At 45.8% G+C, this 57,671-nt stretch carries 48 protein-coding genes, 1 other RNA gene and 2 pseudogenes (1 of these 51 running past the window's edge); 25 read left to right on the top strand and 26 right to left on the bottom strand.

What is annotated here, in order from left to right; all coding sequences use genetic code 11:
• On the top strand, positions 1-92 hold the 3' portion of the coding sequence (locus KO512_RS04315) for a LysR family transcriptional regulator (RefSeq protein WP_215951109.1). The gene continues 814 nt to the left of window position 1, outside the view; the window shows 92 of its 906 coding nt (coding positions 815-906); the start codon falls outside the window, past its left edge; its stop codon occupies positions 90-92.
• Between the two features lie 156 nt (positions 93-248).
• Here KO512_RS04315 and KO512_RS04310 read toward each other — a convergent pair.
• Both KO512_RS04310 and KO512_RS20620 read right to left on the bottom strand, forming a co-directional pair.
• Positions 249-494: pseudogene (locus KO512_RS04310) on the bottom strand (transposase domain-containing protein); the annotation flags it as partial.
• A gap of 32 nt (positions 495-526) precedes the next feature.
• A pseudogene (locus KO512_RS20620) lies at positions 527-652 on the bottom strand (IS1/IS1595 family N-terminal zinc-binding domain-containing protein); the annotation flags it as partial.
• A 244-nt stretch (positions 653-896) separates the two neighbouring features.
• Here KO512_RS20620 and KO512_RS04305 point away from each other — a divergent pair.
• The 4 genes from KO512_RS04305 (at position 897) to KO512_RS04290 (ending at position 4,132) form a co-directional block, all read left to right on the top strand.
• Positions 897-1,163: a hypothetical protein gene (locus KO512_RS04305; RefSeq protein ID WP_215951108.1), complete on the top strand. Its 267-nt coding sequence runs from the start codon at positions 897-899 to the stop codon at positions 1,161-1,163.
• Between the two features lie 116 nt (positions 1,164-1,279).
• On the top strand, positions 1,280-2,317 hold the full coding sequence (locus tag KO512_RS04300; RefSeq protein WP_215951107.1) for a carbon-nitrogen hydrolase family protein: 1,038 nt from the start codon (positions 1,280-1,282) through the stop codon (positions 2,315-2,317).
• A gap of 337 nt (positions 2,318-2,654) precedes the next feature.
• Positions 2,655-2,885: a hypothetical protein gene (locus tag KO512_RS04295; protein WP_215951106.1), complete on the top strand. Its 231-nt coding sequence runs from the start codon at positions 2,655-2,657 to the stop codon at positions 2,883-2,885.
• A 344-nt stretch (positions 2,886-3,229) separates the two neighbouring features.
• Positions 3,230-4,132, top strand: a complete 903-nt coding sequence (locus KO512_RS04290; protein WP_215951105.1) for a LysR family transcriptional regulator — start codon at positions 3,230-3,232, stop codon at positions 4,130-4,132.
• Between the two features lie 441 nt (positions 4,133-4,573).
• Here the strand turns inward: KO512_RS04290 and KO512_RS04285 are convergent, their stop codons facing one another.
• From KO512_RS04285 to urtA, 7 genes are all read right to left on the bottom strand, one after another.
• Positions 4,574-4,927 (bottom strand): FmdB family zinc ribbon protein, encoded by a 354-nt coding sequence (locus KO512_RS04285; protein WP_215951104.1) that lies wholly within the window; start codon positions 4,925-4,927, stop codon positions 4,574-4,576.
• A gap of 12 nt (positions 4,928-4,939) precedes the next feature.
• On the bottom strand, positions 4,940-6,175 hold the full coding sequence (fmdA, locus tag KO512_RS04280; RefSeq protein ID WP_215951103.1) for a formamidase: 1,236 nt from the start codon (positions 6,173-6,175) through the stop codon (positions 4,940-4,942).
• Positions 6,176-6,273: 98 nt separating this feature from the next.
• Positions 6,274-6,963, bottom strand: a complete 690-nt coding sequence (gene urtE / locus KO512_RS04275; RefSeq protein ID WP_215951102.1) for an urea ABC transporter ATP-binding subunit UrtE — start codon at positions 6,961-6,963, stop codon at positions 6,274-6,276.
• 63 nt (positions 6,964-7,026) lie between these two features.
• Positions 7,027-7,773 (bottom strand): urea ABC transporter ATP-binding protein UrtD, encoded by a 747-nt coding sequence (urtD, locus tag KO512_RS04270; protein ID WP_215951123.1) that lies wholly within the window; start codon positions 7,771-7,773, stop codon positions 7,027-7,029.
• A 5-nt stretch (positions 7,774-7,778) separates the two neighbouring features.
• Positions 7,779-8,930, bottom strand: a complete 1,152-nt coding sequence (gene urtC / locus KO512_RS04265; protein WP_215951101.1) for an urea ABC transporter permease subunit UrtC — start codon at positions 8,928-8,930, stop codon at positions 7,779-7,781.
• A gap of 87 nt (positions 8,931-9,017) precedes the next feature.
• Entirely contained in the window at positions 9,018-9,941 is a 924-nt protein-coding gene (gene urtB / locus KO512_RS04260) for an urea ABC transporter permease subunit UrtB (protein WP_215951100.1), read from the bottom strand.
• Positions 9,942-10,127: 186 nt separating this feature from the next.
• Positions 10,128-11,384, bottom strand: coding sequence for an urea ABC transporter substrate-binding protein (gene urtA, locus KO512_RS04255; RefSeq protein ID WP_289847210.1), 1,257 nt, complete (start codon positions 11,382-11,384; stop codon positions 10,128-10,130).
• A gap of 273 nt (positions 11,385-11,657) precedes the next feature.
• Between urtA and KO512_RS04250 the strand changes: the two genes are divergently transcribed.
• From KO512_RS04250 to KO512_RS20435, 3 genes are all read left to right on the top strand, one after another.
• Positions 11,658-15,110 (top strand): hybrid sensor histidine kinase/response regulator, encoded by a 3,453-nt coding sequence (locus KO512_RS04250; RefSeq protein ID WP_215951099.1) that lies wholly within the window; start codon positions 11,658-11,660, stop codon positions 15,108-15,110.
• Entirely contained in the window at positions 15,097-16,005 is a 909-nt protein-coding gene (locus KO512_RS04245; RefSeq protein WP_215951098.1) for a DNA-binding response regulator, read from the top strand. Before KO512_RS04250 ends, KO512_RS04245 begins: the two co-directional genes overlap by 14 nt.
• Before the next feature lie 141 nt (positions 16,006-16,146).
• Positions 16,147-16,290: a transposase domain-containing protein gene (locus KO512_RS20435; RefSeq protein ID WP_215951121.1), complete on the top strand. Its 144-nt coding sequence runs from the start codon at positions 16,147-16,149 to the stop codon at positions 16,288-16,290.
• Between the two features lie 276 nt (positions 16,291-16,566).
• On the opposite strand, the gene KO512_RS04235 is transcribed toward KO512_RS20435, so the two are convergent.
• From KO512_RS04235 to KO512_RS04195, 10 genes are all read right to left on the bottom strand, one after another.
• A complete protein-coding gene (locus tag KO512_RS04235; protein WP_215951097.1) occupies positions 16,567-17,196 on the bottom strand; it encodes a glutathione S-transferase family protein in 630 nt (209 codons plus the stop codon).
• Between the two features lie 120 nt (positions 17,197-17,316).
• On the bottom strand, positions 17,317-17,439 hold the full coding sequence (locus KO512_RS20275; RefSeq protein ID WP_289847209.1) for a hypothetical protein: 123 nt from the start codon (positions 17,437-17,439) through the stop codon (positions 17,317-17,319).
• Between the two features lie 259 nt (positions 17,440-17,698).
• Complete coding sequence (locus tag KO512_RS04230; RefSeq protein ID WP_215951096.1) at positions 17,699-20,338, bottom strand: LuxR C-terminal-related transcriptional regulator; 2,640 nt, start codon at positions 20,336-20,338, stop codon at positions 17,699-17,701.
• Positions 20,339-20,472: 134 nt separating this feature from the next.
• A complete protein-coding gene (locus tag KO512_RS04225) occupies positions 20,473-21,234 on the bottom strand; it encodes a glucose 1-dehydrogenase (RefSeq protein ID WP_215951095.1) in 762 nt (253 codons plus the stop codon).
• A 79-nt stretch (positions 21,235-21,313) separates the two neighbouring features.
• The gene (locus tag KO512_RS04220) at positions 21,314-22,126 is read right to left on the bottom strand and encodes an SDR family NAD(P)-dependent oxidoreductase (RefSeq protein ID WP_215951094.1); all 813 of its coding nucleotides are present in this window, start codon (positions 22,124-22,126) and stop codon (positions 21,314-21,316) included.
• Positions 22,127-22,263: 137 nt separating this feature from the next.
• Positions 22,264-22,647 (bottom strand): hypothetical protein, encoded by a 384-nt coding sequence (locus KO512_RS04215; RefSeq protein ID WP_215951093.1) that lies wholly within the window; start codon positions 22,645-22,647, stop codon positions 22,264-22,266.
• A gap of 90 nt (positions 22,648-22,737) precedes the next feature.
• Positions 22,738-23,868, bottom strand: a complete 1,131-nt coding sequence (locus tag KO512_RS04210; RefSeq protein ID WP_215951092.1) for a saccharopine dehydrogenase family protein — start codon at positions 23,866-23,868, stop codon at positions 22,738-22,740.
• Positions 23,869-23,977: 109 nt separating this feature from the next.
• Positions 23,978-25,570, bottom strand: coding sequence for a class I adenylate-forming enzyme family protein (locus KO512_RS04205; protein ID WP_215951091.1), 1,593 nt, complete (start codon positions 25,568-25,570; stop codon positions 23,978-23,980).
• Positions 25,571-25,580: 10 nt separating this feature from the next.
• Entirely contained in the window at positions 25,581-26,816 is a 1,236-nt protein-coding gene (locus KO512_RS04200; RefSeq protein ID WP_215951090.1) for a thiolase family protein, read from the bottom strand.
• A 49-nt stretch (positions 26,817-26,865) separates the two neighbouring features.
• Positions 26,866-28,113, bottom strand: coding sequence for an acyl-CoA dehydrogenase family protein (locus KO512_RS04195; RefSeq protein WP_215951089.1), 1,248 nt, complete (start codon positions 28,111-28,113; stop codon positions 26,866-26,868).
• 331 nt (positions 28,114-28,444) lie between these two features.
• Between KO512_RS04195 and KO512_RS04190 the strand changes: the two genes are divergently transcribed.
• The 4 genes from KO512_RS04190 (at position 28,445) to KO512_RS04175 (ending at position 35,125) form a co-directional block, all read left to right on the top strand.
• Entirely contained in the window at positions 28,445-30,019 is a 1,575-nt protein-coding gene (locus KO512_RS04190; protein ID WP_354667731.1) for a DUF1302 domain-containing protein, read from the top strand.
• Positions 30,020-30,087: 68 nt separating this feature from the next.
• Positions 30,088-31,473 (top strand): DUF1329 domain-containing protein, encoded by a 1,386-nt coding sequence (locus KO512_RS04185; protein WP_215951087.1) that lies wholly within the window; start codon positions 30,088-30,090, stop codon positions 31,471-31,473.
• A gap of 113 nt (positions 31,474-31,586) precedes the next feature.
• A complete protein-coding gene (locus tag KO512_RS04180) occupies positions 31,587-32,756 on the top strand; it encodes a WD40/YVTN/BNR-like repeat-containing protein (RefSeq protein ID WP_215951086.1) in 1,170 nt (389 codons plus the stop codon).
• Positions 32,753-35,125: an efflux RND transporter permease subunit gene (locus KO512_RS04175; RefSeq protein ID WP_436792262.1), complete on the top strand. Its 2,373-nt coding sequence runs from the start codon at positions 32,753-32,755 to the stop codon at positions 35,123-35,125. Before KO512_RS04180 ends, KO512_RS04175 begins: the two co-directional genes overlap by 4 nt.
• Positions 35,126-35,417: 292 nt before the next feature.
• On the opposite strand, the gene KO512_RS04170 is transcribed toward KO512_RS04175, so the two are convergent.
• The gene (locus tag KO512_RS04170) at positions 35,418-36,458 is read right to left on the bottom strand and encodes an NADP-dependent oxidoreductase (RefSeq protein WP_215951085.1); all 1,041 of its coding nucleotides are present in this window, start codon (positions 36,456-36,458) and stop codon (positions 35,418-35,420) included.
• A 293-nt stretch (positions 36,459-36,751) separates the two neighbouring features.
• Here KO512_RS04170 and acuI point away from each other — a divergent pair, with 293 nt between their 5' ends.
• From acuI to KO512_RS04145, 5 genes are all read left to right on the top strand, one after another.
• Positions 36,752-37,789, top strand: coding sequence for an acrylyl-CoA reductase (NADPH) (gene acuI, locus KO512_RS04165; protein ID WP_354667730.1), 1,038 nt, complete (start codon positions 36,752-36,754; stop codon positions 37,787-37,789).
• 851 nt (positions 37,790-38,640) lie between these two features.
• Positions 38,641-39,450, top strand: coding sequence for an ABC transporter ATP-binding protein (locus KO512_RS04160; RefSeq protein ID WP_215951084.1), 810 nt, complete (start codon positions 38,641-38,643; stop codon positions 39,448-39,450).
• A gap of 29 nt (positions 39,451-39,479) precedes the next feature.
• A complete protein-coding gene (locus KO512_RS04155) occupies positions 39,480-40,742 on the top strand; it encodes an ABC transporter substrate-binding protein (RefSeq protein ID WP_215951083.1) in 1,263 nt (420 codons plus the stop codon).
• Positions 40,739-41,566: an ABC transporter permease gene (locus KO512_RS04150; RefSeq protein ID WP_252734816.1), complete on the top strand. Its 828-nt coding sequence runs from the start codon at positions 40,739-40,741 to the stop codon at positions 41,564-41,566. Before KO512_RS04155 ends, KO512_RS04150 begins: the two co-directional genes overlap by 4 nt.
• 133 nt (positions 41,567-41,699) lie before the next feature.
• Positions 41,700-43,406, top strand: coding sequence for a sigma-54-dependent Fis family transcriptional regulator (locus tag KO512_RS04145; RefSeq protein WP_215951082.1), 1,707 nt, complete (start codon positions 41,700-41,702; stop codon positions 43,404-43,406).
• Between the two features lie 168 nt (positions 43,407-43,574).
• On the opposite strand, the gene KO512_RS04140 is transcribed toward KO512_RS04145, so the two are convergent.
• The 4 genes from KO512_RS04140 to KO512_RS04125 form a co-directional block, all read right to left on the bottom strand.
• Positions 43,575-44,864 (bottom strand): TRAP transporter large permease, encoded by a 1,290-nt coding sequence (locus KO512_RS04140; protein WP_215951081.1) that lies wholly within the window; start codon positions 44,862-44,864, stop codon positions 43,575-43,577.
• Entirely contained in the window at positions 44,861-45,361 is a 501-nt protein-coding gene (locus tag KO512_RS04135; RefSeq protein ID WP_215951080.1) for a TRAP transporter small permease, read from the bottom strand. The genes KO512_RS04140 and KO512_RS04135 overlap by 4 nt, the downstream gene beginning before the upstream one ends.
• Positions 45,362-45,434: 73 nt before the next feature.
• On the bottom strand, positions 45,435-46,451 hold the full coding sequence (locus KO512_RS04130; protein WP_215951079.1) for a TRAP transporter substrate-binding protein: 1,017 nt from the start codon (positions 46,449-46,451) through the stop codon (positions 45,435-45,437).
• A gap of 254 nt (positions 46,452-46,705) precedes the next feature.
• Entirely contained in the window at positions 46,706-47,341 is a 636-nt protein-coding gene (locus KO512_RS04125) for a TetR/AcrR family transcriptional regulator (RefSeq protein WP_215951078.1), read from the bottom strand.
• A 340-nt stretch (positions 47,342-47,681) separates the two neighbouring features.
• Between KO512_RS04125 and KO512_RS04120 the strand changes: the two genes are divergently transcribed.
• From KO512_RS04120 to KO512_RS04095, 6 genes are all read left to right on the top strand, one after another.
• Complete coding sequence (locus KO512_RS04120) at positions 47,682-48,536, top strand: sulfurtransferase (protein ID WP_215951077.1); 855 nt, start codon at positions 47,682-47,684, stop codon at positions 48,534-48,536.
• A 326-nt stretch (positions 48,537-48,862) separates the two neighbouring features.
• On the top strand, positions 48,863-49,411 hold the full coding sequence (locus KO512_RS04115) for an OsmC family protein (protein WP_126158097.1): 549 nt from the start codon (positions 48,863-48,865) through the stop codon (positions 49,409-49,411).
• A gap of 32 nt (positions 49,412-49,443) precedes the next feature.
• Positions 49,444-50,577 carry an acyl-CoA dehydrogenase family protein gene (locus KO512_RS04110; protein WP_215951076.1) on the top strand — a complete coding sequence of 378 codons (1,134 nt, stop codon included), beginning with the start codon at positions 49,444-49,446 and terminating at the stop codon, positions 50,575-50,577.
• Positions 50,574-51,917: an FAD-dependent oxidoreductase gene (locus KO512_RS04105; protein ID WP_215951075.1), complete on the top strand. Its 1,344-nt coding sequence runs from the start codon at positions 50,574-50,576 to the stop codon at positions 51,915-51,917. The genes KO512_RS04110 and KO512_RS04105 overlap by 4 nt, the downstream gene beginning before the upstream one ends.
• Before the next feature lie 73 nt (positions 51,918-51,990).
• Positions 51,991-52,440 (top strand): cyanase, encoded by a 450-nt coding sequence (gene cynS / locus KO512_RS04100; RefSeq protein ID WP_215951074.1) that lies wholly within the window; start codon positions 51,991-51,993, stop codon positions 52,438-52,440.
• A gap of 346 nt (positions 52,441-52,786) precedes the next feature.
• Positions 52,787-52,913: non-coding RNA, RtT sRNA (locus KO512_RS04095), on the top strand.
• Between the two features lie 273 nt (positions 52,914-53,186).
• On the opposite strand, the gene KO512_RS04090 is transcribed toward KO512_RS04095, so the two are convergent.
• The gene (locus tag KO512_RS04090) at positions 53,187-54,362 is read right to left on the bottom strand and encodes an MFS transporter (protein ID WP_215951073.1); all 1,176 of its coding nucleotides are present in this window, start codon (positions 54,360-54,362) and stop codon (positions 53,187-53,189) included.
• A gap of 201 nt (positions 54,363-54,563) precedes the next feature.
• Here KO512_RS04090 and KO512_RS04085 point away from each other — a divergent pair, with 201 nt between their 5' ends.
• Together KO512_RS04085 and KO512_RS04080 are read left to right on the top strand one after the other, a co-directional pair.
• Positions 54,564-55,445 carry a LysR family transcriptional regulator gene (locus tag KO512_RS04085; RefSeq protein WP_215951072.1) on the top strand — a complete coding sequence of 294 codons (882 nt, stop codon included), beginning with the start codon at positions 54,564-54,566 and terminating at the stop codon, positions 55,443-55,445.
• A 592-nt stretch (positions 55,446-56,037) separates the two neighbouring features.
• Complete coding sequence (locus KO512_RS04080; protein WP_303493387.1) at positions 56,038-56,634, top strand: sigma 54-interacting transcriptional regulator; 597 nt, start codon at positions 56,038-56,040, stop codon at positions 56,632-56,634.
• Here KO512_RS04080 and KO512_RS04075 read toward each other — a convergent pair.
• Positions 56,622-57,569 carry an IS30 family transposase gene (locus KO512_RS04075; protein ID WP_215951071.1) on the bottom strand — a complete coding sequence of 316 codons (948 nt, stop codon included), beginning with the start codon at positions 57,567-57,569 and terminating at the stop codon, positions 56,622-56,624. The genes KO512_RS04080 and KO512_RS04075 overlap by 13 nt on opposite strands.
• Positions 57,570-57,671 lie beyond the last annotated feature (102 nt).

Raw genomic sequence — 57,671 nt, 5'->3', positions numbered from 1 at the left:
AAGATATCTCTATGGTATGTCTTGCAAGTCGCGAAAGTGATCCTAGGATACTCAGTTGTATTGCTGAGTGTAGAACTAATAATAATCTTTAAATGCATGAGTGCCGTGACTCACACAAACAGGTTAAAAGAAGGCGAAGTATTGAAGTGTTTCTAAAGTCTTTATCGAGATCAGAAGATACTTATGACCGCTTTGGTACTGAAGGGTAAGCGGCCGGTTATCACACCTTGCGAATTAATAACCGCCGACTTCCAGTTGTGCGGTAGCAATTCACCAATGGCATTGTTTTTCTGCGTTGGCTGCCTCGACAACACGCCTTTCAGGTAGGCATATGGATCGTGCCCATTCAGTTTGGCCGACTGGGTCAACGTCATCACCGCCGCCGCACGTTGACCACTTCTCAGTGAACCCGCGAACAGCCCGTTCGAGCGACCCAGCGCCCCCGGGCGTATCTGGTTTTCCACCCAGTTATTGACGATGGGCACCCCTTCATCCCCGAAGCGTTAGATGATTTTGTAACAGAAGGTAATCGTGCTAAAGGCGTACCGGTGAGAGGATTGCTGGTGCGATCGCAGCAACCACAGCGATAACGAGGTAAGTTATGGCTTGATCCTCAAGGCCGAACATCAGCGGAATGACAATGAGGGCAGTGGTGTTTATATGCTGTAACCAGCGCTTTCGTTGAGGAGGAGTCGTAGCCCTGAAATTGAGATCGAAGCTGATGCAGCTGACTGGGAGATAAGGCTTGCAGCCATTTCAATAATTAATTCAGACAGAGCCAAAAATAAGCCTTCTGCAATATTGCAGAAGAGATTGCAAACTCTCGCATTGCTGCACTGAAAGTTCCGTGAATATAATAAATTTCAGTCACGAAGCTGCTATACAAATGAAACTCAATGGCAACATCAGGATCTTCTTGGGAAAAGTTCTTCGAGCATACAGAGCGGGAACAGGTTAATGCGGCGCGTATTGCCACGTTGGCTATGGCTGTCATTTCCATCATTGCAGGCATGGCTGCGAAAGGCCAGAACGTAGCTCATCTTGTCGGCCTAGGCTATGCAACCTCCAGCTTTGTTGCTGACGCTGTACTGGAAACGCTGTGGGCAGAGACGTTGGTACGCAGGGAGACAGGAATCGGCGCTGTCGAGGTAGTGTCCCACTAAGCAAACGCTCAAGAGTATGGTGTGCCACCGCCAAGGCGGTAGCACTCTCACTCTGAATCAAAGTTCTAAAAAACGCTTTGCCAAACATTTATATATTCTTAATAGTAGAGGTTTAAATGACAGTAACAACGACAACGACCAAGGTCGCAGCAGCCCATGTTGCACCGGTATACATGAATAGTGCTGCCACAGTTAAAAAGGCCTTGTCCATTATCGATGAGGCAGCCCGTAATGGCGCCGAGTTGGTAGTCTTTCCTGAATCGTTCATCCCTGGATTTCCTATCTGGGCGGCGCTGTGGGCGCCAATATATAACCATGAATGGTTCAAGAAAATGGTCGCCAATAGCATCCTCGTCGATGGCCCCGAGATGGCTGAGATTGCAGCAGCGGCTAAGCGCAATGGTGTGTTCGTTTCGCTAGGTTTTAGTGAGGCGAGCCGTGTCAGCGTGGGTTGCATCTGGAACTCTAACGTCCTGATCGGCGATGATGGCAGAATCCTCAACCATCATCGCAAGCTGATGCCGACATTCTACGAAAAGATGGTTTGGGCACCGGGTGACGGTCATGGTTTAACGGTGAGTGACACTCGTATCGGCAAGATCGGCGCACTAATCTGCGGTGAGAACACCAACCCTCTGGCTCGCTATTCACTCGCTGCACAAGGCGAGCAGATTCATATCTCCGCATGGCCTGCGATTTGGCCTACGAGGGAGCCGGGGATCGGCAAGAACTTTGACAACTTGGCAGCCAATCGAATCCGCGCTGGAGGAGCCTCTTTTGAAGCTAAGGCGTTCGGCATCCTCTGTGCAGGTTTCATGGATCGTGCGATGATGGATTGCCTCCTCGAAGGTGCTGATCCTCAGGCTGCAGAAGTGCTGGAAAAGACCCCGCGCGCGGCGACGGAGTTTTTAGATCCCACTGGAGCGGCTATCGGCGACATGCTACAAGAAGAAGAAGGTATTGCGTATGCGACCTTCGATTTGGATGAATGTATCGAGCCGAAGCAGTTTCATGATATTGTGGGGTACTACAATCGGTTTGACGTATTTGACCTGTCGATTAATCGTCGACGGCTGGTTCCGGCGACTTTCACGGGTGGTATAAATGAGTCAGAGGCTCTGCTAACGCCGGTAGGGGCTGCAGACCCTATTTAACGTGATGTCGGTGATGGATGATTGCAATCTAGCTCTTCGTGGTGGTCTTCAGGGATTGCATTATTCGCATGTAAGCGCGTGACTTTCTGGCCGCCGGTGTTGCCAGATCGGATGGGATTGATACGGCAAGTCAATTCACGACGATTTTGTCGCACAAGGCTTAGCCGACACGTTGGCTGCTGCCTGCTTGATTGTGGGCATGTGTGGCCGGATATGAGTTACGCGCTGATTGTTTCAGGTCAGGGTATGCAACATCACGAGATGATTTCCTCGCTCGGTGAAAGCGCGTTGTTCACCGACACATGCCGTAACCTGTGTTACCGGCTGGAGTGCTAGTTTGGCCGATCAGCAATGGGCCGTAGCCAATAGCAACGCAAATCCTGCTGACCGTCACAAGCTCTTGGCGGGTGGAGAGCGGTTACCCGCGCCTTACCTGCTCCAGCGGTCATTGCAGGTTAATAGTGTGGGAGAGTTGGCAGCTTTAAATGCCGAGGCGGCACTTGATCTTGCCTGTCGCCGTACAACTGCAATGGATCGTTGTTCGCAGGGCGCCTCTGTTGTCGGTTAGTGGTATTGCGCCTGCGGCGATCGAGCATCTGTGTGAAATCACCAGATGTGTGGTGGCGATTCTCACCTTTGCTAACAGCGTTGTGCTCGGTGCCCCCCCCAGAAATGTCTAGATACCGCTGAGTCCATAGCGCCCAGCCTCGCTGCGGAGTGCAAGCGACTGAGGATCGATGTCGCGTCACACACATATTGGATGAGTTCGGCAGCCGAGGAGTTTGACTTTGGTAGCCAGCCGGTTGGGGCTCTCGATATCATACTGTTTAGTAATATAGCCGATAGTATCCGCAGAGCAGATGAGTCACTATCCTTGCTTGGAGTCGTGTACCTAACCAGGGTTTTCTATTTATGGCGTTACAAAACATCAAATACAGTTGGGACGAACTTCGCATCTTTTTGGAGGTTGCTCGCCACAAGACACTCTCGGCCGCTGCGCGTCAGCTGGATATTGATCACACCACCGTGAGTAGGCGGGTGGCGAGCTTGGAGGGCTCCATCGGTGAGGCCTTGTTTATCCGTAGCCCGCAAGGCTTTGAGCTGACCCCGAAAGGGCATGAAATATTTCGGTGTGTCTTGGTAATGGAAAGCAGTGCGTTGGCTATTACCGAGTCGGTCAGACAAGATTCGAGCGAGCTGCAAGGGAGTGTGCGATTAGCGACGATGGAGGGAATCGCCTCCCTTTATTTGGCCGGTGAGTTTGTGGAACTGCGCGAACGTTATCCAAGCCTAGAGGTCGAACTGGTGACATCGACTAACATGGTACACGTGAATCGACGCGAGGCTGATTTATTTCTAGGTTTTTTCCATGCTGAGGGGCGAGGTCTCCAAGTAGAAGCTATCGGAGAATTTTCTCTTCATTTGTATGGTGCTCCTGAATACCTCCGAAACCATGGGACACCTAAAAGCGTTAGTGATCTTTCCAATCACGTATTTACCTCCTATATTGATGATCTGGTTCAGCTTGACACTGTTTATTGGTTGAAAGAAGTAGCACCCGATTTGCGAGTCGTTTTCCATTCCACGAGCATGTTAGCGCAGATGTTCGCCGCGGCTGCCGGTGCTGGATTGGTCATGTTGCCGAAATTCGCCCGGGCGGAACGGTTCGGACTGATTCCTGTGCTAGAGGATCAAGTGGCTGTCTCCCGAGAGCTCTGGTTAGCCGTTCACAAGGACCTTCAGTTTACACCCCGCGTAAAGACGGTGATCACGTTCTTGCGAGAGGTTTTGCAGCGCGATTACCCCTGCAGGTAATGTAGCAAATATTTGTAATAAGGCGTCACAGTTAACAGTAGCCATTAATGGCATGCAGGATGACAGATGATCTCGTAGTAGCGATGAAATTCCGGCCAATGAAACCGGATAACAGAGTGGAAGGGCACCGGAATGACCATTAGTGATGTGTGGTGGTGCGCTAAAAATCATCAGCGAGTGTGAAGGGTAAATATTTAAGTATTTGATCTATAAAAGTTCGTGTTGTTGTTTACCATGCAGAGTCGATAAACTATTTTCTATTACCTAGGATGTCTTCAGATGTTGAATAGTTTGGTGTAACACAAAGTGAGATTATTATAACTTAATTAAATTAGATATCTCTAATATTTAAGGTTCAGCAGGAATATGAGTGATATGACCTGAGGTGCTATTAAAGAAAAAAGCCCCACGGTCGTTCTGTGGGGCGAGTTTACTTATTAGTTAGTGGCTAATCATCCAAGGCCGCATTGATGGGAACATTTTATTACCGTCGGCGGTATACATGAGTTTAGAGCTGCGTTTGTTATGAGTGCATCCACAACCATGCTTTAATTTATCGGCATTTTCTTCACGGGAGTCCACGGTAGAGTGCTGGGGTTCATGTTTAGCTGCTTCATTACGATCAATCGCCTGTTTTTTCTCTTTAGGCATGTTAAGAATGCCGGGAGACAGAATGATAATACGTGCAGAGGGGCTCTGGCATTCAGGGCAGGGCATCGGTTCTGCGTGATTGTCGATACTGGCCAGCTCGTAAAATACACCGTGCTCAGTGCATTTATAGTCGTAGACGGGCATATTGACCTCTCCTTATTTTTTGATATCAGGGGCCAAAGGCATGTTTACGCTGCCATCAAGAAATTTAGTCGGTCCATCAGCATTAGGTTTGATATCAAATTCAAATATATCGGTCGGCAGCCAGAGAGTAGCACAAGCGTTAGGCATATCGACTACTCCACTAATATGGCCTTGAACTGGCGCGGTAGCTAGTAGTGAGTATGCTTGGGCTCCTGAATAACCAAATTTCTTAAGATATTCAATGGCGTTTAAGCAAGCTTGTCGGTATGCCACATTTACATCAAGGTAGTGCTGCTTGCCTTGCTCATCAACGGATATTCCCTCAAATATCAGGTAGTCATCATATTTAGGAGTGATAGGACTAGGCTTGAAAATTGGGTTTTTAATGGCATATTTTTCCATGCCTCCTTTGATTAAGTTAACGCGCAGGTGAATCCATCCAGCCATTTCAATAGCACCGCAGAAAGTGATTTCACCGTCGCCCTGGCTGAAGTGAAGATCGCCCACTGAAAGCCCTGCATCTTTAATATAAACGGGGAAGTACATTTTTGATCCGCGGGACAGGTCTTTTATATCGCAATTTCCGCCATGCTCACGGGGAGGCGCTGTTCTGGCGCCCTCTGCTCCTGCTATCTTTGCTTCTTCAGGTTTCATTCTACCCATATGGGCAGATCCGGCAGAAGGTAGCGCTGCAAGTGCTGGTACTCTATCCGGTTCGGTGTCGTACAGCGATTTTTCTCGGGTATTCCAGTCTTTGAGTAACTCCTTTGAGGGTAGGCAACCAATCAGGCCTGGGTGAATCAGGCCTGCAAATTCAACACCGGGTACGTGCCGAGAGCTGGTGAACATGCCATTGAAATCCCATATCGATTTTTGTGCCTCAGGAAAATGTTCATCTAGAAAACCGCCGCCGTTGTTCTTAGAAAAGAAACCATTAAACCCCCATTGGCTCTCATCAAAAGTACCAATATCCAGAATATCAACAACGAGTAGATCGCCTGGCTCTGCGCCTTCGACGCCGACAGGGCCGGATAAAAAGTGAACTTGCGTTAAGTCGACGTCCCTCATATCAGAGGCGTCATCATTATTTTTGATCTGCCCGCCAGTAAAGTCGACACACTCTATTATAAAGTCATCACCGGGTTTAACCATGGCTGCCATAGGAATATCAGGATGCCAGCGGTTATGTATATTTTCGTTCTCATAGGCTGATTTTTTAAGGTCAACTTTAATAATTGTTTCAGTCATTTTAGGCTCCTAATTTAACCCAGAGTGTTACTAATTATCTGATTAATAATGCTGTGTCGGCTTAGCCGTTTTATATTCTTTGGTTAAAAATTACTTTCTTAAACCGAGAGATATTTTTTGATCTGATGACTGTCGACCTGATTTCGCATGTTTTCATGAATAAATTTACCTTTATCAATAACGATGATTCGATCTGCTATCTCCATGGTAAAACTCAATACCTGTTCCGAAACAATGATGGTGATGTCTCTAAGTTGTTTGATTTCATTCAGTATGTTTGCGATATCCTTAATGATGGATGGTTGTATGCCTTCAGTCGGCTCATCCAGTAGCAATACTTTCGGGTTGGTGACCAGCGCGCGAGCTATGGCAAGCTGCTGCTGCTGGCCGCCAGAAAGGTTACCTCCTTTGCGGTTGCGCATTTCCCTGAGTACAGGAAAGAGGGCATAAATATCGTCCGGAATTTCTTTAAGTTTTGAAACCTCCAAGCCGGTTTCAATATTTTCTTTTACCGTTAGGTCTGGAAAAATCATGCGGCCTTGAGGCACGTACGCTATGCCATTCTCTACACGCTGGTAACTTTCCAATGTGGAGATGTCTACACCGTCTATTTGAATCACACCCTCAGAGGAGGGCAATATACCAATCAGTGATTTAAATAACGTGGTTTTACCCATGCCGTTGCGGCCCATAATGGCCAAGGTCTCGTTTTTGGGTACGCTGAAGGTCAGATCACTAATTACTTCACTTTGTCCGTAACACACCTTCAAATTAGAAACACTTAACATATACTCACCTATTAATAATGTATGACATCACAGACCCGTAACGGGTAAAAACACGGCTCTTTTCTAGTGGCCTAGATATACTTCAATCACTTTGGGGTCGTTCTGCACCTTGTCCATATTACCTGTGGCTAGAATTTTTCCCTGATGGAGCACGGTTACTTTATGGGCGATGCTGGCGACAAAATCCATGTCATGCTCGATGACTAAAACAGAACGTCCTTTACTGATTTTATTGAGCAGTATTGCGGTTTGTTCCCTCTCCTTTACACTCATTCCCGCTACCGGCTCATCAAGCATCATTAATTGTGGATCCTGAATCAGTAGCATTCCTATTTCTAGCCATTGTTTCTGGCCATGGCTTAGTAGCCCTGCTTCGGTATCCAGCATCTGCTCTAGCATAATTTCATGGGCTATTTCATGGATTTTATCTAGCACCGTTTTATTACGTTTGAACAGTAACGAGCCGAACACACCGCGGCTATGTGGGTAGGATACTTCCAGGTTCTCAAGTACGGTCAGGTTCTCGTAAATTGACGGTGTTTGAAATTTCCGGCCTACTCCTGATCGCACGATGGCGTGTTCAGATAACCCTATCAGTTCATTATTCAAGAACTTAATGCTGCCGGAGGTCGCTTTTGTTTTGCCACAAATCAGATCAAGAACGGTTGTTTTGCCTGCTCCGTTAGGTCCGATAATTACATGGAGTTCGTTTTTATCGAGATAGAAATTGAGATCATCGACTGCCTTAAATCCATCGAATGAAACGGTTAGTTCTTCTATTGCTAAGGTGAAATCAGTATTCGTTTGCATGTTCATTAGCGCGCATCCTCTACTTTCTTTTCAAATATCTGAGGTGCCGACTTGCTAAATATTTTTGCTATGAAAGCAAACTTCTTGGTGATGTGGTGACCATGGTCATTCCAAAGGCCTGCGAGCCCGTTCGGGAATAACATGACAACGGCGATAAATAATCCACCAACCAAGAATAGCCACATCTCTGGGAACGATTCCGAGAAAGCGGTTTTTCCGAAATTAATTAATAGCGTTCCGTAGACCGCTCCAATCAATGACATACGGCCACCTACAGCGGCAAATATGACCATTTCAATAGACGGTACAATGCCGACAAAGGACGGAGACATAAAGCCTACTTGCAGCGTAAACATCGCACCACCGATGGCCGAGATCATGGCAGCAAAGCAGAAGATAAATATTTTGAAATTAGCGACGTCATATCCCGAAAACCTGACGCGATCTTCTTTATCTCGAACCGCTAATAATATGCGCCCGAACTTACTCGTAAGAATAAATCTTGAAGCTAATATAACGGTCAGTAGCAGGCCGCAATTGATGAAGTAAAGAATAGTCTTGGCGCTATCTGACGTAATGTCCCAGCCATGTAGTGTACGCAAATCGGTAATGCCGTTAATGCCACCTGTGACACCTTGCTGGCCCACAATAAGGACAGTGAGTATGACGGCGATAACCTGGGTGATAATCGCAAAGTAAACGCCCCCAACTCGCCGCTTGAACATGGCAGAACCAATAATGTAGGCAAACGCTGCAGGTATGATCAATACAGCAAGCACAGTAAAGGTAAGACTGGAGAAGGGCTCCCAGAACCAGGGAAGCTCTGTTAACTGATTCCAATCCATAAAGTCAGGAATTCCCGGCGTAGACTGTATAGTGGTGTTTTCTGGCGATGAGGCTTCAAGCTTTAAAAACATCGCCATGGCATAACCACCTAAACCAAAGAATATCCCTTGGCCAAGACTGAGTATTCCTCCATGGCCCCATAGCAACACCAAACTGACCGCTGCAAAGGCATAAGTGAGATATTTTCCTACTAAATTAAGGCGGAACGAGTCTAGAAGTAGTGGGAATATTATCAATATTAATGTGGCAAGAATAATAAGGCCGGTGAGGCCTTTTTTTCCGCCCATTATTTTGTCATATACAAAACTCATAAATCTCTCCAAGACACATCTAAAGCCAATGTAAATGATGTGTGTGACTGACTGCTGCTATGTTTTAAGTTGAGAGTAAGGCTCGCTCTAGCGGCGAACCTTACTGGCGAACAGCCCTTCTGGCTTAAACATTAAAATCAGTACTAGGGCGAAAAGGGTATATACCTTTGCCATAGACCCGCTGATGAAGAATTCAAGGATCGACTGTGTTTGTGCGATAGAGAACGCTGATGCAATAGTGCCGAATAAACTCATAGCGCCGCCAAAGACAACCACCATAAACGTATCAACAATATACAAAGTGCCGGTCGTTGGCCCAGTTGAAGCGATAGTGGTAAATGCAGCTCCGGCTATGCCGGCGATACCACAGCCTAAAGCAAACGTATAACGGTCAACTTTTTTGGTATTAATACCGACAGCACCGCTCATCGCCCTATTTTGCGTGGTTGCTCTAACGCGCAGTCCCCATCTTGATTTAAACATCAGATAGTAAGTGCCGATGGTGATTACCGTCGTTAACCCGAGTACAAACATGCCATTGATCGGTATGTAAATCGTCTCTGTGGGCTGATATGAACCTAACAACCACTCAGGTAACGTTGGGCTTACTTCTCTGGCGCCAAACAGTGACCGAAATGATTGCTGCATGATAAGGCTTAAGCCCCAGGTGGCTAATAAGGTATCAAGCGGTCTTTTGTAGAGGTGCCTAATGAATGCAAACTCTACGAGGTAGCCTAATATTCCCGCTACAATAAATGCCATGATGATGGCAAAGACAAAATAATAAGGCATGAATGATGGGAGGTAAGTTTCAGTCAGGGTTGCCATGAAATAGGTTGTGTAAGCCCCGACGGTCATAAATTCGCCATGGGCCATGTTTATCACACCCATTTGACCAAAAATGATGGCTAACCCTAAAGCCATAAGCAGAAGAACACTGAACAAACTAATGCCAGAGAAACCTTGCATAGCAAAGATTGATATCAATTCACTACTTGTATATGCGTCCATTATTAATTCCCCAAATTTAGTCATGAGACACAACAATCAAGTTGATACTTTGTTCGCGTCTCTGACTAAATTTTTGTAATAACGTTAATCTTTGGATAGAGACGCGAACATCCTTGTTAGCGATATTTACGTTGTATTTTACTGGCTTATTGAACGATGTTTGTCTGCTACACCAGCGGTTGACATTTATTGATAACCAGCAGGGAATGGGTTGGGTTCGATCAACTCTGAGGTGTATACCACTGTCGCCTGACCATCTTTACCCCATTCGCCCACGCGGGTCTTGCTCCACAAATGGTGGTTTTGATGAAGCTTTACGTAACCCTCAGGAGCTGTTGTTAGCTCAATATCGCCTTTTTCGGACTCAGCAACCACTTTATCAATATCAAAAGAGCCTGCTCTTTCAACAGCGGCTTTCCATAACCACGGACCAAGGTAGGCCGCTTGTGTTCCGTCCCCTATGACACTGTCTTCCCCCCACATTTCTTTGAATGCGGTAACAAAGGCCTTGTTGTTAGGGTTATCTTGACTTTGGAAATACTTCATGACGGAGTAAAAGCCTTCAAGGTTTTCTCCCCCAATTCCCAACACATCATCTTCTGTTACTGAAATTGTCATCAGTGTCTGTTTTTTTGATGTGATGCCGGCTGCTTTCAGTTGTTTAAACCAAGCAACATTGCTGCCACCCACTACCGCCGCGTAAATGACATCAGGCTTTTTCAAACGGATCTTATTGATGACAGAACCAAATTGTGTGTTACCTAAAGGCTTATAATCTTCGCCGACTACTGTACCGCCAAGCTCGTTTTCAATGTGCTTGCGTGCAATTTTCATCGCCGTTCTAGGCCATAGATAGTCAGAACCGATCAAGTAAAAAGTCTTGGCTTCTTTCTCTTTAGCCGCCCAGTCCAAGCCAGATAGAATTTGTTGCGTGGCTTCTTGTCCGGCGTAGATGACGTTTTTTGATTGCTCCAGTCCTTCGTAGAAGGTGGGGTAATATAAAAGGCCATTTTCTTTTTCAAAAACGGGTAGTACCGCTTTACGTGATGCAGATGTATAGGCGCCAAACACAGCGGCTACTTTGTCTTGCACTAAGAGCTTTCTGCCCTTCTCGGCGAAGGTAGGCCAGTCACTAGCACCGTCTTCCTGGATTATTTTAATCTGTCGCCCGAGAATGCCGCCCATTGCGTTGATTTGCGAAATAGCCAATTTTTCAGCTTCTTGTGCACCGGTTTCACTGATTGCCATAGTCCCGGTTAGCGAGTGTAAAATGCCGACTGTGACCGTATCATCAGTGACTGCTAAGCCAGTTGTATTGACGTCTGCTGCTGATGCAGACATGCCTATACTGGATAGAAGAATGGCAGCAGGAAGTGCCATCAAGCCTTTTGCAATACGTCTACGTATTGTATTGGGTAGAAGAGAACTGCTAGTTTTTCTCATGAGATAGCCTTTTTAAAGTTACTGAATCAGACAGTGTTGTCGTGCTTTAAAGGTTATGTTGAATTGAGGGGGGGGATAATTCGTTAATCGCACTACCTGTCTACGTTATTTGACGTACATTTGTTGGTGTGATTCGTGCTACTCCTATGTGATACTCTATTTCAAGGATTAAAGGGCCAGCAAAAATTGATTTACAACGGTTAGATATATGAGGGATCGCGATTAAGCACACGGTAATTTAAGTGCTATTTTTTTACTTGAGGTAGCACTTAAATGAGTGATCAGCATGTATTCAAGGCCCGGCGTAAATACAATCGCTGGGTGGCGAATCAAACTTTAGAAGATTACGCTCTTCGTTTTACCTCAAAGAGCGCTCGGCGCTGGTCGGTCAGCAGAGTTGCTAATACGGCATTGGGAGGTATCTCAATGCTTGGATTAGAAGCAATAGGAGGAGCGATTACTCTCGGCTATGGGTTTGATAACGCTATCGTTGCCATCATTGTGGTGTCGCTTATTATCTTTCTCACTGGATTGCCTATTAGCTACTATGCGGCACGCTACGGCGTAGATATCGACCTGCTTAGCAGGGGGGCTGGTTTTGGTTACGTAGGTTCGACTATTACCTCGCTTATTTATGCCTCCTTTACCTTTATATTTTTTGCGCTTGAAGCGGCCATTATGGCGTCGGCACTCGAAGTCTTGTTTGGCTTGCCTCTGAGTATGGGTTATCTGATTAGTGCGTTGGTCATAATCCCGCTGGTTCTCTACGGCATCACCTTTATCAGTCGATTTCAGCTCTGGAGCCAACCTCTTTGGCTAGTCCTTCAATTAACGCCTTTTGTCTTTATTCTATGGTATGAGTGGTCTTCTGTGGATGAGTGGGTAGGGTATTCCGGATCAGCACCGATTCAGGGCGAAGGATTTAACGTGCTCTTTTTTGGTGCAGCTTCGGGAGTGTTATTCGCACTAATCGCACAAATAGGCGAGCAAGTAGATTTTTTGCGTTTTTTACCCGAAAAAAAATCTGACAACCGGGTTCGCTGGTGGCTAGCGCTTATTGCAGCAGGTCCTGGGTGGATTATTCCGGGTAGTTTGAAAATCCTGGCAGGATCATTTCTAGCGGTGTTAGCCATCAATCACGGAGCCTCTGAAGTACTGGCTGATGATCCTTTTCATATGTATTTGATTGCCTTTGGATATTTAAATCAGTCAGCTACAGCGACGCTCGCCATGACTGGTATATTCATTATCATCTGCCAGCTAAAAATTAATGGCACCAATGCCTATGCAGGCTCAATCGCGTGGTCTAATTTCTTTTCGCGTTTAACTCATACCCATCCCGGGCGCGTTGTCTGGTTGGTGTTTAACGTTGTTATTGCGCTTTTGGTGATGGAATTAGGCATTTATGGGGCTCTAGAGAATATTTTAGGAATATATTCCAACGTGGCGGTCGCTTGGGTCGGTGCATTGGTGGCGGATCTGGTTATCAATAAGCCTTTGAAGTTGAGTCCCAAGCATATCGAATTTAAGAGGGCACACCTCTACGATATTAACCCTGTTGGTGTGGGTGCGATGTTGAGTGCCTCTGTTGTGGGTATTATTGCTTACATAGGCCAAATGGGCGAATTTGCGCAAGCAATGTCTCCTTATATTGCGTTAATGACAGCGTTTATTGTTTCACCGTTGATCGCTATCGCCACAAAAGGGCGATTTTATATCGCTCGTCCTAATACGCTTGGAATACAGCTGGTTTCTCTTGAAGGAGGTGAGGACTTATCTGTGGAAAGCGCAGAGGTAAAATGTACCGTTTGTGAAAATACATTCGAGTTTGAAGATATGGCATTTTGTCCCGCTTATGGTGGCGCCATTTGTTCTCTGTGCTGCACGCTTGAATCACGTTGCCACGATCAATGTAAAGTTAATGCCCGTTTTGGTGAACAGTTGGTTGCCTTAATAGGAGCAATGTTGCCTCACAAGCTCGCATCGCGACTTAATACGAGTATATTGCAATTTTCAGGATTACTTATTCTAATTGCTGGCGCCATTGCTTCGCTATTTGGGCTGGTCTATATGCAAGTGCCGATAGGTGATATTGAGCTCATAGTCGCTGTGGAGTCGACTATGAAGCAACTTTTTTGGTTGCTAATGATTATTGTAGGTGTCTTGATCTGGTTGTTCGTCTTGGCCAATGAAAGTCGACAATTTGCATTAGACGAGGCACAACGTCAAACCCTCCTTCTAAAAAAAGAAATTAGCGCCCATGGAGATACTGGCCTTGCTTTGCAAAAAGCCAAAGAAGTTGCTGAGGCCGCAAATCAGGCAAAGAGTCGTTACTTGACAGGTATAAGCCATGAGTTAAGAAGCCCGCTTAACTCTATGTTAGGGTATGCGCAGATATTAGAAAAAGATCGTCTTTTAACGACTGAACATCGCGATAAAGTTAGTGTGATTCGACGAAGTGGAGACCATCTCGCTGATTTAATTGAAGGGCTGGTGGATATTTCCAGAATTGAAGCCGGACGAATAGATATAATGCGCGATCAAGTGTCGCTCCAAGGCCTTATAGTCGAATTGATTGAGATGTTCCGTCTGCAGGCGGCCGCAAAAGGAATTCGTTTCGAGTATATTCCCCTAAGTTCGTTCCCCTTGGTCGTTACGGCAGATGAAAAACATTTACGTCAAATTTTAATTAACCTGCTTTCAAATGCTATTAAGTTTACTGAGGTTGGTCAGGTGACTCTTGAGGTTCGATACCGAAATCAGGTAGCGGAGTTTAAGATCAGTGATACGGGGGTAGGTATAGAGTCCCATGAATTAGAACGCATATTTAAGCCCTTTGAACGAATTAGAAAACCGGGATCCCCGCAGACGTCAGGCACAGGTCTAGGGTTAACTATTTGTAAACTACTGAGCGAAATTATGGGAGGCAACATTGAGTTGAAGAGCACCCCTAAGGTCGGTAGCACCTTCACGCTATCGCTCATGTTGCCCAGTGTCGAAAATCCCAAGATACGCCCGGAACCTATTAAACGTATTGAGTCATATGTAGGTAAACAACGCACGATTATGGTGGTTGACGATGAACCAGCACACAGGGGTGTTATCAGCGAGATTCTTTCGCCTTTGGGTTTTATTGTTTTTGAATCGACGTGCGGCGATGAATGTTTAGGTTTTGATAGTCTCGGGGATATTGATCTCTTTTTGTTAGATATTTCGATGCCGGGTATGAATGGGTGGGGATTGGTTAGACTGCTGCGTAAACGGCATATAAAAGTCCCGATTATTATGATTTCCGCTGACGCGATTGAGAACTCAGTTCATGCAGAGTCCTCCGAAAGTGGCATGCGGCTCAATGATGACTATTTGACTAAACCTATCCGAGATAATGCCTTACTCGATAAGGTTGCTACAGCGCTCAACATAGAGTGGTGTTATGAGTCTGATACTTCGCAGATTCAAAAAAAAGAGAGTGTCAAAAATGAAAGCAAAAAAAATAAATTGAATGATGAGAGCTTTTACCACGGTGTCAGTGATGATGACTGTAGAGAGCTTATTTCGATGGCTGAGCTTGGATTTGTTTCAGGAATGGATAACGTATTAATACGCATGGAAGCTGCCAATGTAGCTAATGAATTTGTAAGCTCTTTGCGTTCCCATTTAGGTAGTTATCAATTTTCAGAAATAATTTCTATTTGTAAGCAGGCAATAACAGATGATCAACAATAAGAATAAAGGGGTTGTATTGATCGCAGATGATAGCCTTGATTCAGTAGGTATGCTCAATGAGGTGTTAGCCAATGAAGGCTATACGGTCTTAGTCGCATTAGATGGTTTACAGGCGTTAGCTATTGCTGATCTTATGACACCTGATATTATTTTGATGGATGCGATTATGCCAAATATGGATGGCTTTGAAGCCTGTTTGGCACTAAAGCAAAATAGCGAATTAGCTGATATACCTGTGATCTTTATGACGGGGCTTAGCGAGACTGAAGACGTCATTAAAGGTTTGGAAGCGGGTGGCGTTGATTATATCAATAAACCGATAAAACTCGATGAACTCTTGGCTAGAGTTAAAGTTCATTTAAATAATTCTCGTATGACCAAAAATGCCAGAGTGGCATTGGACGAAGTAGGGCAGTTAACGTTTGCTTGTGATCTTAATGGTGTAATTACGTGGTCTACAAAACATGTGAGGCAGCTGTTAGCTTCGCGCAGTGATGACCTTAAGTGGATGGAGTTGCAGTTACCACTGCAACTTAAAGCATGGCTAAAACATAGCCCTGAAAAGCATACCAGTTTGCAATTGAGCGGGCTTATAACGCCTTTACAGGTTACTTTCTTGGGAAGGCCTTCGCTAGGGGAGTACTTAATGCGTCTCCTTGATGATGACGAGCTTGTGGCGCGGGCTGCTTTTAAAAAACGCTTTGAGCTCACAGAACGAGAGGCTGAAGTTTTATTTTGGTTATCCCGTGGGAAAACTAATATAGAGATGGGCCAGATACTGTCTATGAGTCCACGAACTGTCAATAAACACCTTGAACCGATTTATCGAAAATTATCGGTCGAAAATAGAACTACTGCTGTCTCTGTTTGCTTACAGTACTTGGGTAATCGCTAATAGTCATTGAGTCAACGCCAACGCCTCTAAGGGAAAAGACTAAGGGAATATGCGAATAAGTCCTTCTCAGGAGACTGGCCGAAAAGCGGGCACTTTAGTGTCACGGTACTAGGGGCAAAATCTAGCGCCAACTTTTACAGTCTGATTGAAACGGCGACGGCTAATCAACAAGCGCTTTATCGGTATCTCCGTTATGTCTTTGAACAACTGCCTAAAGCGAATAGCGTTGATCAAATCAAGGCTCTGTTGCCTTGGGATGTAACTTTGCAAGATGCAGTTAACTGACCGCTTACAAGGATTAAGAATGTAGGAAGTAGATCAGCTGCTTCCATGGCGTTTCATGGCTATTTCGGCAGACCGATAACCCTGCACCAGCAGTACCTACCTCTGGCATCTTTTATCTTTTATCAACAGTTGATCACCACACTCCCTTTAGTCAGAAATGGCGCAGTTATTATATGAATCCCCCAGTTGTATTTTTTGGGGCAAATTTGGGGCATTTTAGGTGGGTCCTCTCAACCTTGAGCTTTCCGGAGCCGCTGTATTATGAAGATTGATCATCTAGGCGCTAGCACTGCTGCGCGCACTGACGTGAGCGTACCAGCGGAGTGTATGGGTATGATGCTCTGGCGTTTTTAGCTTGGCCCATTTGGCGAAGTCGAGTGCGCACAGGGCGGTAATGTCCGCGATCGAAAAGGTTTTTCCTGCAACATAAGGTTGATCTTCCAGGTTTTTATTTAGTCGTTCAAGAAAACGATGATAACTGGTAATGCCGCGCTCGACTAACGCGTCGATAGCAATAACACCCGAAGTACCCGCTAGGGCTCTTTCTTTGAAGTGTGGCACCGAGTTTCGCAGTACATCTGCCAGTGGTAGTAGTGCGTCAAACTCAATATGGCGTTGGCACGATTCTATCTTTGCTTTGCTTTTTGCATCGTGGCCCATTAGTGCAGGCTCAGGCTGAATTTCTTCAAAATACCGACAGATGGCGACACTTTCATCGAGATAACTACCGTCATCGAGTTCTAATAAGGGCAGTACTCCCCGTGGATTTTTACTGAGAAAGTTCGATTGTAGATTTTCGCCTTGAGCAATATCGATTTCAACTCGGGGTATAACGATTCCTTTTTCAGCCATAAACATTCGAACACGGCGAGTGTTGGGCGCAGAAGTGCAGTCATAAAGTTTCATTGAAGGTTCCTTTTATTATTAGTTAACTAGAATAGCTGGGTTGTTTTGATAAACCTATCTGGATTTTTGTTATTGTTTTGGATTGGATGGATTATCGAATCTTGTCATTCGGCTTTATGGTTACAAAATGCTTTTTTGCTCATCGTTTGCTAAATCTAAAGCCGATATTAAGTAAGGCTCCATTTCTTCTAGAGTCATATTTATTTCATAGCCGTTTTGGGCTGCTGTATAAAGCTCTATCATGCTAGGCTCATCCTGTTTATTTTTATTAAAGAGAGAAGGGCGGGTCAAGGCCCCTACTAAATCTAGCAAATAGACTTTAATTAGCCGCCATCATTAGGGATGGTTTATTTAGCAGTCGTTCAAACTTGGGTGAGGGGTAAACATATGAGGCAAGCGATTATTTTAAATGATTGTGATGAAGGGGTAGAACAAGATCTGCTCATACCCCTATTAATAGGATGCTAGTTGTATCGATAAAAAATTAATGACTGTCTTAGTGTTAATCGATAAGTCCTAATTTACGGCTTTCTGCTAACGCTTCAGTGCGTGATTTAACGCAGAGCTTTTCATAGAGCCGTCGGAGATGCCATTTCACGGTGTTGACCGATAGAAATAAGTTATTGGCGATTTGATCGTTCTTCAAGCCTCCGCCGACGAGCTTGAGAATTTCAAGTTCACGGTCAGATAAGTTTTCCACTAGGGGGGTATTTTCGACATCAGCGGCTAATGATTCACCGACTAATACCAGTAATGAATCGCAGTAGGTTATGCGTTTATTATTGGCAATATTAGGGTGTTTGTTCCATTCAATATAGAGCGCTTTGAGCAAGATAATTGCCTGTGGACCTTCATCAATAATACTTCGCACTGAACCGATTTTAAGCCCTAGATCAAGTGCTTCAATCATGCTGCGATGGGCGTTATGGGCATCTTCACGTAAAGCATGAGCAATGGCCTGCAATACTAAGAGTGTTAGCGCTCGACAGGGCGTGTGTATTGCATCAGCGATAAAGATACGAATCTGCGTTAAGGCGCGTTCTGTATTGCCGGTATGAATGTCATAGCGTAGCGGGGCAATATCCTGTGAGCCTCGGATATCAGCTGGATTGAGAAAGCCAGGAGGGTAGTTAGGGACTTTATCGATATCCGTTTGGGCGGCAAATGTTTTGGCTGAATCTAAATCGTCAAGAAGAATAGCAAAGCGAACCCTTTCCCAGCGCATCTCCTTGACCAACCGTGGTAGCGATGCACTGACCCCAGCAATTTCACCCTCCTCAAGATAGGAATAGGCGGTGTTTAGGTCGCCGTTAATAAAGGCAATGCGAGCCCGAGTTAAGCAGCCAGTAATCACCATATCTGGTGGAATCGTATTGTTGATCGCATCAGCGAAATGTTCATCAAGAAGTTGCTGTGCTTCATCAAACTGATTGAGTTCGAACAATAAGCCGACTTGAAAGCCGAGACAGACCGCTTTAGATACCTGCTTAGTAAGAGATGGGTCATCAAAATTTTGGTAATCCGCATCGTAGCCTATCTGGTTAAAACGTTCCTTGGCCAATAATAGATTACCCAACTGATACTCTCTTAGGGCTGCAAGGGTGTCGGAGTAGGCTAAACCAAAACAACTACCGGACTTAATATGGGCGGCGCGGGCTTTTAAAATATACTGCTGCGCGAGTTGATATTCTTGTGCGCCGATATTGTAGAGAGCAATTATATTAGCGAGTACGCCTCGCTCGAAGTGATCATCTTCGCGGATGAATGGCAGCTGTTCATAAGCTAACGTACCGGCAGAGGGGACATCATCCTTCATAATGAGCAATAGTGACTCTAGGGTGAAGAATAGCGAGAGTAGTTCTTCGGGTAATCCTTGCTCAGCTTTGATGATTCTTAAGCGCTGAAGTAGGGTTTCTGCATTTTCTTGCTTATGAAGGAAGAGGCTGGCCCAGCAGGTGCTGGATAGCAGAGTCGGCGTATTGATAGGGTATTGTGATGAGATTTCAGCGGTGAGTGTAATTAATGTTCCGAGTTGCCCCTGAGTGACCAAATATTTACTAAAGCTTTCCAGTATCTCTGTCGCAAACGATAGGTTTTTCGCGGCGATGGCGTGATGAATGGCTTCTAACTTATAGCCTTGGTCGTCATGCCATGTGGCAGCTTTATCATGTAGTGCAGCTATTTTTTGAGGGATTAACTGGGTTAATCTTTTTAATAAAAATTGTCGTACGAGTCCATGCAATCTAAACCAATGGCGCTGTTTATCCAAAGGCTGAAGAAAAAGGCCTTTTTCACAGAAACTTTCCAACTGCGTTTGTGCGCCTTGTTCTCCGGTTAGTGCTTCACAGAGCGATGCGTTCATACGGTTTAAAACAGACACTTTGAGTAGAAATATCTGCTGTTCTGTACCCAGTTTGCGAAATAGCTCTTCGGAGAGAAAGTCGGTAATTTCATCCATTTCACCGGTAAGATTTTGTACCCAAGTTTGTGCATCATCCATGCGGGGGAAACATAGCATCGCTAAACGAATACCTGCAATCCAGCCCTCGGTTTTGTCGGTGAGTGCCTGCGTGATGGCGTCGCTAAAGGGTCCAGTCAGTCGAAGTTCACCAAGACGTGTAGTTTCTTGAGTGCTGAAACGTAAATCTAAATCACTCAGCTCTAATAATTCGTTTTGTAGCTTGAGTTTAGCGAGGCTCCAGTCAGTCTTTTTTTCTCTCGAGGCGACTACAATAAGCTTCCCCGGAGGCAACTGTTGTTGCAACATCGATAATAGGCGTATCGATTCAGCATTATTGAGCGTTTCGAGTTCATCAATAAAAAGCACTGATGGTGCGTCGGGCTCTTTAAAAAAATCAGCAAGTAAGGTGGCGTGGTTAAGTATCGATCGACGCAGGTCTATTGATCCAACAGGATGTGTGTTACCAGTCAGTGCATAGCGCAAATAGGTGAATAGTCGGCCCGGATCATTATCATCTTCATCGAGGGTCAGCCAAGCTGTCGTGACCCCTTGTTGAGTCAGCGAATGTTGCCATTGTGACATTAGTGTTGATTTTCCGTAGCCTGCTGGGGCCGCGATTAGGATTAAGCGTTTATCTCGATTCAGGTCGAGTTGATCAAGAAGTTGTCGGCGTGCAAGCATGTCCCGACCCCAAGGGAGGGGCGGGGACAGCTTAGTTTCTATTATGAGAATATTATTATTGTTATTCGTCATACTACAATAGCTTATGTCCTAGGAAATGGTATTTAGAAGGGCTCATAATAGGGGCTGGCAGCTTAGTGAGCTGTATATCCACCATCTATAATCAGTTCTGCTCCAGTCATATATTGAGCATCATCTGAAGCCAAAAACAGAGCCGCACTGGCTATCTCTTCGGGCTGGGCCATTCGCTTCATGGGAATGTTGGCTAAAACTCGTTGCTCGAGTTCAGCTGCATCCGCTTCTGAAAGATCTTTCATTGCTTTGCTAACGAGGGGAGTAATTACATAACCGGGATGGAGAGAGTTGATTCGGATATTATAATCTTCCTTCGCGCAATGGAGAGCTGCGGATTTCGTGAAGATACGAACGGCTCCTTTGCTCGCATTGTAAGCCGCTAATTTCGGTTCACCAATAATTCCTTCAATCGAAGATACATTAATGATGCAACCTCCTGCAACCTTCATGGTTTTTATTGCTTCTTGGCATCCGAGGAAAACAGCATCGTTATTAATGGCATGGGTATATTGCCAGTCTTCGAGAGTACAGTTTTCGACATTGGCAGGGATAACAATACCGGCATTATTGACCAGAATATCTAGGCGACCATATTGGGTCAGTATTTTTTGGGTGGCTTCTGCCCAAGCTGTTGGCTCCCTTACATCTAAATCGATATAGAGTGCTTGATCCCCCAGTTCTTGTGTAAGGGCTTGGCCCTGTTCATGGTTAATATCCGCGACAACCACCTTGGCGCCCTCCTGCGTAAAACGCTCGCAGATTGCCTTACCAATACCGGAAGCACCACCAGTGACTAAAACGACTTTATTATGTAAACGCATGGGTAAATCTCCAGACTAAATCGATTCATTGCTTAAACACACCCATTATCTGGGACGTGATTGACACTTGAGGGAGGGCTTATTGCGCGCCCATCCCACCATCAACGGAAAATTCAGCACCGGTGATAAAACCAGCTGCGTCCGATGCGAGGAAGACAATCATCTGTGCGATATCTTCGACCTCACCAAGCTTGCCTATTGGCGTCATGCCGATGATTAGTTCTTCTGCTTCCGCCGTAGTTTTAGCTAAACCAATATCCACAAAGTCCTGAAATGCCTGAGCTCCCATGTCTGTTCTGATAACACCAGGATGTACTGAGTTGACGCGGATGCCGTAGCCTAATTTGCCGAATTCAACAGCCGCGTGCTTGGTGTACAGACGCACTGCACCTTTGGTGGAACCATAGGCGCTATGCCCTGGAACACCAATTAAACCTGCGATGGAAGATAGGTTAATAATAGAGCCGCCTTTACCTGCTGCACCGCCTGGCTTCATTACCTCGGCCGCTGATTTCATGCCTAAGAAAATAGACTCAACATTGACCTTATGAACGTGACGGACCTGTTCGAGAGAGTTCTCTAAAAGAGTGCCGCCGATATAGATACCCGCATTATTGACCAAAATATCGAGCCCACCGAACTGTGATAATGTTGCTTTCACGCTTTTATCCCAATCACTTTCTGAACATACGTCGAGGGTGTGAAAAGCAACCTCTAATCCTTTTTTACGTAAGTTATTGACGGTTCGTTGACCAAGCTCTGTTTGGATATCAGTTGCCATCACTCGAGCGCCCATACGTGCTAAATACTCGACACAGCTGGCGCCGATACCGGTAGCTGCACCGGTGACTAACGCCACTTTATTCTCAAGGTTGAGTGGATTAACGTTCATGATATTTCCTTCGTTTGTTTTTATTAGGGAAAGCGGAATAAACCCAGTACAGACTTCCATCGCTTGTTTAGCGGCCTGAGGACTAGTCTTCAGGGTCGCTGGTTGATGAACAGTGTGTTTTATTAAGGCCTGTTGAATTATGAAGAAGATGATTGCCGTAAGGTGTTTAAAAACAACATAGCGAACACAAGGTCAACGCAGGTGAGTGCTGGTAGTTGCCAGGAGATACTGCCTGCAAAATAGTACCCGACAGGTAGCGCAAACACAGCGAGTTTTCCTACAATGCCGAGGTAAACGATATTACGGTTTTTGTCGAAGTCCAAACTCACCCAGTAATACCCCAGACCGAAAAGTGCGACCAAGCAGGCAAACAGGTGCAGATAGATTGGATTTTGTGGCACAGGGCTCAGGCCTATCAGGTTAAAGACAGGCTGATAAGCAAACAAAAAGATGATCGCGACTGTCCAGTTGAACAGGGCCGCGGTGAAAAAAAATGAGCGGTGTTTATTGTTATTGTTCATTGCAGGTCACCTTGTGTTATACAGCAACAAGAAAATAGGAGGGCATTACCCCCCTTAATATCAGCTTAGGCTGACCGTTTTAATAGGCTGTTATTGAGCCGTTTTAGCTGGCAGGTTACAAAAGCCTTGCTCATGGAAAAACTCAAGCAGTTCGTGATGGCCAAAGGCTTTGGCGGCCGACTGGAAGCCAACCTTTTTGAGCTGGCCGTTTAAAATACGCTTAGCGGATTCAGCACAGATTTCACCGGTAAAGGTGTAAGGTGCCCAAAGGGATAATGAAAAGGTGGTGGTTACTTGGTTGCCTTGGCCATGGCATACAATAACGCTGCGGAAGCGATTATGGTTATCCTTGGCGGGCTCAGAGGTTGTCATTTCATCACCCATCTGATTAGTCAGCTGTTCCTTTTCTTCCTGCGTCATACCTTGAGAACGTTCATTGTAGTTTTGGATAGCTACGATGACATTGCTGATGATCTCGTCACCGAAAGCCGTCAATACGGAGCAGTTACGGACGCGTTCGTCCATCTTGAACCACACAGGTTCGCAAGCGCCGCCCCAAGGAATGGCCAACTTGGGCAATGATTGATGGGGAAGATTGACCGTATAGGCTTTGTCATTGGGCCATGATTTATATTCGCCTTCCTCAAGGTAGAATTGCGTATCAGGGTTACCTTGCATTCGGAGAAATGATTTGGTCGACGCCACGGAAGGTTGGGCATTATCGACTTGGTAGATGATGTCGAGACTATCGACACCCTTGGTTTCTAAAACGACTTCAGCGGCGAGTGCTCCGGCTTGCCACATAAAGGAATTTGCAGGGCTGAGTAATAGATTTTTGGCGGCAAAGGCAGCGCCATATTTTTCTTGGATAGCGATTGTCCAATCTTGCTCGCCGGTGGTATCCAAATAATGGCAACTGGCTTGTAGGCAAGCCTCTACAATGGGCCAACCGAGCTGCATAAAGGGACCGGAGACATTGATGACGACATCCACATTTTCAAGTAGTGGTAACAGTTCTTCTGTGGCATTACTGGTGACGATGAGTTCAGCATCGATGGGCGCGCCAAAACGCTCTTCTACGATTTTACGGGCGGCTTCTAGTTTAGTTTGATTTCGGCCTGCCATATAGAAGGGTATATTGCGTTGCGCCAGAGATTCGGCAACTAATTTACCTGTGTAACCACTGGCACCATAGATCAATACATTTCGCTTACTACTCATGAGGTGAACCTCTTATTATGTTTATTAATAGGCTAAGATTTTTCTGTTTGTGTCTGCGGCCCTTTTGTTATCACAGCTCTTAGTGAGTGCAAAAAGAGTCACATCTTATTTAGCTAAAAACCCTTTCCGATTGGGTATCAAATAGTTCCAATAGGAAACGTTCTTGGGGTTTTTCGGATGCGGTTTTAGGTATTTCATCCACTAACTGCACATAGCTGGGTACGAAGTTAGCTTCTAGGTTTGCTCTGCAATCACTGAATAGAGAATCAGCACAGAAGTTAATGCCAGGCTGTGGCACGACGGCAACCACAATATCTTTTTCGCCTGGGGCGCCAGAGCTTGCCGCGACGCCATAAACATAGACATCGGAAACCTGAGGATTTTCAGCAACCACTTTTTCAATATGAGCAGCGTTAATAAAGTCGCCGTTACGGCGAATTCCGCCTCCCTTACGGTAGTGAAAAAATAACCAACCTTCCGCATCGATATGGCCTATATCGCCCATACGTAACCAGCCGTCACGAATCTTTTCTCGAGAAGCTTCCTCGTTCTTGAAGTAGGCTACCTTAGGCACGCTGCCATCGGCATTGCGGAAGATAATCTCGCCCGGTGTACCGGGAGGACATTCGGTATCGTTTTCATCGACGATGCGAACCTCCAATGATGCAGGAGCTTTACCGATACTTCCTACGGGGCCTAATCCCATTGGATTAAGTGATAGACCACCTTCCGCTGCGCCGTAAATTTCGTAAATATCAACATTAAAACGCTCTTTAAAGTCGTTCCAAAGCGCTGCCGGCATACCCGCACTGAGAACATAACGTACAGGATTGTCGGCATCATCGGGTTGCTTGGGAACGCTATAAAGTGCAGTGGTCATTCCCCCCAGCAAATTGAATACGGTACAACCATAACGACGTGTAATATCCCACAGACGTGATTTAGTAAATTTACGACTGATGACTGCTCTGAGCCCCATTTTCAGTGCCACGCCCATGGTTAGCAGTTGAGCGTTGGCATGGGTGAGTGATAAACCTGTATAGGGGCGATCTCCTTGACGCATACCGAGAAACTCTCCCTGACTGACAACATCGCCAAAGCGGCGGTGCGAGGAGAGTATTGCTTTAGGGTCACCGGTGGTGCCCGAGGTATATAGCATTTGCATCGGCGCATCCGGATCTCGAGAGATCACGGGTAATGTTGGTACCTTAGCGGTTAGCAGCGTTTGAATATCCAACGTACCTTTGCCCGCGGTCGCCATTGAGTCGGTATTCAGTTGGATTATCCACTCAAGCTCGGGTAGTTGAGCTTTGATCGAATACAGGTTGTCGAGGGCGTAGTCGGCACAGATCACTCCTCGGCACTCTGAAAATTCCAACATATATTTTAATTTGGCACCCTGAACCCGAGGGTCGATCGGCACAAATACGGTACCGGTAATGGATGCAGCAATCATCGCTTCAACAAATTCTGGATGGTTTTGCATTAGCAGAGCAAACGTTTGTCCAGGCTTGAGGCCTTGGGCATTCAGCCCCGCCGCGATACGCTGTCCGTTATCCCAGAGTTGTTGATAGCTGCGCACCTGTTCCTGAATACAGCCCTCGGCATCCACATGGATAAAGGTTAGGACATCCAGGTTCGGTTGGCGGTCCACCCAATTTTCGATCAGGTTGGCAAGAATAAGCTCGTCTCTAATACTCATAGCAGACCTTCTATTTTGTCAGGATACTAACGACCACAGCGGCAGCGTCGGTATTGATCCAGCCACCGCCATTTTCAGCTAAGGCAATACGCGCGCCTTCGACTTGACGTCCTTCAGCACGGCCCTGCAACTGCTCGGTTAGTTCAACGATTTGGGCGATACCGGTGGCGCCAATAGGGTGACCTTTACGGAGTAGTCCGCCGGAGGTATTAACCGGTACGCGGCCACCTAGCTTGCTATGGCCTTCTTCCACGAAACGCCCACCTTCACCTTTGTTACAGAGTCCGAGTTGTTCGTAATAGATCAGCTCAGAAGGCGCGGAGGCGTCATGTAGCTCGATACAAGAAAGGTCTTCTGGTCCTACGCCGGCTTCTTCATAAGCCTCCATTGCACAGGTCTCAGTAACACCGGCTTCATCTTCCGATTGTGGGTCCCAGCCGCTGCGTAGTACGGAGCTAGCCACTTTAACCGGATCACTTAAACCCATTTCACGGGCTTTTCGTTCGCTCACCAATACCACCGCTGCGGCACCGTCACCGATGGGAGAACACATAGGTAGGGTAAGCGGATATGCAATTTCCGGTGCGGACAATACTTGTTCGACGGTTAACAGATCTTGATATTGAGCGCGAGGGTTTAGGCTGCCATGGAAGGAGTTTTTGGCTGAAACGGCGGCAAATTGAGCCTGAGTGGTACCATACTTTTCCATGTGCTCCAGCGCCATTGAAGCGTAGATGTCCATGAAAACCGAACGCTTAGTACCGGCGCCATCCATGTCTAGCTTCATACCCGCGGCTTCAGCGCGAGCTACGATTTGCTGCTCAACCGCGTCATAGTTTTCGACATCAACTGCGCCGCTGAAAACCGAGAAGGTTTTTAGCTTATCAGGGTGAAATAATTTTTCCGCACCGGTGGCCAGCACGACATCATAGAGACCGCTGGTAATCATAGTGCAGGCCTGGTTAAAGGCCGTTGAGGCCGAAGCGCAGGCGTTTTCGATATTAATGACGGGAATCTGGCCAATACCTATTTCACGTAAGGCCATCTGGCCGGGTACACAGATTTGGCCGACGATGATGCCTGCGGCAGCATTACCCATATAGGCAGCTTGCAGGTCTTTAGCGTCTAATCCTGCGTCAGTTAATGCTTGGTTTACGGCTTCGATGGTGAGTGATTTCAGGCCTCGGTCTAGGTGTTTACCAAACCGTGTCATACCTACGCCTGCAATATATGCATTCTGTTTCATCTTATTATCCTTGCGTTATCTCTGGGCTATCAGTCAGGAGCAGGCGGTTTTAGAGCAGTTCCGGATTGATCAACAAGTTGCCGCCTTTGATGGCGAGTATCTCGTTACAGCCGTCGGCAATTAGTCCAGAACGAGCATCGCGTAGTAGCTTTTCCATGGGATATTCTTTAGTCATGCCGTTACCACCGAAAATCTGTAAGGCATCACTGGCCACTTCAAAGGCCGTTTGTGTGCAGGTGATTTTAGCGGCAATAGAGCCTTGTAAGGCGTGATCTGATGCGGAGGCATTGTATTCCACAGTACGTCGGAGTAGAGCGCGGGCGGCTTCTATCTTGCGGAACATATGAAACATCCGGCTTTTAACACTTTGGTGGCGCATGATTGGCAGGCTGCCCTGTTTACGTTCATGAGCATAGGCGAGGGCATGTTCATAGGCGGCGCGGGCCACACCAATATACATATTGGCAACGTGGGCATTGGCCTCGGCAAGCGTGCTATAGAGAAACTTAGCGTAAGTATCAGGCCCTGCTAGCAGGTGACTTAGGGGAACCTCGACATTGTCGAAATAGAGTTCACCCTGATTGAGCGCACGAACGCCTGCTTTGTCTAAGGGTTTACCTCGAGTGACCCCCTTAGAATCTAGCGGCACAATCATAGAGATACCTGGACGGGTGGTGCCGTTATCATCGTAATGGCAATACAGGGCACAGACTTCAGCTGTCATCGCACCGGATACCCAAGCGGATTTCTGACCATTAATAATGATTTTATCGCCTTCAATTCGGGCGGTGCAGTTTGGTCGGCCATACTGTCCTGCGGAGTCTTGCATCGTGCCATCGGTATCGAGCATATCGCTACCATGATCCGGCTCGGTAATACCCCAGCAGCCGCGTTTACCATCACAAAATGCGACCATGTCGTGATTACCCGCTATTGCCGCGTAGAGTACGGGAAACTGATTAACTAGAATGGCACCGGCTAGGCCAGCGTCACCCCAAGAGAGTTCTTCTGATGCAATGGCCATGATTCTAGCCCGCTCTACTGGTGCCATGTCCATCATCGCGGTGACGGAAAGGCCTAGCTCTTTTGCTTGCTCTAATACGCTCCAGAGCTTTGACCCTTCAGCGATCATCTCTTCCGGTGTCACTTTGTCTAGTTCCATACCGATAGGGCGGAGTACTTCTTTGGCGAATCGTCGAACGCCTTCTTGAACGGCTAATTCTTCTTCGGTTAAACCAGATTCCAAACCAGTTGGCGGAAGTTGAGGACCGTGAATATTTTGATGATGTAATGGCATTACTAAGAACCTCATTATTGTTTTTATAACTAACGTATGTTGCTCTGTTTGCTTGGTGACTTCTTAGCAGCAAAAGCAGAGACCTATCACTGTTTTTCGGGTTTATGTCTTGCAGGTTAGCTATGAAAAATGAGGGGGTAACCACCCGAAAGGATAGAACTGACTGTCTGAGTGGGTGGGTGGTTTTTCCATCCTTTGGGATGGTTTTTGATGGGTGGCCTTTTGTTAGTTTGAATAAACCTACTGGATCAGATCAGGCTGATAACGCATTAACAAGTTGATGAAAGATAGATCTGGCAGTGCTTAATAATAAACATAAAAAAGAGGCGATATGATGAACTTCCCTAGCAGGAGAAAGCAGTCTTACCGGCTGTTAAAACAAGCTATGACGGCCACCGCGGTGTCTATATGTTTTTCTCAAGGTGCGTATGCATTGAGTTTCGAACCGACAGAAGAGTTACATATTGATTGGGATACCACGCTGAATTATGGTGCCAGCTGGCGAGTAGAAGACAGAGATGAACGGTTAGTTGATCCAACTATTAATGGGGGTGTTAATGTCAATAAAGATGATGGCGATCGCAACTTTGATAAGGGGTTGATCTCCAATAGGATCAGTGTGACCACTGAAATGGATATTAATTACCGTAATGATTACGGTATGTTTCTCCGTGGCCGTGCTTACTATGATGATGTCTATCACCAGAAGACGGATAACGACTCTCCAGGCACATTTAATGGCGCTTCGCATAACTACAACGAGTTTAATGAGGAGACCACGAAACGTCATGGCGACGAAATTGAGATGCTGGATTATTTTGTCTACGGCAACTTCGATTTGTCTGGTAAAAATCTTAATGTGCGTCTTGGTAGTCAGGTGGTTAGTTGGGGTGAAAGTGTATTCGTTGTTGGTGGTATCTCTACGGCACAGAGTCCTCTGGATGCCACCCAATTAGGTGTGCCAGGGGTTGAATTGAAAGATATCTTTTTACCGCAAAAGCAGCTGTATATGCAGCTGGATTTGAGCGAGACAATGTCGGTCGAGAGTTATTATCAATTTGAATGGGATAAAACACGCTTAGTTGCTGCCGGTAGTTACTTCAGCGCCGATGATTATTTCGATGAAGGTGGTGAACAGCTATTTACTGGGTTGGGAACGCTGACTCGAGGCGATGATACCGCTGCGGATAATAGTGGCCAGTATGGTGTGGCATTTCGTTACCTAGCCGAAGATCTTAACAATACGGAATTTGGTTTCTACTATCTTAACTATCACGATAAGTTGCCGGTTTTTGATTGGAGTAAGGCGTTTAGCGATGGTACTTATGCTTTACGATATGCTGAGGATATCAAACTTTATGGTGCTAGTTTCGGTACCGTTATTGGTGATACGAACGTCAGCGGTGAATACAGCTACCGTGACGGAATGCTGTTCTTAGATTCCACTCCGGGTACGACGATGCCGATCAAAGGCGATTTGAGTACTGTTCAACTTTCCGCGATTCATGTTTTTGGCCCAAGTTTCTTGGCAGACGATACCACCTTTACGGGTGAGTTGGGTTACAACAAGGTACATGGTGTTAAAGCCAGCGAACTGCTGTCAAATGATACCGATGGTTGGGGTTTTGCTGCCAAGTTTGACTTGGCATATCAACAGGTGATGCCCGGTATTGATATGAATATCCCGATTATCTGGAACCATGACTTGGCGGGTAATCTCGGCGGCGATTCGGCGGTGCTAGCCACTTTTGATAAGGGTAAAGATGTTGTCAGTGTGGGGGCAGAATTTACCTACCTGAATAACTTCAAAACCGATATTAAATACACCTCTTACCTTGGGAGTGCTGACGAAGATCCACAAGCTGACCGAGATTTTGTCTCTATTAGCGCGAAATACAGTTTCTGATTGAGCACGGCAGCCGATGCCTGTGCTGATAGCGGCTGCTGTCTTTTGATACATAAAGGTATATGACAATGATAAAAACAAATACACCCCCTTTTACTAAAACATGGCTATTGGTTTCCGGACTAGCAGCGGGTTTATGCTGTAGTAGCTTGGCTTTCGCTGCGGTGGATGCCGATACAGCAGCCCGTTTAAACGGTGATCTAACGCCTTTAGGCGCTATTCGTGCGGCGAATGCGGACGGTTCTATTCCTGCGTGGACTGGTGAAGTTGTTAATGCTGAGTTGGCTGAAAACGGTGGCCGTATTGACCCGTTTGCCGGTGAAAAGCCGCAGGTTCAGATTACCGCGGCCAATTATCAGCAATATAAAGAGCAGTTGACCGAGGGACAGGTAGCTCTGTTTGAAAAGTATCCTGACACGTTTCGTATGGATGTTTATCCTACCCATCGTACCCATGCGGCACCTCAGTATGTGTATGACAATACCTTCAAAAATGCGACCCGCGCTCAATTAGATGCCACCGGTAATAGTGTCGACAATGCTTATGGTGGTATTCCTTTCCCGGTACCTCAAAATGGTAATGAAGTGGTTTGGAACCACCTCTTACGCTGGGTAGGTGAGGGCGCTTTTAAAGAGTATGTGTCCGTGACAGTACAAGATAATGGCGCGCTGGGTCATGGCGGTGGCGATCTTTGGGAAACTTATCCCTATTACGCTAAGGATGGCAGTATTGAAACCTTTAATGGCAACCTGCTTGAGTTGTTGCTGATCTACAATAAACCGACACGCCGTAAGGGTGAGGTTATTTTGTTGCAGGACCCTATGGATCAGGCATCAACCCCTCGTCAGGCATGGCAGTATATCCCTGGGCAGCGTCGGGTGCGTCGAGCTCCAACGATTGCCTTTGATACACCGAATGCACAGTTCAATGGTCAGGCAACCTATGACAATGCGTTTATGTTTAATGGTTCGCCCGAACGCTATGACTGGACGCTGGCCGGTAAGAAAGAGATGTATATCCCGTATAACAACAACCATCTGATTCAGGCTTTTAGTGAAGGTGATAGCAAAATCCGTGAGATAGCCACACCGCATCACCCTAACCCTGATTACGAACGTTGGGAAAAACATCGTGTTTGGGTATTGGATGCGACGCTAAAAGAGGGTAAACGCCATGTATATGCTAAACGTCGTTTCTACCTTGATGAAGATAGCTGGGCAATCGTTGCCACGGATATCTACGATGGTCGCGGTAACCTATGGCGTGTTGGTTTTGCCAGCATGTTAAACGCTTATGATCTACCGGGTACGTTGATACGGGGCAACTGGCATACTGATTTGCAAAATGGTGCTTATGCCTTTAACGAGATCGATACTAAGCCTATTAAGCTTTACAAGGGTGAAGAACATGGTTTCTACACACCGAGTAACGTACGTAAGTTGAGTCGTCGATAAGTTTACGTCCTCAGGGGTAGCGTTGTTACCCCTCTCACCCTTCAGGTCTGGGATGTTGTTCACTTCCCCCTTCTAAATGATATGTCAGACCTGTTTTTTGTTGAGTTTTCAGTATGCGTAAAATCAATTACTTTTATCGCCCGCTTTATGATCTAACGGGCCAGTTGATACACCGCCTGATGATCTGTTTAAGTTTGCTGCTGATCAGTTCGCAGGTATGGGCTGTCATCGATCCCCTTCAGGATAGAGCTCCGCAAAGTGAGCGGGCTCAACAGGGGTTGTTGCTTGATATTACCCAAGCGGCGGAGCGGCTGGTAACCGTGGGAGAGCGAGGGCATATCCTCTACTCTGACGATCAAGGACAACACTGGCAACAAGCAAAAGTTCCCGTCAGAGTGACGTTGACGGCGGTCGATTTTGCTACCGCCCAGTTGGGTTGGGTCGTGGGGCATGATGGAGTCATTTTGGCGACTCAAGATGGTGGTGTGAGTTGGCAAAAACAGTTGGATGGCTATCAGGCTAACCAAGCGATTGAAGATGAACTTAAACGATTATTAGCCTTGTCCGATAACGAGCGTCTCGAACAGGGTGTGCAATACCAAACCGAAGAATTGGAATATCTATTAGAAGATGCTGAGTTGTTCAGCGAAGAGGGTGCTAGTCGTCCCTTTTTAGATGTACAGTTTTTGGATGAGCGACAGGGTTTTGCCGTGGGTGCCTATGGTCTCATTTTTAGGACGGTAGACGGTGGCGAACACTGGCAACCGTGGGTGGCTAATCTAGCCAACCCGGATAACTTTCATATTAACGCTCTGACACAGGGGCGCGATGAACTCTATATGGCCGGTGAAGCCGGTTCAATTTATCGTTCCGATGATCAGGGTCTCAGTTGGTCGACCTTAACTTCACCCTACGATGGCCCGTTCTTTGGTGTAGCTGTCACTCAGACTCCTTCAGGAGAGGAAAGTGTTGTCGTTTATGGTCTTCGTGGGCATGCGTTTATCTCTAGCGATAGAGGAGATCACTGGTCGGAACTTGATGTCGATAGTGATGCTGCGGTACTGGGCGTTAGTCAGCTCAATGGTAATCGTATCGTTTTACTGACCAATGGTGGCGAGCTTTATCAGTTTAGTGATGATGGTGAGTTGAAAGGCCGAGGCCTGACACAAGATCGAAGTGCGTTGAGCAGCGGTTTGATGACCACCTCTGATGATCTGTTGTTGGTAGGTGTTAATGGCATGACTCACATTAATTTGCCACAGATGCAGTGGGAGGTTCGATGACTTTTTCTAAGAAAGATACGCCAATGGAGACAAAGCCACGTCGCTTGGTTAGCCGGTTGGGTGAGGCATTCATTGAAAAAACATTGTTTGGTCGGCGAGCTATTATTGTCAGTCTGTTTTTATTGACCACGCTGTGGTTGGGATTTCAGGCGGTACAGATTAAACCCGACGCTAGTTTTGAAAAGATGATCCCGACGTTTCATCCCTATATCGAAAACTTTTTAGCGCATAAAGACGAGCTCAAAGGGTTGGGGAATGCGGTTAGGGTGGTGGTTGAAAATCCGAATGGTGAAATTTACACCACTGATTTTTTAGACACATTAAAACAGATTCATGAGGAAGTTTTTTATATTCCGGGTGTAGACCGAACCGCCATGTTATCTATCTGGTCCGCCAGTGTTCGCTGGACCGAAGTAACTGAAGATGGTTTTGCCGGTGGGCCGGTAATTCCCGATACCTATGATGGTTCAGGCGCCAGTATTGAACAGTTACGTGCCAATGTGTTGAAGTCTGGCAAGGTAGGGACGCTGGTTGCCAACAATTTTAAATCGGCCATTATATATGCTCCCTTAATGGAGTTTGATCCAGACACGGGAGAGGCGCTGGATTACAAGTTATTTTCTGACCGTCTGGAAAAGCGGATACGGGATAAGTATCAATCAGATAAGGTAGTTATTCACATCACGGGCTTTGCCAAGGTGGTAGGTGATCTAATTGATGGCGTGACTCAAGTTGCCCTGTTTTTCGCGATTGCAGTAGTCTTTTCCCTGTTAATGCTGGTGTTTTATACGCGCTGTTTGCGCAGTACCTTGATTATTTTGTCTTGTTCTATAATGGCCGTGGTTTGGCAGCTGGGTATTTTACATAGCATGGGGTTAGGTTTAGATCCTTATTCTATGCTGGTGCCTTTTTTGGTCTTTGCTATTGGCGTGAGTCATAGCGTCCAGATCTTTAATGGCATTGTGCATGAAGTGGCTAAAGGTGCCGATGGTTTAACCGCCTCTCGCAATGCGTTTAGGACCCTGTATATACCGGGCTTAACAGCATTGATTAGCGATGGAATCGGATTTGCCACCCTTATGGTGATTGAGATTGGCGTGATTCAAGAGCTCGCTCTGACAGCCAGTATCGGTGTTGCGGTGATTATTCTGACGAACCTGATTCTCCTACCTATTTTGATCTCATATAGCGGTGTTAGTCCGCGTGCGATTAAAAAGCTGGTGGACGAAGAAGAGGGTCATAGTCACCCCTTCTGGCACTTTATGGCTAACTTCACCCAGCGTCGTCGAGCTGCCATTGTACTGCTAGTGGGAGCCGGTTTGTTTGTGGTCGGTTTTACTCAGAGCGGTGATTTGAAAATCGGTGATCTTGATCCGGGTGCACCTGAGCTTCGGCCGGACTCTCGCTATAATTTGGATAATCAGTTTATTACCGAAAATTACTCGACCAGCACCGATATTCTGGTGGTGATGGTGAAGACCACCGCCGATCAATGTTCGGCCTATGAGACCTTGGATACACTCGATAGTTTGCAGTGGCAGCTTGAAGGTGTCCCTGGGGTGCAGTCGACCTATTCGCTCGTGAACTTTACTAAGATTGCCTTATCTGGAATGAACGAAGGCAGCCTCAAGTGGAATGCACTTAACCGTAATCAGCAGTTATTGAATGCGGCGTCTGTTCAGGCACCGCCTGGTAGTTTTAATAGTAATTGTAGTTTGGCACCATTGATTGTGTTTCTTAATGATCACAAGGCGAGCACGTTAACCGAAGTAACCGGTGAAATTGAACGTTTTGCACATGAAAATGGGACTGAAGAGTTACAGTTTTTATTAGCTGCCGGTAGTGCTGGCATTGAGGCGGCCACCAATAAGGTAATCGAAACCGCACAGTATAAAATGCTGGCGTGGGTTTATGGTGTGGTCTTTATCCTGTGTTGGTTGAGCTTTCGCTCACTGCGTACAGTGATCTGTATTCTGTTACCACTGAGTCTCACTTCGTTACTTTGTCAGACGTTGATGGCGCAGATCGGTATAGGGGTTAAAGTGGCCACATTACCGGTGATTGCACTGGGCGTGGGTATTGGTGTGGATTATGGTATCTATATTTATTCGAAGATGCAGGGTTACCTTGATCAGGGATTGGGGCTTGAAGAAGCCTATTTTAACACGCTGAAAACGACGGGTAAGGCGGTTGGTTTTACCGGTATTACTCTGGCGATTGGCGTTGGCACTTGGACTTTCTCACCGATAAAATTTCAGGCGGATATGGGGATATTGCTAACCTTTATGTTTATCTGGAATATGGTGGGCGCATTAACCTTGCTGCCGGCGTTGGCCTCCTTTTTACACCCTCGTTCAAAGGTTGCTTAAGCGTTTTACTAACGTCGTTGGTTAGCACATCCTCGGTTGTCGATCACAACCGAGGATTTTTGTTTTAAGGTGCTTTACTGGTGCTTGACTTAGTGGGGATGGCGATATGTTTGAAGTGTGTGAGCTTATTGGAAACAGATGGTATACAAGCTCAAGAGAATATTGCTGTTAAATCAACTGTTCGGTAAGGTGATAGAGTGACAGTATAAAGGTAGCTAGAAAGTAATGTGACCAGCTATCGGACGAATGACTGTTTGCTACGCCTTAAGAGTAGCAAACGGAGGCCAACCTTTTAGCTAACGCTCACAACGAGCTTACCGGTATTGCGTCCCGAAAATAGTTGGGGCAGGGTTTGTTGGGCGTTCTCTAACCCTATTACTTCGGTGTTGCGATACTGTATTTTTCCCTCTAGTAACCAACGTTCGAGCGAGGGAAGGATGTGATCTATTTGGTTGAGGTGATCAAGAATCAGATAGCCTTGCATCTTCAAACGTTTAGTTATCAGCAAGGGGGTGTTTTGCACGCCGTAGAGTTGCGTTTTATCTCCTAGCTTTTGATATTGAGAGATGCTCCCCGATGCTACGATAGTTCCACCAATTGCCATGTTTTCTAATGCGGCATCGAGCATCGGCCCGCCGACATTATCGAAGAAAACATCGATGCCGTTTGGGAACTGCTGTGCCATGGCTTCCGATAGGTTATCTGTTGCTTTGTAATCGATGCTGCCATCCAGTTGAAATTGAGTTTCCAATAAATGACATTTCTGTGCTCCTCCTGCTATACCGACCACCTTGGCATGCATAGCTTTGCCTAACTGGCAGGCTAATAGCCCTGTGGCACCGGCGGCTCCCGATACGAGGAGATTATTATGAGCACGAAGTTGGGCGATTTCTCTGAGTCCTATAAACGCGGTCCAGCCAGTTAAGCCCAGAGCGGAGGCGTAGGCATCTAGAGGAATATCTGGGTGAGGAGTGAACCGAATGGTGCCTTTTTCTGGAGTCAGACTATCACCATCTACCACAGCATATTCCTGCCATCCTTGGAGGGTATGCAGGTAGTCACCGATTTTAAAGTGGGGATGCCGAGATTCAACTATCTGTCCGATCACCAGTCCGCGCATTACATCGCCCAAGGCTAGCTGAGGTAGATAATCTTCTGTTTCACTAAGCCAGATCCTGTTAGATGGGTCGAGGCTAAGGATAATGGTTTTGATTAGGACTTGTCCCTTAGTCAAGGAGGGAATCGGACGTTCAATCAGTTCCAGTTCAGTGCCTTTAAGATCACCGCTAGCGTAATGTTTGATAATCCAGCATTTTTGATGTTTGGTCATCATTCGGTACTCATTATGTTGATTGATTTATGTGCAATCGGTCAGCTTCTTAATGCTTCAAATTAGATGATATAAGTTGATCGCGTCTAGCTATCGAGCAGGATTTATCTTCTGATTTATTTTCTAGTAGGGTCTCGGCAGTCATAATTATTTTAACGGCATGATGGGGCGTGATAACCATCCTTTTGAGTGGTGTATGGAATTTCAATAGGCATTAGTTTTAACTTTACAAGGGATGAGGTTACCGCTTGTTACATCCCGCTTGTATCCGTTAAAGACACTCTTAGCGGTGGGCAATGAAACTAGAGAACAACAAAAAAATTACCCAACGGGTAGGTGAGAGGTTAAATATGTTTAATGCGTTAGTGCTTGAGCAAGACGAAGGAAAAACTATTGCAGCAGTTCAGTCTCTGAACTTGACAGATCTACCAGAAGAAGAGGTGTTGGTTGAAGTTACTTATTCTTCGCTGAATTATAAAGATGGCTTAACAGTGACTGGCACGCTTGGGCTAGTTAGTACGTTCCCGATGGTGCCAGGCATCGATTTAGCTGGTGTAGTTAAAGAGAGCGCCAGCGCACAATTTAGCCCAGGTGATGAGGTTATACTCACTGGCTGGGGTGTTGGTGAAAATCATTGGGGTGGTTACAGTAAATATGCTCGCGTTAAACCCGAATGGTTGGTGAAAATGCCAGCAGGAATGGATGCTAAAATGGCGATGTCCATTGGTACCGCAGGACTAACATCGATGCTTTGCGTGATGGCGTTGGAAGAAGGCGGTATTACCCCAGATAAAGGCACTATTTTGGTGACTGGCGCGTCTGGCGGTGTTGGCAGTCTAGCGGTCGCTATATTAAATAAACTGGGGTACAAGGTTGCCGCGGTTACAGGCCGTGAATCCAGTCACGCTTATTTACAGGATTTAGGCGCAGATGAATTGCTGTCTCGTGCAGATATGGAACAGGTGCCTAATCCGTTAGAAAGTCCACGATGGGCAGGAGCCATTGATACTGTTGGTAGTACTATGTTATCGCGAGTGCTTGCTGAAACTGATTATCGCGGAGTGGTGGCTGCCTGTGGTTTAGCTGGTGGCCTAGATTTACCTTCGACAGTAATGCCATTTATTCTACGTAATGTACGACTGCAGGGGATTGACTCGGTCATGTGCCCAGTCAATGTGCGGATGGAAGCATGGAGTCGTCTGTTGAGCGATCTGCCACTGGCAGCATTGGGTGATGTTACTCATGTGATTGGTTTATCAGAGGTACCTCAGACCGCGGTTGATATTCTGGCGGGTAAGGTGCGAGGACGGACGTTGGTTGACCCGAATATTTAACTGTTTTTAGTGTATAGGTGCTGAGGTTATTGTGATCAGCATCGATTGCTTCATTGCTTGTCTGCTTGAAATATTGTGTTTTTTGGGGGGCGAAAGCCCCCTTTTTTTATTTCTTTAACCTGCTTGTCGATAAGCTACAGATATATGATCAAGTGTTGAGTTTCTAAGTTAATCATCTGTTTTTGGTAATTGCTGCACCTGTAATTAGGTGGAGGAATTAAATATGCCGCTACACTTCGCATTTATCCCTATGGTATAAAAAAGTATATGGGGAGCTCACCTGTACAGTTTCGCCGGCGAGGGGGGGTGCTGATTTGTGATTTTAACTACCCTCTCTATTATGCTGTTTATTACTACTGATCCTGCTCCTTCTATGTATCTCATCCGGTGTAGGGTTTTAATCGAACCGGATATATCAGCCCTGATACAGTGTGAATACACGTCAATCATAACCGTAAGATACATCCATCCATTCATTCGTGTTAGGCATAGTGATATTGCACTGTCGACAAGAGTAAGTTGATGATCCATGACTTCTCTCTGAGAAGCTTTCATCGCGAATTGTCTCAGAACGAAAGATTTATTCGCGATTCCCTAGGTTAAAATATGTGGCTTCTAATGTTGAAATAATCGGTTATTAGGTATAGCTGACATTTCATACTCACTGATTTAATAACGCACCAAAATACGGTAATTCTTAGACAAAATATAACATTGTGCGACATTGTCGGTCTTTGTTGTATATGGGTGTTGCTTTGTAAAATTAACTAAAGTTATGTTTTTGTAGGTTTTTTTATGTTGGCCTGAAAAATGCTATATCTAAAATAATATGAATTGATCGGAGCCAACGTATGGGTGCGTCTATATCACTTGATTTCATCTCACATAAATTCAGTGCTTCAGCAGAACCAACGCTGAAAGATATTGAAAATCGAATTGAACCGAGCGAACTGGTTGCCCTAATTGGGCGAAGTGGTTGTGGTAAATCTACGTTACTTCACATGATGGCGGGGTTATTAATACCGACAGAAGGATGTGTACGTATCAATAGCCATCAAGTCGCTAAGCCGAGTGCAAAATGGAACATGATGTTTCAAAAAGCCTCACTTTATCCTTGGATGAGCGTTAAAGAGAATGCCGCATTAGGATTACTTTTTGATGGTGTACCAAAAGCTGAAGCGGCAGAACGGGTCGATACTTTGCTGGATATGGTCGGGTTGAGTGATAAGAAAAATGCCAATGTGCAAAGCTTGTCAGGTGGTCAACAGCAGAGGGTTGCGTTGGCGCGCTCATTGGCGACAGATCCAGAAGTACTACTGTTGGATGAGCCTTTTTCTGCGCTTGATGCTTTTACCCGGACTCAGCTTCAGGAAGAAGTGCCGAATATCTGTCGCGAACGGGGAATAACCATGGTGATTGTAACTCACGATATTGATGAAGCGGTTGCGATGGCTGATCGTGTATTAATCATGTCTCAAAATCCTGGACGTATTGTCGGTGAGCAAAAGGTTGGTCTTCCTTGGCCGCGGCGTCATATGGATGCGGGTTTTCAGGCCATGCGTGATGAGTTAATGCAGCAGTTTAAAGGTACCGATACCGGATTGGCAGGGCGTAATGCTGTCGAGTCAGATGAATCGAATGTGGCTAAGTCCGCAGCCTAAGCGTGGCTCACTTTTAAGAGGATTTCACAATGAAAAAGCATACACCTATACAGAATGAAATTTCCGATATCGATCAGGATTATTTACAGAAGTATGAGATGAGTCGCCGTGACTTTATGATGGATGGTCTGGCTATGGGCGGGCTGGCAGCGATGTTTGGACTTTCAGCCAGTATGCCTGCTTGGGCTGATATTCAGCCACCGGAGGATGAGGTGGTGCGTATTGGTTATCTACCAATTACGGATGCGACGGTGTTATTAGTCGCCCATGAAAAAGGGTTCTTTGCTGAAGAGGGGCTAAAATCAGAAAAGCCGACCTTGATTCGTGGCTGGTCTCCTCTAGTTGAAGGCTTTGCCGCAGGTAAATTTAACCTTGTGCACTTCCTTAAGCCTATTCCTATTTGGATGCGATACAACAATGGGTTTCCCGTCAAGATCATGTCTTGGGCGCATCTGAATGGGTCCGGTGTGGTAGTGGGAAAACATGTTAAAGCGGATGGTTTTGCTGATCTAGGTGGAAAGCAGGTTGCCGTACCTTACTGGTATTCAATGCATAATATTGTGTTACAAATGGCGTTGCGTCATGTAGGCCTTAAGCCTGTTATTAAAGGCCAGGGTGAGACTATTGCTGCAGATGAAGTCAATCTTCAGATCATGCCACCACCTGATATGCCGCCAGCGTTGGCCGCTAAAAAAATTGATGCCTTCATTGTAGCTGAGCCTTTCAATGCTGCGGGTGAGTTGTTAGCGGGCGGTAAAATGTTGCGCTTTACCGGTGATATGTGGCGTAACCACCCCTGCTGTGTTGTGTGTATGAACGAATTACAGGTGAACGCTAATCCTGAATGGACTCAGAAAGTAATGAACGCCATTGTCAAAGCGCAGATCTATGCTCAGCAGAACAAGAAAGAAGTCGCCCATATGATGTCTAGAGATGGCAAGCGCTATCTGCCTATGAAGGCTAATGTGGTTGAGCGAGCAATGACGCTTTATGACGAAGAGGATTATGCCACCCCTGATGCTATTCAGAATCCGGAGTGGGGAAGTGGTCGTATCGATTTTCAACCATGGCCGTTCCCATCGGCCACTAAGCTCATCGTCAATGAACTGAAACATACCTTGGTGAGCGGTGATACAACATTTTTACAAGCGTTAGATGCCGACTTTGTCGCGGAAGATCTAGTTGATTATCGCTTTGTGAAAGCGGCAATGGAAAAACACCCAGGTTGGGAGAATGCGCCAGGCTTTAATGCCGAGAATCCATTTGAACGTGAAGAGGTGATTAAGATATGAGCACTAGCAATAGTCAATCAATCCCTGTGACGAACATGATGCCTAATATGAGTCGTTTTTTGGGCTTGTTTAAATCATTGCAGTATCCTGCATTGGGTATTACGTGCTTGCTCGCGCTTTGGTGGGTAGGCGGTTATATGATTGAAGCTAATCCTGACCTGAGTGCGTTTTCCGCGTTTGCACCAGCGCCGACCTTTAGTGCATTGGTGGATATGGTCAGTAGTGGCGAGGTTTGGGCTCCAATTGGTTCGAGTCTTTATCGTATTCTGGCAGGGCTGGTTTGGGGCATCGCCATCGGCGTGCCAGTTGGTGTCACGGTGGGTTACTTTGGTGTCGCACTTAAAGTGACTAATGTGCCATTTCAATTTTTACGAATGATCAGTCCCTTAGCGTGGATGCCGGTTGCTGTTTTGGCATTTGATAGCTGGGACTCAGCTATTATTTTCCTAATTGTAATGGCCACCGTATGGCCGATTATTTTCTCTACGGCCCATGGAGTTCGGCGTATAGACCCGAATTGGTTTAAGGTAGCTCGTAACCTAGGTGCTTCAGGTTTTCAAATGCTTAGCCGAATTATTCTTCCCGCTATTATGACCGATGTTATGGCGGGAATTCGTTTGGCGGTCGGAGTGGCTTGGGTTGTTCTAGTTCCAGCTGAATACTTAGGCGTGACCAGTGGATTAGGATATGCCATCAATGATGCCCGAGATACGCTTGCCTATGACTACCTGGCGGCCGTCGTTCTTGTGATTGGCATTATCGGCTATGGCTTGGATACGGTCTGTAGTGTATTGATAAAGCGCTTTAACTGGCATGTGGAGTAATGAGTAGGATCTACGGATCCCATAGTACGGGATCACCATTTTAGAGGGCCGGGTTTAAGGCGGCCGTTAAAACTTTTCTGAAAACAGACCTATTGCTAGCAATAGGTTTTTCTGCTTGCAGAGGTTAAAGCCTATGGATTTTTCAACAGATAGTAATAAGAGTTCTGAGAATGATGCTGGCGCTGGTGCATCAGATCTGACGGTATTACATGAATCTGCAAAACTCATTGGGCAGTCGGCGACTCCAGAGATAGCTATTTCTGGCACATTACGGCTGATGTCACAAATGCTAGGGTTAAACCGAGGTCGGGTGTTACTGCCTTCGGCGACTAATGAAACACTGCAGATTCGTTATAGTTATGGCTTGCGCGACGAAGAGCGTAGATCAGGTCTTTATAAAATAGGTGAAGGCATCACGGGCAGTGTTATGAAAAGTGGTCAGCCTGCCGTTATTCAGAATATAGATGAAGAACAAAACTATCTATTCCGAGCGGTTGATCGAGAGACCTTGCCTGATGGTGTTGTTGCTTATATGGCGGTGCCAATTATGGATGGAAACTCCACTATTGGGGTGCTTGCTGCTCATCGTTTAAGAATGCGCCCCCGTGCGATCGATAGTGATCTAATGATTTTACGTATTCTATCCACTTTTATTGCACAGATTATCAGTATCAACAATTTGATTGAGGAGCGCACTAGCTATCTACAAGAGGAGAATAGGGAGCTAAAAGATGCGCTACAAAATCAGAGCGGAGAAAATAACCACGGTATTTTAGGGGAAAGCCAAGCGGTTCGCGATGCTTTGAAGCAGATCAGCCGAGTAGCAGATACAGTGGTTACTGTATTGCTAACAGGGGAATCGGGTACAGGTAAAGAGCGCTTCTCTCAGGTATTGCATCTGAATAGCTCGCGAAGGGATCAACCCTTTGTGGCGATCAATTGTGCAGCTATACCTGAACAGTTATTAGAATCGGAGCTGTTCGGTCATGAGCGAGGTGCGTTTACCGGCGCGTCTGCGAGTAAAAAAGGTAAGATTGAACTCGCCAGCGGGGGCACTCTCTTTCTTGATGAGATTGGTGATCTGAATATGGAGCTACAATCCAAGCTGCTGCGTATTCTGGAAAATCAGGTTATTCAGCGAGTGGGTGGGGTTAAGGATATCTCTGTTGATGTACGGATCATTACGGCAACCCATAAGAACTTACAAGAGGCGGTTAATAAAGGAACGTTCCGCCTTGACCTTTTTTACCGTCTCAATGTTTTCCCTATTCATCTGCCGCCGTTAAGAGAGCGGGCTGGGGATGTGAGAATATTGGCCAGTCATTTTCTACTTAGCGCCAACACCGAATATAGCCGCCATACCGTGTTTGATAAGGGGGTTATGGAGCGTTTAGAAACCTATAACTGGCCCGGTAATATTCGTCAGCTTGAAAATGTGATTAAGCGCTCTGTATTAATCAGCTTAGAGGGAACGATTACCATCAATGATATTGAGATGATTCTACGGCAGGAGTCCGCTATTAATGAACATCTAGAGGCCGGCCAGTCATTAGATGGTTTTTCACCAAGGCCTTCCCTTCCTGCTCATCGCTCGGAAGGTGTTCCCGTTTTGCAGTCTCAACCGCCAACGCCGTCTGCGTCACCGTCACAGGCTTACTCATCTGTTCAAAATCGGCCTTATAGCTGGGTGCGTAAAGATGAAGCGGGGGCAATTGCGGAGGCTCTGCAACATACGGGGGGCAACAAAACCCGTGCGGCAGCTATGTTGGGGATGTCGCCACGACAGTTTAGATACCGTCTTGAAAAGCTTGGGTTACCGATGAACCTCTGTCGTGAATAGGAATAACACGTCATTAAAAAAGGAAGGTTTGGTGTATCGTTTTAAGGAAGAAGTCACCAGGTTTGCCGCTGACCATCATGCCCTTTGTATTTGATGATGAAGTGCTTGCCGAGACCGAAGAGGGTTACTATTCGGTCTCGGCTTTTATGTACAATGTTTAACGTCCGATTAGAATATCGTGTTAGGGAGCCATAAAACGATTGATGGCGAGATCGTTAACAATGCAACAGCCATTAATAGAATCAGCCAATATGGTAATGAAGCCTTAGCCGCTTGTGTCACATTGACTTCATTTTTTGTAATAGCGCTGAGTACAAAAAGATTGAGTCCTACTGGTGGTGTTATCATTCCCACCTCCATAAGTAGTGTGACAATAATACCAAACCAAACAGGATCAAAGCCCATGCTTGTTATCATTGGGAATGTGATGGGTAATGTCATGAGGAGAAGTGATATGCCATCAAAAAAGCACCCCAATAATAGGTATACTAGTATGACCATTACTAACACACCATAACGGCCAAATCCCAAGTCACTGATCATTTCGACTGCAGCCCTAGGTAACCCCAGTAGGCTGACGGCCTGTGCCAAAATCGATGTACCAACCAAAATTAGTGCAATAGCACCGAACATAAAAGAGGCATTGTGAAATGCTTTCCATAATGTTGTTATTGTTAAATCCCCCCAGCTAAATCCGATAACGATGGCGGCTGCCACGCCTAATGCAGCGGCTTCTGTAGGGGTTGCAATGCCCATGTAAATGGTACCAAGGACAAAAAAGATAAGAATGGGGAGTGGCCAGACTTGCATCAGACCCTGTCTTACTTCTTTCCAGCAAAACGGCTCAGTCGCGGGTGGTGCCACTTTGGTGCCGATGCTTGCACGTATAAAAATCCATGCAGAAAAGCAGACAGCAATAATTACACCGGGTATTAAGCCCGCCATAAAAAGCTTGCCAATTGAAACGTTTTGAGTCGCTCCATATATAAGCAGAGCTAGACTAGGAGGAATGAGTAGCCCTAGGGTTCCACCTGCAGCTAGTGTCCCCACAACCATGCTAGGAGAGTATCCACGTTGTTTAAGTTCGGGGTAGCTGACAGATCCAATTGCTGCGGCTGTGGCTGTACTTGAGCCACTTACCGCCCCAAAAAGGGTGCAAACAGCAATGTTTGTGTGTAATAGCTGTCCTGGAATCTTGCGAAACAGAGGCGTTAATCCGTTGTAGACGCGCTGAGATACACCGCTAGCTAGCAATATATCACCTAATATAATAAAAAGAGGCACAGCGCTTAGCGTAAATTCTGTTAGTAAATTCCATACGGAATTGATTGCTAATGCGGAGGCACCATTGCCTTGAAAATGGAGAAGTATGAAGCCGGTTAGTCCTAACCCTGCGCCTAAAAGCGCGCCGGTACTCAATAGAAGTGCGAGGCTGGAACACAGAATAAGCCAACTCATAGTGAAGCCTCTTCTAACATGGAATGACTGCCTTTTGTTAGTAGTTTTTTAATCTCGACTAAAACACAAAGTATCATCGATATAGGCATCAGAGCCATCCAAGGCCAGAGTAAGATTCTGCTAACATCGGTACGGGAACTAATAAATTTAGAAAACTCTAGAAATTGCCATGACTGCCAAGCAAAGATAACGGCAAAGGTAATAAATATTGCTGAGGCAATGGGGATAAATATTTTCTGAATTGTGGGTGGCATTTTGTTGGTAATAAGATCTAGCCTAATATGTCCAGATTTATTGGATACATATGGAAAGGTCGTAAATGCCATCGTTAAAAATAGTAATCCAGTGAGTTCATCAGAAAATGAAATAGGCTGACCAGCAAGGTATCGAAGTAAGGTGCTTGCGAATACTAATAATGTCATTATTATTCCTGATGACACACCAATATAAAAAACAATTTTTACAATAAAGTCGATAACTTTAGAAAATAGGAGCATTTAATGTGTTCCTTATAGTTTTTAGACAGATAAAAATATCGGCTCTGATATGAAATATCAGAGCCGATAAAATTTACTTAGTTAAGCTAGAGACTTTTTCATAATACCCCAATCCTTCTTCACCGGATTCTTCTGCCATTTCTTTCCAAGCTTTACTCGACGCTGCAACAAATGTTTGTACGTCGGCATCACTAAACTTAGGGAGAACTGTTATGCCGAGAGCTACCCGTTCTTCACGGGCTTTTTCTTCTCGTACAGGGTCAACGGCTTTATCTTTGGTTTCGTCCCATATCTCATTACCAGCCTCAACTAGAATTGCTTGATTCTCTTTGCTTAGTGAGTCCCACGTTTTATCGCTGACACCAAACATCCATGGGGATGCTGCCCAAGGGTGAAGATAAGATTCATACTTGGTTACTTCCTGAAGTGAGACCGTTTTAGCAACGGTTGAGAGGTAATAAGCACAATCGACTACGCCTGTTTGAAGAGCAAGGTACATATCATTTTGCGGGATCACCTGCGCGGTAATTCCCAAGTTCTTGAAGGTGTCAACAAGGTGACCAGACCACACACGAACCTTTTTACCATGAAGGCCTTCAAGGGAGTTGATAGGTTCTTTACAATGTAAGCCAACATCAAATACGGGTGCTACGACGCCACCTACTGTAGTGATATCCCACTTTGCATAGGCTTTCTTATAGATATCTCGCAAGGTAGGAAGCACATCCAGATGCTGACTGCTTTCTGTTATGGCGCCTTGAGCATAAACAGAGGCTAGCGCTGGCGCATCTCGTTTATAGTATTCGCCATACATGAGGCCGATATCTACCATGCCTGCTTGTAGGATGCGTAGCATGTCTGCTTCTTTAAGCCCTAGAGAGCCTGAGTGATAAACATTGATGAGTAGGTTGCCACCTGATTTTTCTTTAACTAATTCAGCGAAGTGGTCGATAGATGCTGCTTCAGGGCGAGACTGCGCCAGTCCGCTATGAAACTTTAATGTTCTTACACTTTCAGCGCTTGCGCTAGATACCGTACTTAAACTGCAGACTGCGATAACAGCGGCGACTATTGAATTTTTAATTTTCATAAGCATAGATCCTGTTGGGTTAACTAATTTTTATTGAAAAATGTAAAGCATGAAAACTATTTTAAAAAACCAGTAGAGCAAACACTTCGTATGACTGAGGGGAAATTAATGTCAGTCAAAATTATTTTGATTTTTAAGGTTTAAATCTCCTTGTGTGTAAGTTAAAAAGTTTTAGTTAGTATGTGTCACTAACTTTTTGGTTGGTTGTTATAATTATTCTTTAAGATGGGAAATAATCATGGATGCTGATAGATTTAATTATCTCGTTTAGTTAAGAATGATAATAAAATTATTTTCCAAGTGTTGATTATCTCTGTGTAGTAATCCGGATCCTCACGTAGCACTGATTGCACAGCCATTCCACGTAAAAGACAAAGAGTCATATTTAACAGGGTAGCGACATTAGCGGGAGATGCATCAGTAGATACAAAAAAGCGATCCCATAGTTCGTCCAATCGATAATGAAATTCTTTGATGAGGGGGATTAAATTCTCTTTTAACGATGTATCTGTTCGCGCTGCAATAATGAGTTCCAGAGATGCAAAAAAGAACCGCCCATGGAAAAACTTTTCCAAGGTGCCATCGAGAAATGCCTCCAAATGATTATCGGAACACCTAACTTGCAGAGCTAATTCTTCGAGTTCATCAATAAAGCCACTAAATAGATGTTTCGTTGCCGCAGTGATTAAACCTGTTTTACTGCCGTAGTGGTGTACTTGTGCTCCCCGGGATACTCCTGAACGTTTAACTATTTCCATAGTACTAGCGCGTGTATAGCCGACTTCAATGAGGGTGTCTATTGTGGCATCTAACAGCAGCATTTGCGTTTCGGCACTACGCTGAGCTTGTGTTCTTGGTAGCTGTACTGGCGTACTCATTTTCACGGTCATTATACGGTTTCCTTATTCGCTATATATTAGATACAGGACGGAATGTATCTTTGTCAAGATGGTTTTATATTTCGCAATATTGTGGGGGCTAGTGTGACAAGGGTGGTTATGAAATTGTGAAATATAATTTAGAGACATTATGCATGAGGAAGTCATATGACATTGACTTACAATGTCAATCATTCTGTAGTAATGAATGATGGAATAATTATTTTTATTAGCTATATCTGATTGTTTTATAAGGGAAGTATGTGGGCTGGAATAATTATTGATAGGTATTTAAAGGAAGATAAATAATGTTGTACTGATACCTATAAATGATACTTTCTGGAGTTGGAAAATGACAACAGTTCTATTGGATCCTCAAGAGTTACAGCAAAAGATCGATAACGAAAAAGTCGTGTTGATTGATACTCGTAATCCCGAGCAGTTTGCTGCAGGCCATATCCCTGGTGCTGTGAATATTCATGATATTTTTACTTTTCTGGCGGCATCGACACCGGAAGGGATTGCTGAGTTAAAAGGTAAGTTTGCGGGTGTATTTGGTAAGGCGGGGCTTTCTGGTGAAGAAACGGCTGTTGTATATGAAGATTCAATGAACTCAGGGTTTGGTCAGTCTTGCCGCGGATACTTTTTATTGTGTTATCTCGGTTACCCAAAAGTGTCAATTTTGCATGGTGGTTTTCAGGCCTGGAAAGCGGCGGGCTTAGCGGAGACAGCGGAGGTTTTAACACCGGTCGCCGCTGAATTCCCGTTAGATCATAGTGCCGATGGGTTAATGGTTGATAAAGATGATGTACTCAAAGCACTTGGTAATGATGAGATTGTACTGCTTGATGTTCGGGATGTGGATGAGTGGGTGGGCACTAGTTCATCGCCTTATGGCCGAGACTACTCCTCCCGTAAAGGTCGCTTACCGGGTGCACGCTGGCTTGAATGGTACCGATTGATGAAACCCGGCGCCGTGCCCGTGTTTAAATCCTCAGAGGAGGTGCTAGCAGATTGCGCCAGTGTAGGTATTAACAAAAACAGTCATGTTTATATCTACTGCTTTAAGGGCGCTCGGGCATCGAACACCCTAGTGGCATTAAAAGCTGCAGGTATTGAAAATGTAAAACTCTACTTTGGCTCATGGAATGAGTGGGCAGAGGATGCGTCTCTACCTATTGAAACCGGCTTGCCTTATGCCTGCTAAATAATCACTTTTGATCCTTAAAGCCCTGAACTTTGGTTCGGGGTTTTTTATTTCTGGCATCCAAGATATAGACCTAGAGCTTATAGATATGAAGCGCTATTAAGTGGGCTTCAGTCAATTATTGATACGGCAGCATTGTCTGACAATGTAAGTATTACATTCATTGACAATGCCTTTCTTCGTAAGAAAATTAAAAGCGTTTTTTACTTTAACTTATTGATTCTATGTGATTATTTTGTTTTGGCATTGTTACTGCAATGATCTAAGAAACATCTGAAGTGTTTATAACAAAATATACAGTCCTGCTAAATCTTTTGGAGAAAAACATGAATACAGCAATGACACCAAAAACTGTTTCTAGCCACCTACGTTCGATTGATCGTGATGGTTTGATGGCATTTGCAGAAAAGGGACTTAACAACCCAGGTAACCGTGGTACTAACAAAGTACATACCATCACGGATGGCCAGTACCGTACGGTAAGTCATATCAATCAGCACGAAGTAGTTGTTGATGAGCCGTTACACCTATTTGGTGAAGATACAGCGCCTGCGCCGGGTGAAATCGTACTCTCAGGTCTAGGTGGTTGTTTGTGTGTCGGGATCACTGCAGTAGCCACTTGGAAGCAAGTGAAACTGAGCAAGCTAGAAGTTTTTCTAGAAGGTGATATCGGTAATCCAGCTGCATGGGGTGCCGGTGGTGCAGAGATGGAGCCTGAGCAGATGGGCTTTCAGGAGATTCGAGTCAAAGTCCTAATCGAAGGCGATGCGTCACGGGAAGAGTTAGATGAGATTGTAACCCGCGCCAACTACTTCTCGCCGGTTGCTAATACGATGCGTAACCCGATTCCTTTCAGCATTAGCTTGATGGATTAATTAACGCATTAACTGACTTTGAGAGGTATGCCATGAATAGCGTTGCAGTTTCTTCAATTACAGCTCCCTGGGACGATGATGCCAAGGTGCTTGCCGATGTCGGTTTGGTCGCGCAGCAACAACTTGCGCCGGCAGCCAAGCGGATTGATGAGGGGTACTACCCGCTCGACATCATGGCAAGCCTCGGTCAGGCAGGCGCTTATGCTGGTCATTTAGATCAGCATGGTTGCCGATTTGATTTGGCCATTTCAGCCATGAGTGAGATCAGCCGTCAGTGTGGAGCAACAGGTTTTATGACCTGGTGTCACGATGTGTGTGGCTTATATATGGAGCAATCAGGCAATCCCGCATTGCTCGCACGGCTAGGTGACCATACCTTAGGCCGAACATTTGGCGGTACGGGGTTATCGAATCCGATGAAAGCGTTGGCCGGCATTGAAAATATGGCGTTTAAGGCTAAAAAAGTACCCGGAGGTTACAGTGTCAGTGGAACACTGCCTTGGGTTAGTCATATCGGCGAAGGCCAATATTGTGGTGCAGTTGCTGCTGTTGACCGTAGTGACGGCAGCCGTTCCCACGAGATTATGTTCCTACTGGATTTAGATGAACGGGTAAGTTTGCGCGCTTGTCCTGAGTTTTCCGGCATGGAAGGCACAAGTACATGGGCTATTACGCTAGTCGATTATTTTGTCAGTGAAGATCAGATGATTGCTGATCCTGCACGACCTTTTATACAACGTATTCGCGGTGCTTTTGTTTTACTACAGGTAGGCATCGCCGCCGGTATTATTCAGGGATCTATCGACGATATGCGAGATGTCGAACCCACCTTGGGTCATGTAAACCAATATCTCCACAACCGTCCGGATGAACTGCAAGCGGAGTTTGACGATTTGGTTGCCCGTACTATGGTATTGGCCGAAACACCTTATGAGGGTAGCAAAGAGTTTTTCCTTGATGTGTTAGATGTGCGCTCCCAAGGGGCAGAGTTATGTCTTAAAGCCTCCCAGTCTGCTCTGCTACATCAAGGTGCCAAAGGTTATTTAATGAGTGCTTCGCCGCAACGTCGTATTCGCGAAGCCCACTTTGTCGCTATCGTAACACCGGCCATTAAACACTTACGTTGGGAGATGGCCAAACAGATGCGAGAGGAGGTGCCAGCATGAGTAGCGAGTTCCCAGAATGGAGACAGTACCTCTGTCGTGCCTGTGGCCTTATTTATGATGAAGAGCAGGGCGACCCAGATAGTGGTTTAGCACCCGGTACCCGTTTCGAAGATATACCCGATGATTGGGAGTGCCCTCTTTGCGGTGTGACCAAAATAGATTTCGAATTATTTGAAAAACCAGTCGTAACCGTTATTGAGCAAACAGAAAATTTTAGCAGTGAACCGGGTATTGTGGTTGTGGGTGCTGGGCTATCAGGTTGGGCGGCTGTTGAAGCGATTCGGCAATTAGATCAACAGGTGCCGATCACGCTCGTCAGTGCTTGTCAGGGTGATATTTATCATAAGCCTGAGTTATCCATTGCTATCAGTCGAGGCTTAGATAAAGCTGCTTTGATCAAAGAAACGGGTATTGATGCCGCACGTCGTCTAGGTGTACAGCTAATGTCAGCAACCTTTGTTGTGGGTATTACCTCTGAATTACATCAGTTACGTACGACCAGAGGTTCATTAACCTACACAACATTGATATTAGCTCAGGGCGCTAAACCGGCTCTGCCTAAACAGCTACCCCCTGGTCTGTGCTGGCGAGTGAATGATTTGACTAGTTGGTCTGGTATGCAGCAAGCGTTGGCAAAAGGTCCCCAGAAGATCGCGATTGTCGGAGCAGGAATGATTGGCTGCGAAATTGCGGAAGATTTTATTCGCGCAGGACATCAGGTTGCATTATTGGATCGTAATGAATTTCCATTGGCCGGTTTATTGCCCCCCCTTGCGTCTAAACGGTTGGCGGAAAGTCTGACCTGTTTAGGGGTTGATTATCGGGGAGAAGATGAGATTACAGGCATTACTGAGTTGTCGAATGGACAGAAGCAGATCTGCTTTAAACAGGGTGACTCACTTGAGGTGGATCAAGTTTTAGCTGCCACGGGTTTAATGACTGATAATCGTATCGCCCGCCATGCTGGATTGGATTTTGAGCAGGGAATTCAGGTGGATCCAAACACTCTGCAGACAAGTGAACCCGATATCTATGCGCTGGGTGACTGTATCAGTATTCAGGGGACACCTTGCCGCTTCATCGAACCGATTAAACATCAGGCTAAGTCCATAGCCCATGCCATTCTTGAGCAGGATGCCAGTGGCTATGAGCACAGTGCACCGGTGATACGTTTGAAAACCCGCTCACTGCCTTTAGTGATGAATGGCCTTCCGGTGGCTGGCGTGAAGTGGACGCTGATTTATGAGGACGCTGAAACCCTGATTATGGAGCAAGAGGTGGATAACCACATCGTCGCTCACTTAAAAGTGGGATCAGGCTCTCAGACCCAAGCCGCATAATTTTTTATTACAGAGCGGTAACAAGAGGCCGCTCTGCAAACAATGACATCGATCTTTATTGAAGGAAAACAACATGATTAGTAATCGAGAAGAAGTAACACAACTGATTTTGTCCGCAAAAGTACGTAAAGGTATTAAGTGGGGCGCTGTGGCTGACGTCGTTGGCCTTTCAAAAGAGTGGACCACTGCGGCATGTTTAGGCCAGATGACGTTTGATAAAGAGCAGGCAGAGAAAGTAGGTGAACTATTTGAGTTATCTGATGAAGCGATCGCTTGGCTGCAAGTTGCACCTTATAAAGGCTCCTTACCAACAGCTGTACCCACTGATCCATTGCTGTACCGCTGGTATGAGATTGTGAGTGTCTACGGGACTACAATCAAAGAGCTGATTCATGAAGAGTTTGGCGACGGGATTATGAGTGCGATCGACTTCTCTATGGATATTAATCGAGAAGAAGACCCTAAAGGTGACCGTGTTAATGTGGTTCTTTCAGGTAAATTCCTGCCTTATAAAACCTACTAGCATTTCATCGTCGGTACCCACTTGTTGGGTATCGGCTTTTTTCTTTCCGATTGATCATTCTCACTCTTTAGTAATAAATGTCGCATTTATTATATGAATTCCCAGTGGTGTTTTTTGGGGCAGATTTGGGGCGTTTTTGGGGCATTTTAAAGACTATTTATGACCAGCTAATACCGTTTATAGTCTACATGTTAAAAATATAACTATATGTTTTTAAAGGATTTATTAAGGTATTTGGTGGTGTTAAATTAATTTGTGAAAAATGCTTTAAGAGGGTTCGAATCCCTCCCTCACCGCCATTTAATTCAAAATGAAAGAGCCTAGTCTAACGACTGGGCTTTTTTGTGTCTGAAATGTGAAGGGAGGGTGAGATCCCTCGTGGGTTCGAGCCGAGCGAAGCGAGACAGTGTCGGAGCTTGCCACGACAACCCGTAGGGCAAGGATTGAAACGACGTGTCATCCCCTAACCGTCATTTTTTATCTTATATTTCAATAATTTATGGTGTTTTGTTCTTTTTCTGGGGCATCTATGGGACAGTCTGATTTGAAAACCCCATTATCTTGTTAATCATATTCGCCATCGGCGGAGCATCTTTAAAAATGCCTCTAAACACGATCATCACTTCATTAATGGTTTTATTTTTAAGATTGTTCAGATAGATCGCCGCCCATTGCTCAACCTCTGTTTTAGTAATAGAGCGGATAGGGCGGTGACCGGTAATCTCCCCGAAAAATAATATGGGTTATTAGGCTGTTCTAGCTTGATCGCGTGAGTCTAGAAAGCCGGAAAGTCTTGTTAAAATGATCGCGAGCACGACGATCAGTGCACCAATCCAAGTTGTGTCCATCAGCTCCATATCCTCAACTACCATACCACCAAGAAGAGAGCCGATAGCAATGCCGACATTGAAAGCGGCAATATTGAGTCCAGATGCCACATCAACCGCATTCGGTGTGTATTTCTCAGCCAGCTGCACGACATAGACCTGTAATCCGGGTACATTGCCGAACGCAAAGGCTCCCCAAATCAGTACGGTTAATATAGCGCCTATTTGATTGCCTGCGGTGAATGTGAAGGTTAATAACACTAAGGCGAGGGCGGTGAAAATAATGTGGAGTGCTTTTATTGGTCCCATTTTATCCGCCAATTTACCGCCCCAGATATTACCGAAAGCAACCGATACGCCGTAGACCAGCATGATCAAGCCGATTGAGCTCGAGGCAAAACCAGATACCTGCTCTAAGATTGGTGCAAGGTAAGTGAAAGCGACAAACGTACCGCCATAACCCACTGCTGTCATGGCATATACCAATAGCAATCTTGGTTGAGTTAGTACGCTTAACTGTTCAGATAGCGTTGCCGCTGCCGCTTGTTTTAAGTTGGAAGGAACGAGAATAGCGCTACCGATCAGTGCGATCAAGCCGAGTAATGCCACAATAAGGAACGTTGCCTGCCAGTCAAATGCTTGACCGATATAGGTGCCAAGTGGCACGCCGGTCACTAATGCTACGGTTAAACCCGTAAACATAATGGCGATGGCACTGGCGGCTTTCTCTTTAGCCACCAACCCTGTCGCGATCGTTGAGCCAATCGAGAAAAATACACCGTGGGCTAGGCCGGTTAAGATACGAGCAACAATTAAGGTGTCATACCCTGGGGCTTGCCACGCCAATAGGTTACCTGCGACAAACAGTGACATCACCGCAATGAGTACGTGTTTACGGTTCCACTTTCCTGTTAATGCTGTTAAGACCGGGGCGCCAATGGCAACACCTAGTGCGTAAAGGCTAACTAATAGTCCGGCGGAGGGTAATGAGACGCTTAAATCGGCGGCCATGGTTGGGATTAAGCCAACGATGACAAACTCGGTGGTCCCGATAGCAAAGGCGCTGAGCGTCAATGCGAAAAGTGCTAAGGGCATACGATTACTCACTATGTTTTGGGTTTCACGGCACGATATCGGGGTTGTCATCCGTCATATCGTGTTGGGTTTTGATAGGAGGCATTATGCGTTGATAGTTATTTGTTAAGAATAGAGGTTTTAACAAATAATATTTGTTATAAATGAAATAAATATATTAGTGAGACGAAACACAGGAATACTGGATATTAGGATAATGAGATGCTGACGCGATCTGATGATTTAGAGATATTATTGACGGTAGTCGATAGTGGTGGGTTCTCGGCTGCGGCAGAGGTGCTGGATATTCAAGTGGCACGGGTATCGAGGGCGGTGAGCAAGGTTGAGCATCAACTCGGTGTTTCTATACTCAACCGAACCACGCGGCGGATAGAACTGACCGATGAAGGGCGTCAGTTTATTGAAGCGGTTCGAGTGGGGCTAATCCAAATTCAGCAGGCGGAAGAGGATATTATTTCACGAGGTGAGTTGCCAAAAGGTCGTTTACGCGTAGATGCTGCCAGTCCGTTTGTTTTTCATCAGTTAGTCCCACTGGTGCAAGCATTTAGCCACGAGTATCCCGATATCGAATTGGAGTTGACCTCCAATGAAGGGTTTGTTGATCTACTCGAAAAGAAAACCGACTTGGCGATTCGGATTGGAACGTTGAGCGATTCAAGTCTTCATGCTCGGCCTCTCGGGAGAAGTTTGTTATACATTGTCGCGGCTCCCGATTATTTATCGAGACGGGGTTTGCCCAAGAAAATCAGTGACCTTGTTAAACATGACACCATTGGTTTTTCAGGCGCTAAGGTGCTTAACGATTGGCCCTTGAAAGGTTTTAAGGCCTTAACGCCGACACTGACATCCAGCAATGGTGAAACCGTGAGGCAACTGGCCTTGGCAGGAAATGGTATCGCTTGTTTATCGGGCTTTATGATTAAGAAAGATCTTGTCGAGGGGCGCTTAATTCCTCTGCTTGAGAGCGAAAAAATGATCAATACCGGCCGAGAGCAGATCAGCGCCGTATTCTATAAATCATCATCGGTGGCCAAGCGTATCTCTGCCTTTATTGATTTTATACAGCCTAAGTTGTCGTTGTAGAAACGCTAGAAGTACAATGACGTAGCTTCGGCTATTGGCGCAGCGTCTTTGCATCGGGCTCAGGCTACGATTAGCATTCAGCTGAAAAAGTATGAAGAGGTCGTTTGTGCTTCAATAACAGCGTAATTAACTTCATCGGTGAACCCATCAGTTGGCCAAGAGTGTCGTTGTTGAGACGGTTGTGAAGCACTCGATCTCTTAGAGTAATATTGATGCGGTCACTTCTTGGTTGAAGGTTGAGTTCTTTCTCTGTCCTGTTGTTGGATGATTGTGAGTGTTTACTAATCTTGGTTGTGACGTTGTATAAGACTGTCGCTGTAGCAGAGCAAAGCTATTGATGAGTTGCTCTGCTACCGCATAACGGGACAGCGATGATCGTTAGCAAGAGGTGATGGACGAACCTTTTCGTGCTGCGATGCTATTTTCTTAAAAAGAGGCATAGAGGTCCTTTTAAATAGCAGACGGTACAGTTGTAACTTTATTGTGATTTTTACTCTCTCAGCATATAGATCTTTAGCGAATAAGCGTGATTGTTTATGCGAGCTACCCAAGAGATACCGTCTGTCTGGGGCTGTTCATAGTCTCAAGTTGTGTGGATAAGCAGTGTCTTCATATCGCACGTGAGTGTCGCGACAAACCTGTCGTTGCCGTTAACTGTGGTGCCATTCCTGAAAACCTGATTCAGTCGGAGCTATTTGGCTATGAAAAAGGAGCCTTTACAGGGGCAAATAAGCAGAAGCTAGGTCAAATTGAGATGGCATCTGGTGGGACTCTCTTTCTGGATGAAGTTGGAGACCTGCCATACGATATGCAGGTTAATTTATTACGTTTTCTTCAGGAGAAGGTTATCCAGCGGGTGGGCGGAAATGAGGAGATACCGATAGATGTTCGAGTGATTTCTGCCACAAACGTTGATCTTGATGGGGCGATTAAGCAGGGTAGGTTTCGCGAAGATCTTCTATATCGATTGAATGTACTGCAAATTTTAACGCCGGCATTGCGGGATCGAGGAAGCGATATTGAATTACTAACAAACTTCTTTTTCGAGCACTTTGTTTCAGAAGGACAAGGCCGTCTTAAAGGTTTCTCTCAGCAGGCTTTAATGGCAATACAACAGCATCGTTGGCCGGGTAATGTAAGGGAGCCGCGAATTCAACTCCCAAGTGCGACACTCCCCTATGCTGCCTGAAGTAACTCTCGAAAGACCACTTCTGGCTGCCTGAACCCAAGACACTTTCTTGGCCTTAGGTTCAATCGCTGCTCTGCTCGTCGTACATCCTCATCTGTAACCAGGCGCAGATCTATCCCCTTAGGAATGTATTGTCTCAATAGTCCATTAAAGTTTTCATTTAACCCTCGCTCCCATGATGAATAGGGATGTGCGAAGTAAAAATCTATATTGAGCGCATCAGCTATCGCTTTGTGTTCGACAAACTCCGAGCCATTATCGGCAGTGATTGTTCGCACCGATGCAGCATAAGGCTTGAGCATATCTATCACGGCATCCCGTACGTCAACCGCTCGCTTAGCATCCACCTTTCGAACCAGATACATGCGACTTTTACGTTCCGCTAATGTCACCAACGCCCCAGTTCCTTGCTTACCTAGAACTGTATCGACTTCCCAATCGCCAAAGCGTTCTCTATTATCGACGACCTCAGGTCGCTCATCTATCGAACGTGGATCGGGTATCACACAACGCTTGGTATTCACGCCTCGTCGATAGCGTTTATGTCCTTGCCGTAACGCTTTGTAAAGCACTCCGCCAGCGGCTTTATTCGCGGCGATGTAGCGGTAGATCCACTCGTGACTAACGGGCATATCAATTAAATGCCCAACACCGCTAATCTGCTCTGGACTCCAGTGAAGTGATAACCCAAATTCAACATACTCAACCGTTAACGCCGGAATTTTGTATTTAGTTGCCAAAGTCCTTCGCTCTTGAGATTTCTGCTGAGCCGGTTCAGGATGGTAACCACCCTTTGAGCCGTTTCGGTCGAGTTCTCGATAAACGGTTGAACGATGTACATTGATTGTTTTAGCGATGAAAGCAGGCCGATAACCCTGCGCAAGAAGAATCGATATCTGGTATCGTTTCCCTTCGGTCAACTGTTGATATGTCATAGTGATACACTTTGTCTTTGGCGAGAAGAAGCGTACCACGGTCAGCAGTTGACCTCCTCTCCACCTTTACCAAAAAGTGTCGCACTTATTATATGAATCCCC

Source organism: Amphritea atlantica (assembly GCF_018860855.1).
GTDB classification, from domain to species: domain Bacteria; phylum Pseudomonadota; class Gammaproteobacteria; order Pseudomonadales; family Balneatricaceae; genus Amphritea; species Amphritea atlantica_A.
The sequence above is the reverse complement of the archived record's forward strand: the minus strand, read 5'-3'. Positions and strand labels throughout refer to the sequence as shown.

Bases quoted from the DNA above. Each gene is read 5' to 3' on its own strand.
- KO512_RS20275 (WP_289847209.1), bottom strand. From the start codon at position 17,439: ATGATAGAGCTTTATACAGCAGCCCAAAACGGCTATGAAATAAATATG.
- KO512_RS04200 (WP_215951090.1), bottom strand. From the start codon at position 26,816: ATGAAACAGAATGCATATATTGCAGGCGTAGGTATGACACGGTTTGGT.
- KO512_RS04290 (WP_215951105.1), top strand. From the start codon at position 3,230: ATGGCGTTACAAAACATCAAATACAGTTGGGACGAACTTCGCATCTTT.
- KO512_RS04300 (WP_215951107.1), top strand. From the start codon at position 1,280: ATGACAGTAACAACGACAACGACCAAGGTCGCAGCAGCCCATGTTGCA.
- KO512_RS04115 (WP_126158097.1), top strand. From the start codon at position 48,863: ATGAATACAGCAATGACACCAAAAACTGTTTCTAGCCACCTACGTTCG.
- KO512_RS04225 (WP_215951095.1), bottom strand. From the start codon at position 21,234: ATGCGTTTACATAATAAAGTCGTTTTAGTCACTGGTGGTGCTTCCGGT.
- KO512_RS04150 (WP_252734816.1), top strand. From the start codon at position 40,739: ATGAGCACTAGCAATAGTCAATCAATCCCTGTGACGAACATGATGCCT.
- KO512_RS04180 (WP_215951086.1), top strand. From the start codon at position 31,587: ATGCGTAAAATCAATTACTTTTATCGCCCGCTTTATGATCTAACGGGC.
- KO512_RS04160 (WP_215951084.1), top strand. From the start codon at position 38,641: ATGGGTGCGTCTATATCACTTGATTTCATCTCACATAAATTCAGTGCT.
- urtB (WP_215951100.1), bottom strand. From the start codon at position 9,941: ATGGACGCATATACAAGTAGTGAATTGATATCAATCTTTGCTATGCAA.
- KO512_RS04220 (WP_215951094.1), bottom strand. From the start codon at position 22,126: ATGAACGTTAATCCACTCAACCTTGAGAATAAAGTGGCGTTAGTCACC.
- KO512_RS04205 (WP_215951091.1), bottom strand. From the start codon at position 25,570: ATGAGTATTAGAGACGAGCTTATTCTTGCCAACCTGATCGAAAATTGG.
- KO512_RS04210 (WP_215951092.1), bottom strand. From the start codon at position 23,868: ATGAGTAGTAAGCGAAATGTATTGATCTATGGTGCCAGTGGTTACACA.
- KO512_RS04185 (WP_215951087.1), top strand. From the start codon at position 30,088: ATGATAAAAACAAATACACCCCCTTTTACTAAAACATGGCTATTGGTT.
- KO512_RS04145 (WP_215951082.1), top strand. From the start codon at position 41,700: ATGGATTTTTCAACAGATAGTAATAAGAGTTCTGAGAATGATGCTGGC.
- KO512_RS04130 (WP_215951079.1), bottom strand. From the start codon at position 46,451: ATGAAAATTAAAAATTCAATAGTCGCCGCTGTTATCGCAGTCTGCAGT.
- KO512_RS04140 (WP_215951081.1), bottom strand. From the start codon at position 44,864: ATGAGTTGGCTTATTCTGTGTTCCAGCCTCGCACTTCTATTGAGTACC.
- KO512_RS04215 (WP_215951093.1), bottom strand. From the start codon at position 22,647: ATGAACAATAACAATAAACACCGCTCATTTTTTTTCACCGCGGCCCTG.
- urtC (WP_215951101.1), bottom strand. From the start codon at position 8,930: ATGAGTTTTGTATATGACAAAATAATGGGCGGAAAAAAAGGCCTCACC.
- fmdA (WP_215951103.1), bottom strand. From the start codon at position 6,175: ATGACTGAAACAATTATTAAAGTTGACCTTAAAAAATCAGCCTATGAG.
- acuI (WP_354667730.1), top strand. From the start codon at position 36,752: ATGAAACTAGAGAACAACAAAAAAATTACCCAACGGGTAGGTGAGAGG.
- cynS (WP_215951074.1), top strand. From the start codon at position 51,991: ATGATTAGTAATCGAGAAGAAGTAACACAACTGATTTTGTCCGCAAAA.
- KO512_RS04285 (WP_215951104.1), bottom strand. From the start codon at position 4,927: ATGCCCGTCTACGACTATAAATGCACTGAGCACGGTGTATTTTACGAG.
- KO512_RS04170 (WP_215951085.1), bottom strand. From the start codon at position 36,458: ATGATGACCAAACATCAAAAATGCTGGATTATCAAACATTACGCTAGC.
- KO512_RS04105 (WP_215951075.1), top strand. From the start codon at position 50,574: ATGAGTAGCGAGTTCCCAGAATGGAGACAGTACCTCTGTCGTGCCTGT.
- KO512_RS04135 (WP_215951080.1), bottom strand. From the start codon at position 45,361: ATGCTCCTATTTTCTAAAGTTATCGACTTTATTGTAAAAATTGTTTTT.
- KO512_RS04230 (WP_215951096.1), bottom strand. From the start codon at position 20,338: ATGCTTGCACGCCGACAACTTCTTGATCAACTCGACCTGAATCGAGAT.
- KO512_RS04120 (WP_215951077.1), top strand. From the start codon at position 47,682: ATGACAACAGTTCTATTGGATCCTCAAGAGTTACAGCAAAAGATCGAT.
- KO512_RS04195 (WP_215951089.1), bottom strand. From the start codon at position 28,113: ATGCCATTACATCATCAAAATATTCACGGTCCTCAACTTCCGCCAACT.
- KO512_RS04245 (WP_215951098.1), top strand. From the start codon at position 15,097: ATGATCAACAATAAGAATAAAGGGGTTGTATTGATCGCAGATGATAGC.
- KO512_RS04075 (WP_215951071.1), bottom strand. From the start codon at position 57,569: ATGACATATCAACAGTTGACCGAAGGGAAACGATACCAGATATCGATT.
- KO512_RS04250 (WP_215951099.1), top strand. From the start codon at position 11,658: ATGAGTGATCAGCATGTATTCAAGGCCCGGCGTAAATACAATCGCTGG.
- KO512_RS04155 (WP_215951083.1), top strand. From the start codon at position 39,480: ATGAAAAAGCATACACCTATACAGAATGAAATTTCCGATATCGATCAG.
- KO512_RS04305 (WP_215951108.1), top strand. From the start codon at position 897: ATGGCAACATCAGGATCTTCTTGGGAAAAGTTCTTCGAGCATACAGAG.
- KO512_RS04110 (WP_215951076.1), top strand. From the start codon at position 49,444: ATGAATAGCGTTGCAGTTTCTTCAATTACAGCTCCCTGGGACGATGAT.
- KO512_RS04190 (WP_354667731.1), top strand. From the start codon at position 28,445: ATGATGAACTTCCCTAGCAGGAGAAAGCAGTCTTACCGGCTGTTAAAA.
- urtD (WP_215951123.1), bottom strand. From the start codon at position 7,773: ATGCAAACGAATACTGATTTCACCTTAGCAATAGAAGAACTAACCGTT.
- KO512_RS04085 (WP_215951072.1), top strand. From the start codon at position 54,564: ATGCTGACGCGATCTGATGATTTAGAGATATTATTGACGGTAGTCGAT.
- KO512_RS04235 (WP_215951097.1), bottom strand. From the start codon at position 17,196: ATGAAACTTTATGACTGCACTTCTGCGCCCAACACTCGCCGTGTTCGA.
- KO512_RS04175 (WP_436792262.1), top strand. From the start codon at position 32,753: ATGACTTTTTCTAAGAAAGATACGCCAATGGAGACAAAGCCACGTCGC.
- KO512_RS04090 (WP_215951073.1), bottom strand. From the start codon at position 54,362: ATGCCCTTAGCACTTTTCGCATTGACGCTCAGCGCCTTTGCTATCGGG.
- urtA (WP_289847210.1), bottom strand. From the start codon at position 11,384: ATGAGAAAAACTAGCAGTTCTCTTCTACCCAATACAATACGTAGACGT.
- KO512_RS04125 (WP_215951078.1), bottom strand. From the start codon at position 47,341: ATGACCGTGAAAATGAGTACGCCAGTACAGCTACCAAGAACACAAGCT.
- urtE (WP_215951102.1), bottom strand. From the start codon at position 6,963: ATGTTAAGTGTTTCTAATTTGAAGGTGTGTTACGGACAAAGTGAAGTA.